Here is a 46,581-nt window from a genome sequence, read left to right on the forward strand (position 1 = left end):
CGGTTTCGCCCCCCCTGAGCGGTGCTGGGGGCAACCCGGCTACCCCCCGCGCCCGGCAGGCCCCGCCACTACATTTGGCCTTGCCTACAGGCCTGAGGCGCGTTTCCAGAACATCGACATCAATGGCGGCATCTTGCCCGCCAGACCCAATAGCGCGCCACGCGCCAAGGTCAGGTGCATCTCGTCGTTGGAGAACACCTTGTTGATCGCATCGAAGCTGTAAGCGGCCACCGTGTTCTCACTGCGCCGGGTACGCGCCCAGCGCTGCAGGCGGTGTGGCGAGCTCCAGTCCTGCCGACGCTGCCTGGCTTCGCGCACAAGATCACGTAGCCCAGCCACATCGCGCAGGCCCAGGTTCACACCCTGCCCGGCCAGCGGATGCACCACGTGCGCTGCATCACCCAAGGTCAACACGCGCCCGGCGACATATGCGGTAGCCAATTGCCGACGCAGCGGGAACGCCGCGCGCGCCGAGACCAAACGCATTTCACCCAGACGCCCCGCAAACGCATTGGTGAGCTCGCGATTGAAGCTGTCCTCACCCAGGGCCAGCACCCGCTCGGCTTCGGCGTCTGGCAAGGTCCAGACGATGGAGCTGCGGTTGCGGTCGAACGGCAGCACCGCCAACGGACCGGTATCGAGGAAACGCTGCCAGGCGGTGTCTTCGTTCGGCAGCGCGCTGTCCACATAGGCGACCACACCGCGCTGGCCGTAGTCATGGCGACTGACGTCCAAGCCTGCCAAGGAACGCAGGGTGGATTCGGCGCCATCGGCGGCAATCGCGATCGAGGCCTCCACGCGGCGGCCATCATCCAGGCGCAGGCGCACGCCCTGCGCGTCCTGCTCCATCGCTTCCACTCGCGCCGGGCAATACAACTGCACGCCGGCAGCCGGCAATGCGGCCCACAGCCGATCCACCAGCAGGCCATTCTCGACAATCCAGCCCAGCTCGCGGCGGCCCAGCGTGTCGGCATCAAAGGTGAGATCGCCACCACCAGCGGCATCCCACACCCGCATACGCCGATACGCGCGGGCACGGGCCTGGTCTATCTGCTTCCACACGCCCAGCGATTCGAGCAGGGCGGCGTTGTCGGCAGCAAACGCGAACACACGCAGGTCAGGCTTCTGTGGCGACCACGTTGGCGGCTCGCGGCCTTCCACCATCGCTACCTGCAGGCCTTCCCCGGCCAGCGCCAAAGCGCAGGCCGCACCAACCACGCCGCCACCGACGATCACCGCATCCCACTGTCCGCGCCGACTCATCGCGCTTCACTCCTGCACAGCTCGGGCACCTGCCCCCGGAAGCCCATCGCGCCGCCGACCAGGAAGGACTGCACAGCCGGCGCTTGCGCCGCAGCGACAAACCCCAGGCTGCGCAGCGGCCGTATCAGCGGCGTGGCATTGCTGGTCAAACGGGCAAGCCCATCGGAGAACGCCAACGTCTGCTCGCGGTCCGGGCCGCGTCGCGCCACATAGGCCTGCAGCAGATCCTCACTCCCCGGGTCCTGTGCGGCGTCGCCAATCAGCTCGGCCAGGGTCAGCGCATCGCGCAGACCGAGGTTGAAGCCCTGCGCACCCAGCGGATGGATGGTCTGCGCGGCATTGCCCAGCAGCAGCGCACGCTCGCCAACCAGCTGCTGTGCCAATACCTGGATCAGCGGATAGGCGCTGCGCGGGCCGCTTTCCAGCAACCGCCCGGCGCGCCAGCCCACCGCGTCCTGCAGCCGCGCCAGCCACGCCGCGTCGTCCAGTGCCATCACCGCATCGGCTTCGTCACGGGCAACGCCGTGGACCACGCCGTAGTGGCGGTCGCCACGTGGCAGCAATGCGGTCGGCCCAGTATCGGTGAAGCGCTCATAGGCACAGCCGTCCGGTGCCTTGGCCGCGCGCAACCGCGCCACGAACAGGGTCTGCTGGTAATCGTGTTCGCTGACGTCGATCCCCAGCGCCTGCCGAACCGCGCTGCGGGTGCCATCGGCGCCCACCACCAGCCTGGCCCGCAGGCGCTGCTCGCCAGCGTCATCGGCAATGAGCACCTCGCGGCGGCCATCGGTGCACGCCCCCAGGCCGACGAACTTCGCCGGGCGGTAGCGGGTCAGCTGCTGCAGTTCACCCAGACGGGCTTCCAGCGCCTCGCCAAAGTCGCGCGCCACCACCACTTGGCCGAACGCCTCACGCCCGTAATCGGCCGCCTGCATCAGCACCCGGCCGAAATCGCCGGCGCGGCTGACATGGATGCGGCGGATCGGGCCACCGGGGTTGGCCAGCTTCTGCATCACCCCCAGCGCAGTCAGCGCATTGATCGTGGCGGCGGCAAAGCTGAGGTTGCGCTGGTCGAACACCGCCGGCAGCGCGCCGCCCGGGGTCGCTTCGACCAGGCCTACATCCAGCCCCAGCCGGTCCAATGCGATGGCCAGGCTGGCACCAACCAGCCCGCCACCGACGATCACTACGTCATGGTTCTTGCTCATGGGCCAATGATAACGGGGCCGCACCCGCCCGGTCGCCGCCCCTTGCCGCAGTGCAACCGCCGGTTCACCCCCACTGCGGCTAGAATGGCCGTCTGATTAACGGAAATCGCCACCATGACCGCCAACGCTCAACGCGCCATCATCCTGTCCCTGCTCGTGCTGCTGATGGCCGGCACCCGCCTCAACCACTTCGCACCGATCCCGGATGCTTCGTGGGCGGTGTTCTTCATTGGTGGTTTCTACCTGCGCAACTGGACCCGCTGGGCGTTCCCGCTGCTGATGGGCCTGGCGGTGGTGGTTGACTGGGTGGTGATCTCCAACCAGGGCATGAACTTCTGGCAGCACTACTGCGTGTCGGCCGCTTACTGGATGCTGATCCCGGCCTATTTCGCGATGTGGACCGGCGGCATGCTGCTGCGTCGCTACTACCGCAGTGCCAGCCTCAAGTCGCTGGGCATGCTGGCCGCCACCGTGATCGGTTCGGTCGCGCTGTGCCACCTGATCGCCCAGGGCAGCTTCTACTGGATCAGCGCCTCCGTCGCCGAGCCGACCTTCGCTGGCTGGGCCAAGAACTACAGCGACTGGCTGCTGCCGTACATGCGCAGCGCCGCCATGTACATCGGCGCTGCCGCGCTGGTGCAGGTTGTGGCTGAAGCCGTCAGCAAGCAGCCGGCCGCTGGCCGCGTTGCCCACTAAGGGCGCGCTGAGCAATGGGTAACCGCCTTTCCAAGATCTACACCCGCACCGGCGACGATGGCAGCACCGGCCTGGGTGATGGCAGCCGCACCGGCAAGGATTCACTGCGGGTCAACGCCTACGGCACCGTCGACGAGGCCAATTCGGCCATCGGCGTGCTGCTGGCGGTGAGCCTGCCTGACGACATACGCAACCTGCTCACCACCATCCAGCACCAACTGTTCGACCTGGGCGGCGAGCTCTGCATCCCCGGCCATGCAGCCATCCATAGCGCCGACATCGACGCGCTGGAGCAGCACCTGGACCGTTATAACGACGACCTGCCGCCGCTGAAGGATTTCATCCTCCCAGCTGGCGGCGAAGGCGCGGCGCGTTGCCACCTGGCCCGCACCATCGTCCGCCGTGCCGAGCGAGAAACCGTGGCACTGGCCCGCGTCGAAGACATCCGTGCCGAAGCGGTGCGCTACCTGAACCGCCTGTCCGACCTGCTGTTCGTGTTGTCCCGCGTACTTGCCCGGGCCGGTGGCCATGGCGAAGTACTGTGGAACCACGAACGCCGTCACGGCTGATCTTCCCCTCCCATACGACGCCGCGCACTGCGCGGCGTCGACGGTTACAGTGCGGCCATGCTGGTATTCACCCACCCTGCCTGCCTTGAACATGACCCCGGCATCGATCACCCCGAGTCGCCGGAGCGTCTGCACGCCGTCATCTCAGCCCTGCGCGCCGAGTTCCCGGACCAGCTGGAGTGGCGCAACGCGCCGCCCGCCAAGCTCGGCGAACTGGCTCGGGTGCATACCCGCGAGCTGATCGATTCGGTGCTGCAGGTGCAGACCGCGCCGCTGCGGCGTATCGATCTGGACACCTTCAGCTCGCCCGGCTCGGCCAGCGCGGCCCTGCATGCGGCCGGTGCCGGCGTCGCCGCGGTCGATGCGGTGATGCTGGAAGACGGCAACAAGCACGTGTTCTGCGCGGTGCGCCCGCCCGGCCACCATGCCACCGCCGATACCGCGATGGGCTTCTGCCTGTTCAACAACATCGCCGTGGCCGCGGCCTACGCCCGCGACAAGTACGGGCTGGAGCGCATCGCCATCGTCGATTTCGACGTACACCACGGCAATGGCACCCAGGCCATCTTCGAAACCGACCCCAAGATCGCCTACTACAGCACCCACCAGTCCGGCCTGTTCCCGTATTCGGGCAATATGCGCGAGCGCGGGGTCGGCAATATCTGCAACATCCTGCTGCCGCCGGGCAGCGGCGGTTTCCGTTTCCGCAACACCTGGGCCGACGAGATGCTGCCGCAGATCGAGGCATTCCAACCCCAATTACTGTTCATCTCGGCCGGCTTCGATGCCCATATGCGCGACCCGCAGGCCGATCTGATGCTCGAAACCGAGGACTTCGGCTGGTTGACCGGCGAACTGGTCAAGCTTGCCGGGCGCCATGGCAGCGGCCGTGTGGTGTCGATGCTGGAAGGCGGCTACGACCTGCAAGCCCTGCGCGAATGCAGTGTGGCGCACGTCCAGGAACTGCTCGCAAGCCGTTGATGGATGAACCCTGTCCGGCCCGTCCGGCAGGCTTTCATTGCCCCCATGCGGACGATGCGGCAAGCTAGCTGCCGTTTTCCCCCGAATGCGAACCGCGTGCGCAAAGCTCTCCGCCTGCTTCCCCTGCCCTTGGGCATTGCCATCTGCCTGCCCGCCTGGGCCGACGAGAAGCCGGTGAACTGGGGCCTGTGCCCGGCCACCGACGTCTTGCCGGCCTTCGATGAAGCGCCACCGGCGGACCCCGCTGTGGCGGCCAATCGCGAGCAATTGCCTACCAATATCGAAGGCAACGAGCTCACCGGCACCAGCACCATCCCGCAATACCAAGGCAATGTGCTGCTCAAGCGTGGCGACCAGTTCATGGGCGCCGATACGCTGCGCATGGACACTGAAAGTGGCAATTACATCGCCGAGGGCAATGTCCGTTATTCAGACTCGTCGATCCGGATGGTGGCCGAGCGCGCCGAAGGCAATCAGGAAACGGACTCGCACAAGATCAGCGATATCCGCTATCAGCTGGTTTCCCGCCGCGGCAACGGCTCTGCCGATTCGGTTGACCTACAGGGTTCGACCGGGCAGATGCACCACTCCAGCTATACCACCTGCGATCCCTCGCAGCCGGTCTGGAAGCTGGTAGCGCCGCAGATCGATGTCGACAATGAAGAAGGCTTCGGCACCGCCCGCAACGCCGTGTTGCGCGTAGGCAAGGTACCCGTGCTGTACATGCCCTACTTCAAATTCCCGATCGACGACCGCCGCATGACCGGCCTGCTCTACCCCAAGCTGAGCATGTCCGGGCGCAATGGCTTTGATTACGCGCAGCCGATTTACTTCAATCTGGCACCGAATTACGACGACACCCTGACCCCGCGCTACATGAGCAAGCGCGGGCTCCTGCTCGACAACGAGTTCCGCTATCTGTACTCCGGCGGCCGTGGTCAGCTGGATACCATCTATATGCCGAACGATAAGCTGCGCGACCGTGATCGCGGCAGCCTGTCGTTCAACGGTTATCACAGCATCGACAAGAACTGGCAGGCCCGCGCCAACCTGGCCTGGGTCAGCGACGAACGCTACGTTGAAGACTTTTCCAACCGTTTGAACGGCATCACCGCCTCCAACCTGCAGAGCACGGCAGGCCTGTACGGCACTGGCCGCGCCTGGACCGCCGGCATCATGGCCGACGAATGGCAGCTGACCGATTACACGCTGACCGAAGCTTCCCTGCCTTACAGCCGCCAGCCGCGCCTGTTCGCCACCTGGGATGAAAACTTCGCCCACTGGTTTGAAGCAGGCGTGTATGCCGAAGCGGTGCGCTTTACCCATGACGACATCCGCCAGAAGACGATCGATGCCGATGGCGAGTACATCCGCACCGGGGATGTCACCCGGATGTTCGGCGGCTCGCGTCTGGACATCAAACCGTATGTATCGATGCCGTTGGGCGGCGCTGCCTGGTACATCACCCCGACCCTGGCCTGGCGCTATACCGCCTATGACCTGGAGCGCGGCTTGGCCGACAGCATCCGTGCCCAGCAGTTGCGTGCGGCCGGCATCGACCCGGCCACCGCCACCCCGGAGCAGCTGCGCGGCAATACCTCGCCCAGCCGCAGCATGCCCATCGCCAGCATCGACATGGGCCTGTTCTTCGACCGCGAGACCACACTCGGCGGCAAGTCGTACCTGAATACGCTGGAGCCGCGGTTGTTCTACCTGAACACCCCGTACCGCGATCAGTCGGATCTGCCGTTGTTCGACACCCGCGCCTTCACCTTCAGCTGGGGCCAGCTGTTCCGCGACTCGCGCTTCACCGGTGCCGACCGCCAGAACGATGCCAACCAGCTGACCGCAGCGTTGACCACCCGCCTGATCCGTCAGGCTGACGGTCGCGAAAAGCTCTCGGCCAGCATCGGCCAGATCAGCTATTTCGAAGACTCCCGGGTCACCGTGAACCCCGGCGACCCGGTGGTTAGCGAAAGCAAGTCCGCCTGGGTGGCTGACGTCAACTGGGCCATGACCGACCGTTGGACCTTGGGCACTACCTACCAGTGGAATCCCAAGTTCCGCAAGGAAGACCTGGCCAGCGTGCGTGCACGCTACCTGCTGCCCGACGACGGCGTGATCAACCTGAGCTACCGCTACCGCGGCAACCCCGGCGATGGCACCGCGCAGCTCAAGCAGGCCGACTTCAATTTCCTGTACCCGATCAACCCACGCTGGAGCATCGTCGGGCGCTATTACTACTCCATGCTCGACAACAAACCGCTGGAAATCATTGGCGGCGTGCAGTGGGACAGCTGCTGTCTTGCAGTGCGCGCATTGGCCCGCCGCTACGTCAAAAACCGCGAGGGTGACCTCAACAATTCGTTCCAGATCGAGTTCGTGCTCAAGGGCCTGAGCTCGGTTGGACAGGACACGGACCGCACCTTGCGCCGTGCTATTCTCGGCTACAACCGAGACGACCTCTACCTCGTTCCGCCCAGCAATATCGAGGCGAACGACGCCGACTACGATCCCAACCAGATTCCATGACCAAGACCCTTCCTGCAGTCCTCGCCACCTTGCTGGCGTTCTCCGGCATTGCCGCCCCGGCTGTTGCACAGCAGACGCAACCGCTGGATCGCATTGCCGCCGTCGTTGATGAGGGCGTGATCCTGCAGAGCGAACTGCAGCGTGCGGTCGCCAACATCAAGGGCCAGTACGCCGGCCGTGAAGCCCAGCTGCCGCCGGAATCGGTACTGGAGCGTCAGGTTCTGGAGCGCCTGGTACTGGTCAAGCTGCAGGTGGCCCGCGCCGAAAGCAGCGGCATCCGCGTCAGCGATGAAGAACTCAACCACGCCATCGGCAGCATTGCCCAGCAGAACGGCACCAACGTCGATGGCCTGCGCCAGCGCCTGAGCCAGGACGGTATCGGTTTCTCCGACTTCCGCAACTCGGTGCGCGAGGAAATCATCACCCAGCGCCTGCGTCAGAGCTTCGCGCAGAGCCGCATCAGTGTCAGTGAAGGCGAAGTGGATGCCGCGCTGGCCCAACAGAACGCAGGTGGTGCCCAGTTCCACCTGGCGCACATCCTGATTGCCGTGCCGGAAGGTGCGACCGCCGAGCAGATCGCCACCGGCCAGAGCAAGGTTGACGGCGTCAAGGGCCTGCTCGACAAGGGCGAACTGGACTTCTCCGCTGCAGCCGTCCGTTATTCGGACAGCCCCAACGCGCTGGAAGGCGGCGACCTGGGCTGGCGCAGTGCCGACGAAATCCCCAGCGCCTTCGCCAACCAGATCAAGACCATGAAGGCCGGCGACGTGCTGGGCCCGATCCGTGGCCCGAGCGGCTTCCAGCTGCTCAAGCTGGTGGAAACCCGTGATGCCGGCGGCGCTGGCGACGGCGGCCAGAAGGTCACCGAATACCACGCCCGCCATATCCTGGTGCGCGTCACCGACCAGGTCGACGACGCTGCCGCCAAGGCCAAGATCGAGACCCTGCGTGCACGCATTGCTGGCGGTGCCGACTTCCAGGCCGTGGCCAAGGAGTCTTCCGACGACAGCAACAGCCGCGGTCAGGGCGGCGACCTGGGCTGGTTCCCGGCCGACGCCTTCGGCCCGGACTTCGGCAAGCAGGTTGAAAGCCTGACAGACAATGGCGTGGGCACACCGTTCCGCACCGACGCCGGCTGGCATATCGTGCAGCGCGTGGCCAGCCGTCAGACCGACGTTGGCGACAACAACAAGCGCGCCCAGGTCCGTGAGCAGATCGGCCGCCGCAAGCTGGACGATGAGTACAACCGTTACCTGCAGGAACTGCGTGGCGAAGCCTACGTCAGCTTCCGCAGCGGTGACCGTGCCGAGGGCAATGCCGACACGGCAACCACCCCGGCAGAACCGGCCAAGCCCTGATCCATGGCTACCCAGCTCGCTCTGGTTCCGGGCGAGCCCTCCGGGATCGGCCCGGAACTTTGCATACGACTTGCCCAACAGCCGCGCAGTGACTGCCGGCTGTTGGCGTTTGCGGACCCGGATACCTTGCAGGCCGCCGCCAGCACGCTGAACCTGCCGCTGCAACTACTCCCCGAACACGCCACTGCCAGCCGCCCCGGCGACCTGCGCCTGCGTGAAGTGCGCAATGCCAGCCCCTCGCAGTTCGGCCAGGCCGACCCACGCAATGCGCGCGCAGTGATCGACGCCCTGCTCGGCGCCGGCCAGGCCTGCCTGGACGGCAGCCTTGACGGTGTGGTCACCGGCCCGGTGCACAAGGCGGTGATCAACCAGGGCGGCATCGCCTATAGCGGCACCACCGAGCTGCTGGCCAACCAGGCCGGCGTCGAAGTGGTGATGATGCTGGCCAATGACATCGTGCGTGTGGCTCTGGCCACCACCCATCTGCCGCTGCGCGACGTCGCCGACGCCATCACCACTGACAGCCTGCGCAAGGTCATCAGCACCACCGATACGGCCTTGCGGCGCGATTTCGGCCTTGCCCAGCCGCGCATCGCCGTGCTCGGGCTCAACCCGCATGCCGGCGAAGACGGTCATCTCGGCCGTGAAGAGCTGGACCTGATCATCCCGCTGCTCGAGCAGATGCGCGGCGAAGGCCTGAACCTGATCGGCCCGCTGCCCGCCGACACCGCCTTCCTGCCAGCCAAACTGGCCGGTTTCGACACTGTGCTGGCGATGTACCACGACCAGGGCCTGCCGGTGCTCAAGTACAGCGGCTTCGAGCAGGCCACCAATATCACCCTGGGCCTGCCCTACCCCCGCGTTGCGGTGGACCATGGCACTGCCCTGGACCTCGCCGGCAAGGGCGTGGCCGACCCCTCCAGCCTGTTTGCGGCAACAGCGTTATGCGCGCAGCTGGCTGCACAACGTAAAATCAGCACATGAATTCAGATCATTCCCCGCGCACGGGCTTCACCGCCCCGGCCAAGAAGCAGCTCGGCCAGCACTTCCTGGCGGACAAGTACTACGTCGAGAAGATCGTCATGGCGGTCGACCCGAAGGGCGACGACCGTCTGGTCGAGATCGGCCCGGGCCAGGGCGCCATCACTTTCCCGCTGCTGCGCCGCCATCCCAAGCTCACCGTCATCGAGTTCGACCGTGACCTGATCGTACCGCTGACCGAAGCCGCCGCGCCGCTGGGCGAGCTGACCATCGTCCACAGCGACGTGCTGCGGGTGAACTTCACCGAGCTGGCCGCCGGCTCCACGATCCGCCTGGTCGGTAACCTGCCCTACAACATCTCCTCGCCGATCCTGTTCCACGCGCTGGATCACGCCGCCGCGATCTCGGACATGACCTTCATGCTGCAGAAGGAAGTAGTCGACCGCATGGCCGCCGGCCCCGGCAGCAAGGTTTACGGCCGCCTGAGCGTGATGCTGCAGGCGTTCTGCGAGGTGCGGGCTTTGTTCGTGGTGCCACCGGGCGCGTTCCGGCCGCCGCCGAAGGTGGATTCGGCCGTGGTCCGGCTGATTCCACGCGACCCGGCCACGGTCGGCATCAACGACCGCAAGCGCTTTGCTGATGTGGTCCGCGCCGCCTTCGGCCAGCGCCGCAAAACCCTGCGCAACGCCCTCAACGGCGTCATCGATCAGGCCCAGTTCGAAGCCGCCGGAGTGCGCAGTGATGCCCGCGCCGAACAGCTGGAAGTCGCCGATTTCATCAGGCTTGCCAACCTGCCGCACGAATAAGCGCTGCAAACACGCAATCCGATCACCTGCTTTTGCTTACACTCCTACCATGGAAGACACCCGCCACTACGCGATCGAGATCGAGGTCTCGCCTCGTTTCATCGACGACCAGTCGGCCCCTGAAGACGGCCGCTTTGCGTTCGCCTACACGATCCGCATCCACAACCGTGGCACCATGCCGGCGCGACTGATCAGTCGCCATTGGCGCATCACCGACGGCGAAGGCCGGGTCGAGATCGTCGATGGCGATGGCGTCGTCGGCGAACAGCCACGGCTGCGCCCGGGCGAGGAGTTCCGCTACACCTCCGGAGTAATGCTCGGCACCGAGCGCGGCACCATGCAAGGCCACTACGACATGATCGCCGACGACGGCACCGAGTTCGCCGCACCGATCGCGCCGTTCGTACTCGCCATCCCAAGGACGCTGCACTGATGGCGACCTGGGCAATTGGCGACCTGCAGGGCTGCTACGACGTCACCCAGCGCTTGCTGGAAAAGATCAATTTCGATCCGGCTGCAGACAAACTGTGGTTCGCCGGCGATCTGGTCAACCGTGGCGGTCAGTCATTGGAGACGTTGCGACTGGTGCATTCACTGCGCGAGCACAGCGTCACCGTGCTCGGCAACCACGACCTGTCCCTGCTGGCCATTGGCGCCCGCAGCGAAGAGGAGCAGCGCAAGGTCAACCCCGACCTGCAGCGCATCGTGCTGGCCGAGGACCGCGACGTGTTGCTGGACTGGCTGCGCATGCAGAAGCTGGCGCACGTGGACCGTGAGCTGGGCTGGATGATGTTCCATGCCGGCCTGGCACCGAAGTGGACCGTGGCGCTGGCCGAAAAGCATGCCCGCGAAGTCGAGCTGCAACTGCACGGCAACGGCTACCGCAAGCTGTTCCGCAACATGTATGGCGACAAGCCGGCATGGTCGCCGGGCCTCAGCGGCTACGACCGCTCGCGCGCGATCATCAACATCTTCACCCGCATGCGTTACTGCACCCCAAGCGGGCGCATCGGCATGGAAGACAAAGGCACCCCCGGCACCCAGCCGCAAGGCATGTATCCGTGGTTCGAAGTACCTGGCCGGGTCGAGCGTGAACTGAAGATGGTCTGCGGCCATTGGTCGGCCCTGGGCCTGACCATCACCCAGGGCGTGCACGCCATCGATACCGGCGCAGTCTGGGGTGGCAAGCTCACCGCACTGCAGCTGGACAGCGAAGACCTGCGCATCGTGCAGGTGCCGGGCCGTGATGTACCGGTGCCGGTGCCGGGCCAGCACCCGCCGCGCAAGCCGCGCGTGGAGGCCAAGCCCGAGGCCAAATCCGAACCGCGCAGTGAAACGCCTCGTCCCGAGCGCAGCGGTGAACAGCGCCGGCGACCGCGCCGCCACCGACCGCGCGGAAGGAACGGCAACAACAACGGCAACAACAGCACGCCGACGCCGGACAACAACGGACCGGCTGCATGAGGCCTTGGCCATCGGCATTGATGCTGATGGCCATCGCAGTGCTTGCGGGCTGCCGTCCGCAGACGGATGGCGCGCAGACCAGCCCGCCGCCGACGGCAGCCATCGAATCCGCGCCTGCAGCCATTTCGCCACCACTGGTCGCGGCAGCACGGGCGCAGATCGGGGTCACCACCCGCTACGACCCGGCCTACTTCTCCCTCGGTTATCCAGGTGGCGATCCGCCAGCTGATCGCGGCGTCTGCACCGATGTGGTGATCCGCGCCCTGCGCACGCAGGGTATCGATCTGCAGCAACGCATCCACGAAGACATGCGCGGGAACTTCGCCGCCTATCCCCGGCTATGGGGACTGTCGCGACCGGATCGGAACATCGATCACCGCCGCGTGCCCAACCAGATGCGCTGGTTCCAGCGCCAGGGCTGGGAGCTACCAATAAGCACCCTCGCCGATGACTACGCTGCCGGCGACATCGTGGCGTGGAAACTCAATGGCAATGGCCTGCTGCATGTGGGCATCGTCTCGGACAGGCGATTGGACGATGGCACCCCGCTGGTGCTGCACAACATCGCCCAGGGCACGCAGGAGCAGGATCTGTTGTTCCGGCACACGATCATTGGGCATTACCGGATACCAGGGTGAGTGGCTCTGGTGTGAGGCTTTGAAAGCCTGGTGCAAAGAGCAAAGTGCGAAGAGCTACCCCTCCCCAACCCTCCCCTTGGCTTCGCCAAAGGGAGGGGGCTGATCTCGCCCGCTGCATGATGCCGCGCGGCGCCAAGACTGTTACTCCCTCCCTTTGGCGAAGCCAAGGGGAGGGTTGGGGAGGGGTAGCTTCGTAGCTTTTAGCCTTTCAGCTTCAGAACAACTCAGCGCAGCACGTAGTGCACAAACCGGAACGCAAACGCATGCCGCTCGTCCACTGCATGCTCCTGGCTATCCACTTCTCGCCACAGCGCCGGGTCCACTTCCGGGAAATGCGTATCGGCGTTCACCTCTGTATCCACCAAGGTCAGATGCAGATCAGTGGCTTGATCCAACAACAGCCGATAGATCTCACCACCACCAATCACGCACAACTCATCGGCGCCCTCGCCCGCCGCAATCGCCCGCGCCTCGTCCAACGAAGCCACCGCACGCATGCCTGCAAACGGCACCTGCCCGCTACGGGTCAACACCAGATTGGTCCGCCCCGGCAGCGCGCGGCCCAACGATTCGGCGGTCTTGCGCCCCATCAGGATGGGCTTGCCGAGTGTCAGCGCCTTGAAGTGCTTGAAGTCATCCGGCAGATGCCACGGCATCGCATTGTCATGGCCAATGCCACGGTTGCGATCCAGTGCAGCGATCATGGAAAGCTTCACAATTTCTCCTCAGACGAAGCCAAATGGGTTCTGCAGGTTTCAACAACCTGCTTGAATTCGGCGCTCGCCGGCGCATCCATGATCTGAAGATAGCCGGGCTTGGCCACCTCCATCTGCGCGCCCACCAATCCCGCCATGCGCTCGGCCACCCCCTTATGGTTGACCACAAGATACGTGGCCAACACCAGGTTGCCACCATCCATTGCGGTGATGACCAGAAGCCTCTCAGCCGCTGTCAGTTGCTCCTGCAATGCCAAATTGATCCCGGCTTCCAACTCCTTACCGTCCACCATTTTTTGTGCCCATGGACGTAGTTGGCCTTGCATGAGCTCATTCAAAGCCGGCCGGATCTGAACACATTGATCCTCCCATCCTGCCGGGGCATACGCCAACGAAGCGACTTCTACTTCGCCCAGCAGTTCTTCCACCAATGACTTCTGCAGAACCGGCTTGATGAGCTGCACGAAGATGGCTGAGTTTTGTTCGGAAGGTGTCTGCTTGGCCAATTTTTTGGCCAACACCGGCGCCTGTACCGCAGCCACCAGAACTGCAAAGAGCAATGCGATCCGTCGCATGACAGATCTCCCTTGCTGGAACATCACACCGCCACCGGCGCCTTGATTGCCGGATGCGGGTCGTAGCCGTCGATGCGGATGTCGTCGAACTGGAAGCCGAACAGGTCGGTCACCTCCGGGTTCAACCACAGCTTGGGCAGCGCGCGCGGTTCGCGCGACAGCTGCTCACGTGCCTGCTCGTAATGGTTGGAATAGATATGCGCATCGCCCAGCGTGTGCACGAAATCGCCCACGCCCAACCCGGTCGCCTGCGCCACCATATGCGTCAGCAAGGCATAGCTGGCGATGTTGAACGGCACGCCGAGGAAGATGTCACCGCTGCGCTGGTACAGCTGGCAGCTGAGCTTGCCGTCGACCACATAGAACTGGAACAGATTGTGGCAGGGCATCAGCGCCATCTGCGACAGCTCGCCCACGTTCCAGGCGCTGACCACCAGCCGGCGCGAATCCGGATTGCGCTTGATCTCGTCCACCAGCCACTGCATCTGGTCGATCTCGCGGCCATCGGCAGTAGCCCAGCTGCGCCACTGCTTGCCATAGACCGGGCCTAGGTCGCCGTTGGCATCGGCCCATTCGTCCCAGATGTTGACCTTGTTGTCCTTCAGGTAAGCGATATTGGTATCACCCTTCAGGAACCACAGCAGCTCATGGATGATCGAGCGCAGGTGCAGCTTCTTGGTAGTGACCAGCGGGAAGCCCTGGTTGAGGTCGAAGCGCATCTGCCAGCCGAACACGCTGCGCGTGCCGGTGCCGGTGCGGTCGGACTTCTCGGTGCCGTGCTCCATCACATGCTGCAGCAGATCCAGATATTGCTTCATGCCTTCTTCTCTTCCAGTGGGAGCACCGGCTGCAACACCGGCGCGCGGCGCGACATTGCCAGCAACACCAAGCCCAACACGATCAACGGCAGGCTCAGGATCTGGCCACGGGTCAACCAATCAAACGCGACATACACGCCGTTGTCGGGCATGCGCACGAACTCGACCAGGAAGCGGAAGCTGCCATACATCAGCGCGAACAGGCCGGACACGGCGTAACGCGGGCGCGGCTTCATCGAGTAGAACCACAGCACCAGGAACATCACCAGGCCTTCCAGCAGCGCTTCGTACAACTGCGAGGGATGGCGTGCGTACTGGCTGAGCAGGCCAGCAGCATAGTCCTGCTGGATCTGCGCAGCCGACAGCAGCTGCTCCATCGCCGGCAAGCCAGCCGGAACATCCTTCAGCGGCGAATGCGGGAAGATCACACCCCAGCCGGCATTGGTAAACTTGCCGTACAGCTCGCCACCAATGAAATTGCCCAGGCGACCGAAGCCCAGACCCAGCGGCACCAGCGGTGCAACGAAGTCGATGGTGTCGAAGAAATGCAGCTTGTGCTTGCGCGTCCACCACCAGCCGGCGATCAGCACGCCGAGCAGACCGCCGTGGAAACTCATGCCTCCTTCCCATACCCGCAGCAGGATCAGCGGATTGGCGAGGAAGTCGGCGGTTGCGTAGAACAGCATGTAGCCGATGCGTCCACCCAGCACCACGCCCAGCATCGCGTAGAACAGCAGGTCGGAGAAGCCATTCATATCCACGCCCGGCAAGCGCCCGGCAAGGATACGTGAGCGGCCCAGCCACCAGGCAGCGGCAAAGCCAAGCAGGTACATGATGCCGTACCAGTGCACATCGATTGGACCCAGCGAGAAAGCGATGGGATCTATGTCATGAAGAAAGAGCATGCGGGCACTGTCAGGCGAACCAGCCCCTATTCTCGGGGTAGCAGCCCTTGCCACTCAACCCATGCTTCAGCCAAACACCTGCGGGCGGTCAGGTAACTCGTTGCGGCTACGCCCTGCCGGATCAGGTGGAAAGTGTGCCGACAGCAGCTGCGAGACCTCGGCCACCGCCGCCAGCACAGCTTCCTCGCGGCTATCGCCGCTCAGCTGCTCACGCAGGTGATCGCAGATCAGCTGCCATTGCGTCGCATCCACCCGCACCTGCAGGCCGCGGTCGGCGACAATCTCGATGGCATGGTCGGCCAGCAACAGATAGATCAGCACACCGTTGTTGGCCTCGGTGTCCCAGGTACGCAGCAACGCGAAGGCATGCTCGGCACGAGATCGGGCGCTGGTGCCCTTCCATAGCAGGCCCAGCGGCAGATCGGACTCGACCGCGAACATCACCTGTCCGCTATGCAGGCGCTCACCGTCGGCAATGGCGCGGGCGATCCGGTCCAGGCTGGCTTCCGGAAACGCGGCATGCGCGGAGGGAGCAAAGAAATGTCGTAACCAGCGCATCACCAGCTCCCCGAGGCGCCACCGCCTCCCGAACGTCCACCACCACCGCCCCAACCGCCACCTCCGCCGAAGCCGCCCCCGCCAAAGCCCCCGCCACCACCGAAGCCGCCTCCGCCGCCCCAGCCACCACCGCTGGCAAAACCACCACTGGAGCCCTTGCCCAGCGACAGCAGGAACGCCACCAGCGCGGCAATACCGCCGCCAACCACCGACAGCAACAGCCAGCCGGCCGCACCGGCAATCAGGCCTGAGACCACACCACGGATCGGACGCGGCAGCTTGGCCAGCAGCATGCGCATGAAGGTGGAAGCAAACACACCGATCATGATCGCGAAGAAGAAGATCGAATCACCGCCACCACCGCCGCCATCGCGATTGCTGCTGACCGGAGCCGGCAGCTCCTCGCCGTCGATGATCTTGACCAGCACGCCGCTGGCGGCAGTGATGCCACCGGCGTAGTCGTTCTGGCGGAAGTGCGGCACCAGGTATTCCTGGATCACCCGGTTGGCGATTGCATCGGGGATGGCACCTTCCAGGCCGTAGCCCGGCTCGATCCGCACCCTGCGGTCATCCTTGGCCACCAGCAGCAGCACGCCGTCATCCACGCCCTTGCGGCCGATCGCCCACTGGTCAAACACGCGGGTGCTGTACTGGGCGATGTCCTCGGGCTGGGTGCTCGGCACGATCAGCACCTGCAGCTGCGCGCCCTTGCGCTGCTGCAGGGCAATGGCCTGCTGCTCCAACGCCTGCTTCTGCGCCGCATCAAGGGTGCCGGTGGTATCGACCACCGGCGAATCCAGCGGCGGGATCGGCGCCAGCTGCTGGGCCAGCGCCGGGCCTGCCCAGCCGAGGCCAAGCAGGCACAGCAGCAAGCCCAAGCGCTGCAACAACGCGCTCATCGCGCGCGGCTCACTGCGCCGGCGCGGGCTGCGGCGGCGTCTGCTGCGGCGCTGCCGGCTGGTTGCCGAAGCTCACGGTCGGCGGCTGCGCGATCTGCGCCTCGTTGTCGACGGTGAAATTGGGCTTGGCCGCATAGCCGAACATCTTGGCGGTGATCACCTGCGGGAACGAGCGGATGTAGGTGTTGTAGTCCTGCACCAGCTGGATATAGCGGCCGCGGGCCACGGTGATGCGGTTCTCGGTGCCTTCCAGCTGCGCCTGCAGGTCACGGAAGTTCTGGTCGGACTTGAGCGTCGGGTAGTTTTCGCTGACCACCAGCAGTCGCGACAGCGCGCTGCCCAGCTCGCCCTGGGCCTGCTGGAACTGCTTGAGCGAATCGGCATCGTCGGCATTGACCTGGATCTGCCCGACCTTGGAGCGGGCATTGGTGACCTCGGTCAGCACCTGCCGCTCCTGCTGGGCATAGCCCTGCACGGTGTTGACCAGGTTGGGGATCAGGTCGGCGCGGCGCTTGTACTGGTTGACCACCTCGGACCAGCCGGCCTTGACCGCCTCATCCTTCTGCTGGATGGCGTTATAGCCACAGCCGGAAATGGAAATCACCGCGATGACAAGCAACATCAGGCGAAGGTACTGGCGCATGGGTCGGACCCTGGATGGCTGGAATGCCGAGCATGCCACGTTGCCTGTTCAAGGTTTGCAAAGACCAGCGGCGGCCAAAGCCTCCGGGCCAAGCGATTGTGGGAGCGGCGTCAGCCGGGAAGCCGGCACAGCGGTGGTTGCGGGGATGTCCGCAATCCGAAGGATGATCTGCTTCGCGGCTGACGCCGCTCCCACACAAAAAAAGGGCCGGCAGAGCCAGCCCTTGGGGTCCTTTTGTCGGCAGGCGATGCCGGCCGTTCAGGCACTTACCAGTTGTCCGAACCCGGCACGTGGTGGGCCTTGGCGTTGCGCCGCATCAACAGGTTCAGCCACTCCACCAGCACCGAGAAACCCATTGCCGCATAGATGTAGGGTTTGGGTACGTGGACATCGAAACCATCCAGCACCAGCACCGCCCCGACCAGCAGGATGAAGGCCAATGCCAGCAGCTTCACCGTCGGATTGGCATCGATGAAGCGACCCAGCAGGTTTGCCGCCATCATCATCACCGCCACCGACAACAACACCGCAGCAACCATCACCGGCACGTGATCTGCAATACCCACTGCGGTGATCACCGAATCCAGCGAGAACACGATATCGATCACCGCGATCTGCGCGATCACCACACCGAAGGCGGCCGACGTCCTGGTCGTGGTCGGGTCGGCATCTTCGCCGCCGCTGATCAGTTCGCGAATCTCCTTGCCCCCCTTGTAAAGCAGGAACAGGCCGCCGGCGATCAGGATCAGGTCGCGGATGGAGATACCCATGCCGGCCACACTGAACAGGTCGGTTTTCATGTGTGCCAGATAGGCCAACGAGACCAGCAACATGATGCGGGTGATGCAGGCCACCGCAATGCCAACGCGGCGCGCCAGCGGGCGCTGCTCCGAGGGCAGGCGCCCTACCGCGATGGAGATGAAAACCAGATTGTCAACGCCGAGCACGATTTCCAGTGCGCTGAGCATGAACAGGGTGGCCCACACGTTCGGGTCAGCGAGGAATGCAAGAGACATACGATCAATCCTTCAACAACAGCACTACATCAGCCGCCGCCCGGCGACTGATTTTTAGAACACCCGCGGCAACAGAATCAGGCCCCAGCACAGCAGTACGTTCATCATCAGCACGAAGACCGCCGCCGAGCCCATGTCCTTGGCGCGGCCAGCCAGCACGTGGTATTCCGGGCCATAGCGCTCGATCACCGCCTCGATGGCCGAGTTGGCCAACTCCATGGCGATCACCAGCAGCATCGAGCCGATCATCAAGACCTGCTCCACCGGGCTCTGGCCCAACCAGATCGCCAGCGGTGCCAGCACCACGAACAGACAGACTTCCAGCCTGAACGAGGACTCGTGCATCCAGGCAGCGCAAAGCCCCTGCCAGGACCACTTGGCGGCCTTGAGGATGCGCCCGGGGCCACGCGGCATATGCCCGATCTGATCAGCCATGCGACACCTTGCCAGTTGCCGCAGCGCGGCCGAGCAAAACCTTGGAGGCTGAACAACCGCTCATGGGAATGACACCGGTAGCGTGAGATTAGCCGCCAATTTTGCCACATCTGGCCCTTGCTTACCGGGGCCACCGCCAAGCCACATCTCAGCGATAGAGCAGGGTCACGGTGGTTCCCTGCCCCTCACGGCTGTCGATCTCTATGCGCCAGCCGCAGCGCTCACACAGCCGGCGCACGATCGGCATGCCCAGCCCGACGCCCAGCTGGCGGCCGCCGTCGGCCCGGAAGAAGGGGTCGAAGATCCGCGCAAGCGCCTCGCTGCTCATGCCGATACCGGTATCGCGGACCACCACCTGGCCCGGCATCACCCGCACCTCCACCTCGCCCACATCGGTGTACAGACAGGCATTGCGCAGCAGATTGGCCACTACCACGTGCATCACCCGCGGCGGCGCCATCAGCATCTGGCTGCCTTCAACCAGCACCCGCAGCTGCACCTGCTTGCCCTGCAACAGTTCTTCAACGTTGGCAGCCTCGTAGCGCACCACCTCGCCGACATCAAACAGCTCGGACTGCGGCTCCACATCCACCTCGCGGGCCAGCAGCAGGAAGGCATCGATCACTGCCTCCATATCGCGACCGGCACGCTGGATGCGCTGCAGGCTGCGCTGCAATCGTGGGGTCAGCCCGGAATCGGCCAAGGCCATATCACTGGCCATGCGGATCACGGTCAGCGGCGTACGCAGCTCATGACTGGCATCACGGGTGAAATTGCGCTCGCGTGCCACATGGTCGGCAACCTTGCCGGCCATGTCGTGCAAGGCCAACGCCAATTGCCGGGTCTCGCCCTGCACCTCTGGCGGTAAGCGCTCCGGCGCCAGCTCCTTCGCATCGGGGTGGCGCGGATCCCAAAGCGATACCCGTCGCGCCAGCCAGCTAACCGGCGCAACCAGCCGCGACGAAGCCCGATAGGTCAGCCACGACGCCGCGTGGATGGCCAGCAGGATCAACAACACCCCCGCCCATACAGCCGCACGGTGCGCAGGAGAACGCTGGAACACCAGGTACAGCCGACCCTCCGGGTGCTGGTCCACCAGTACCAGCTAATCTGAAGACTCCAGCTCATGAAACCCCGGTGCCAGTGAGCGCAGCTGCGCAGGTACCGTCGCATCGGATTGCCCTGCCAGCTGCATGTAGCCACGGATGCGCAGCGTATTGGGCGGGGCCATATCTCGCGCCTGTGCACTCTGCTGCCAGTAGTACTCCGCCTCGCTTTGCAGGACTGCATTGATCAGGCCGTACTTGACCACCAAGGCCATCAGATAGCCACCAAGCAACACTGCCAGGCTCGCCAGCAGCGCCTGCAGGATGAATGCCATTCTGATCTTCCGCGGTAACCCGTACGACATGCGCCCCCCCCCCGAAGCCCGGGTGATTATAGGGACTGGACTGGCGCCGTCGCAGAATTACCTGACAAGAAAAAACCGCCGCGACTCATGTTCTGCGGCGGTTCTTCATAACACAGGTGCCAGTACACGCCCCCTGCAGATCAGCCCATGGACTGACCGATGTCGGCAATCCGGTAACCAGCACTCTGCACGGTGTGCAGCAAGGGACGATCAAACGGCTTGTCGATGATCTTGCGCAGGTTGTACAGATGGCTGCGCAAGGTATCCGAATCAGGCAGGCCATTGCCCCAGATTTCGCGCTCGATCTCCTGGCGGGTCACCACCCGCGGCGATTCGCGCATCAGGATGGTGAGCAGGCGCAGGCCGATCGGCGACAGCTGCAGCTCGCTGCCAGCGCGGGTAGCACGCATGCTGACCGGGTCCAGCACCAGATCGGCGACCTTCAGCACTTCAGCACCCACCTGGCGGCGCTCGCGGCGGATCAATGCACGCAGGCGTGCTTCCAGCTCCTGGATCGCGAAGGGCTTGGTCAGGTAGTCATCAGCGCCATAACCAAGCCCGGTGAGCTTGTCGTCCAGCGTGTCGCGTGCAGTCAGCATCAGCACCGGCGTGGACTTGCGTGCTTCGTTACGCAGGCGTCGACATACTTCGATGCCGTCCAAGCGCGGCAGCATCAGGTCCAACACCACTACGTCGTAACTGTTCTCGGCGGCCAACCGGTAGCCATCCAGGCCATCGGCTGCGTAGTCCACCTCAAACCCCTTGCCTTCCAGGTATTCGCCAATCATCTCGGAGATGTTGCGGTTGTCTTCGACAACCAATACCAGCCCGGACGATTCCTTGGTCTGTCGCATGGAGCCTCCTTAGTCTTCAGCTTTGTGAAAGATGCCGCACTCCTGGTGGATTTCGTGTGAAGACGGCTTTATGCCGTTATTGGTATCACTTGAAACTTGTTCGGTATGGACAAACGTTCGCCCAACCGCACCCTATGCTAGCGACCCGCCTTGATGAAGCTGGATATGGTCGCCCCCTCCTTTACTGCCTACCTCTACCCGGTACTGCTGCTGGTTGCCAGCAACGTATTCATGACCATCGCATGGTATGGCCATCTGAAGTTCAAGACCGCCCCGTTGATGACGGTGATCCTGGTCAGCTGGGGCATCGCTTTTTTCGAGTACTGCCTGCAGGTGCCAGGCAACCGCATGGGTAGCGCGGTGTATTCGGCGCCGCAACTCAAGGGCATGCAGGAAGTGATTACCCTGGTGGTATTCGCGGTTTTCTCCGCCACCTATCTGGGGCAGCCACTGAAGTGGAATCACTGGGCGGCGTTCGCGCTGATCGTGGTGGCGGCGTTGTTGATGTTCAAGGAATAGGCCCGGGGCATCTGGGCATGATGGATGTGGGAGCGGCAGTCCTTGTTCCCTCCCTTTGGCGAAGCCAAGGGAGGGTTGGGGAGGGGCTGGCTGCTGGCCCCTGATAGAACATCAGCTTCGCGGCTTACGCCGCTCCCACAAGATCAAAAAAGCCGAACAAGCGCCAACTTACTTGGCCGCTTCCACATATTTGGCGAACACCGCATCGATCTTGCCGGTGTCCAGCGCCGCGCCCCCCTGGATTTCCTCGGCCTGCTGGAACAGCGGAATGATCATCGCCATGCCATCGAGCTTGGTCTTCAGGTGCACGCCCGGCGGCTGGCCAAGGAAGCCATCCCAGCGCTGACGCACCTGCGCCCAGAACGGTGCGGTGGCAGCCCAGTAATCGCGCGCAGGCTTGAAGTCCACTTCGGTGGTCTTGATGTAGTCGTTGAAACCGAACTCGCGCGCGATCTCCACCTGGCTGCCGTCGGCATTGCGCTGCACCTTGGTGTTGAATTGCTCATGGGTCCAGCCATTCGGGGTAAGCGTGTGCTGGTTCACTACCGCCAACGCGTTGTAGTCGCTGCGCTTGGTGTATTCGCGGCGCGGCAATGGGCGCCAGCTCAGGTCGCTGGTCCAGGTCGGCACATTGTTGTTGTAACTCCAACGGCCGGTGCCGCAATAGCGCGGCGCATCGCTGACTTCGTAGACGCACTGCGTCCACGCACCCTGGTTCAATGCGGCCGGAATGGCGCGCACCGTCCAGGTCTGGTCTGCAGTGAACTCGAAACGCTGCGCTGCTTCGTAGACCCAATCCTGGCGCCAGTGCTTGGTGACATGGCCGCTCTTGGTGTCCACCAGCAGGTGCTGCAGCACGATGCGCCGCGGGCTGCCCTCAACCACGATCACCACTTCATCACCACCGCTGCGCATCGCCGACGCGCGTTCGTAGCCGGGCTTGAGCAGCACGGTTTCATCGAAGGCGAAGTCCACCGTGTACTCACCCTGCATCTTCAGGATGCTGTCGTGGTCACGGGCGATATCGGCAGTGGCGGCGCTGGCAGCGGTGCTGACGAAAAACAGCAGCGGCAGGCTGGCGGAAAGCAGTTTCATGGGTTTTCCTTGTGCGAATGGAAGGGATGGCCGTCCGTGGCCGCGATGCGCTCCTTCGCCGGCTCCTGGAGGAACCGCTAACGTTGTTGCTTACCAGGACACCGAGACGCTGGCCGAAACGGTGCGACCCGGGTTGCTGAAGCGATCAATCACGCTGCTGTTGGCGGCGAGCGTGGAAGTGATGCTGGACCAATCGATGTAGTTGCGATCGGTCAGGTTGAACACACCGACATTGAACTTGGCGCCCGGCGCGAATTCCCAGTGCGCCATCAGGTCGAGAACGCCATAGCCAGCCGGACGGTATGCCGTGGCTGCGGCGACGCGGTCCTTGCGGCGGGCAAAGGTACCGGCAAGTTCCACGCCCCAATCGTCGCGGTCGTACATCAGGCCGACGGTGCCGCGCAGTGGGTCGACCGAGTCCAACGGCGTATCCGCGGTACGGTTCTGCCCATGTGCCCATGCCACAGCGCTGCGCAGTCCCCAGCCCTTCAGTACATCGCTGACCTGGCCGAAATCGACACCAGCCTTCAGCTCGGCACCATAGATGCGCGCATCGGCGATGTTCTGCGACTGGAACACCATCAGGCCCTGTGCATTGACGCCGACATAGCGCTGCGATTCGATGAAGTCGCGGTAGTCGTTCCAGTAGCCGCTGACGCTCATGTAGGCGACCGGGCTGACATAGCGCACGCCCAGCTCCACACCATTGCTGGTTTCCGGCTTCAGGTCCGGATTGGGGATGGCGGTGTAATTAAAGGTCAGATTGGTGAAGCCAAGATTGACATCGTTGTACGGCGGCGAACGGAAGCCATGCGCGTAGCCAGCAAACACCGACCACTGGTCATCGAAGCGCCACACCACACCCAGCTTCGGCGATACGCTGGTCTTGGTCAGCGAGGCCACCGCCATGTTCGGATTGTCTTCCCTGAAGATCGTATCCAGCTCGGGCTTGAGCCGGTAATGGTCAACGCGCAGGCCCGGCACCAGCGACAGACGACCATCGGCCAGGCGCATTTCGTCCTGTACGTAGAGGCCGAGTTCGGTGGTCTTGCTGATCGGGAAATCGCGCACCGGGAAGTTGTCCGGCGAAATGTTGGAGCTGACGGTGCCGTTGGCCAGCACCTGGTAGCCATCGCGCTTCTGGCGGATGTCGGTCTGCGCGCCATCGAAGCCCCAGGTCAGCGCGTGCTCGACCGAACCGGTCTGCAAGGCCTTGTTGAACTGCAGCTGCGCGCCGTACACCAGCTGATCGAAATGGAAGGCGCGATGACGGCGGCTGCCATTGGTACGGCCTTCGTTGGTGACCTGCTTGGTTTCGCTGTTCTGGCGGTAGATCTGCCAGTTCATGCTGTCGGCGAAGGCCGCGTCCAGCGCATCCATTTCGTGGGCGAAGGACAGGCGCGTGCGGTTCTGGGTGTCATGCGCCTTCATGCTGGTGGTGGTGCGCGAGGCCGCTACCGGGTGCTTGTTGTTGACCGAGGAGAGCACATCGGTATCGGTGCTGTCCTCATTGCCTTCAACGGTCAGGCGGAAGCGCTGGCTTTCATCCGGCGCATAGACCAGCTTGGCCAGCACGCTGCGGCCATCGCGTTCCTGCGGGTTCGGCGCGGTGCGGGTGTAGTCCATGCTGCGCACCTCACCCTTGTTGACCGTCTCCTGGCCCTGGTGATGATTGACGTTGACCATGCCACTCCAATGCTCACCGCCCCACGCTGCGGTTGCACCGGCCAGCAGTCCTTTCCACTCGCCGTCATAGCCGAACTTCAGGCCGACGTAGCTGTCCTTGCCGTCCTTCAGGTAGTCGGCCGGGTCCTTGGTGACAAAGGCCACCACGCCACCGAGTGCGTCGGAGCCGTACAGCGAGCTGGCCGGGCCACGCACGATCTCAACGCGCTTGAGCGTTTCCAGATCAGTGAAGTTGCGGTTGCTGTTGGCGAAGCTGCCGATATTGAAGCTCTTCGGCATGGCGATGCCGTCGGTCTGGATCAGCACACGGTTGGCGTCCAGGCCACGGATGCGGAAGCCACCCAGGCCGAAACGGGTGGCGCTGCGGGTCACCGACACGCCCGGCTCGTAACGCACAAGATCGGCGATGTCGTTGGCCAACTGCTTGTCCAGCTGTTCGCGGTCGATCACATCAACCGTGGCAGCGACATCACTGAGCGCACGCTCGGTACGGGTAGCGGTGACCTGGACACGGTCGAATTCGTGGGCGACGGGCAAGGCCGCGTTTTCTGCACGCGCGGGCGATAGCACCGCCCACAGGGCGGCAGTCAAGACAGTTGGACGAATCATGGAGGCCTGGAAATCTTGAAGTGGACAAAACCCCTGACAGACAGCCCGGTTGCCGGAGCAACCAGACTGTAGTCAAGGGGGGAGAGAGCCTTGCGTTCCTGGGAGCCAAGCGTGGCGACGCTGGCTTGCGGCGAACGCGGCCGTGCAGCGACTTACTTGGTGAGGATCAGCTTGTCGTTGCTGGTGTGCCGCAGGCGATAGAACTTATCGCCGTGCTGGATCACGATCTCGCGCTGACCCTTGAGCAGGGCACCGCTATCGACAACGCCGTCGACCGGCAACAACTGGACCGGGCGCTGCGGCAGGTGGAGGGTGCGGGGGCGAAGCAGAACGGGCTGGGCCGACATCATCGTGATTCCGTGCTGGGGACGGAGTTGATGATAATGATTCTCAATAACGATGCAAGAACTATTTACAACAACTCCGAAATCCGGCGCCAAACCCTGCCGGACAGGGCCTTGGGCTCCACCTGTAGTGCCGAGCCATGCTCGGCAAGGGGCCTCACCGGCCCACCATCAACTCTGGCGGAAGCCGCAAAGCTGGCAGTAGTGAAGCTACCAACATGCCCGCGATCTTACGGATCTGTGGCTTCGCGGCTTACGCCGCCCCCACAAATCCCACAAACACAGTCCTGAAACCCTGCTGGCAAGGCCCCTGCCGAGCATGGTTCGGCACTACAACCGCGCTATCAGGCGAAGATCGCTTCGATCTGCTGCCAGGCGCCCTCTTCCACCCGCGCCAGCACGTCCAGCGCGCGCAGGTTCTCTTCCAGCTGCGACACCCGGCTCGCACCGAGGATCACGCTGGACACCTGCGGGTTGCGCAGGCACCAGGCAATAGCCAGCTGCGCCGGCGACTCGCCCAGCTCCGCGGCCAAAGCAGTGAAACGGCGCACTTTGCCCAGACGGTCATCAGCCGGCTCGCCCAGCACCGAGGCCTGCAGCCAGCCCAGCGAGGACTGGCCCAGACGCGAATCGTCGGCGATGCCGTCGTTGTACTTGCCGGTCAGCAGGCCCGAAGCCAGCGGCGACCAGATGGTGGTGCCCAACCCGGCATCGGCATACAGCGGCGCGTATTCCTGCTCCACGCGGGCGCGATGCAACAGGTTGTACTGCGGCTGCTCCATGCTCGGAGCATACAGGTTGTGAGCGCGGGCAAAGGCCACCGCCTCGGCGATCTGCGCGCCCGACCACTCCGAGGTACCCCAGTACAGGACCTTGCCCTGGCGGATCAGGGTGTCCATCGCCAGCACGGTCTCGCTGATCGGGGTCTCCGCATCCGGACGGTGGCAGTAGTACAGGTCCAGGTAATCCACCCGCAGGCGCTTGAGCGCGGCGTGACAGGCATCGGTGACGTGCTTGCGAGACAGCCCACGCTGGGTCGGCGCCGGCTCCTCGGCCGAACCGAAGAACACCTTGGACGACACGCAGTAACCATCGCGCGGCAGGCGCAGATCGGCGATCACATCGCCCATCACCTCTTCGGCGCGGCCCTTGGCATAGCCCTCGGCGTTGTCAAAGAAGTTGACCCCGTTGTCCCAGGCCGCGGCGATCAGGTTTCGCGACTCATCGCGCCCGATCTGGCTGCCAAAGGTCACCCAGGCACCAAACGACAAGGCGGACAGCTGCAGGCCGGACGACCCGAGACGACGGTATTGCATGGCTGGCTCCAACGTAAGACGGTGCGCAGGATTCGCGCAGACAGGCCGCCAGTGTAACCCTGACTGCGCACAGGACAGGCCCGCAGACCTTGCCGATACCGGCGCAATCCCAGCAAATGCCTGCTTATGCCGGAGATATTCTTGCCCGGCATCAGCCGCTGCTCTAGGCTTGCGTCTTTTGCGGGCACGCCCGGGGATTACTCATGTTCGAAGGTTTGGGCAGAATCGGCTTCGGTCTGTTCGGCCTGGCGGTGCTTTTGGGCATCACCTGGCTGTTCTCCAATAACAAGAAAGCCGTTGACTGGAAGCTGGTTGCCACCGGCATCACCCTGCAGATTGCGTTTGCGGCGCTGGTGCTGCTGGTTCCGGGTGGTCGCGACGTGTTCGACTGGCTGGGCAAGGGCTTCGTCAAGATTCTGAGCTTCGTCAATGAAGGTTCCAACTTCATTTTCGGCAGCTTGATGGACATCCCCAAGTACGGCTTCATCTTCGCCTTCCAGGTGCTGCCGACCATCATCTTCTTCTCGGCGCTGATGGGCGTGATGTACCACCTGGGCGTGATGCAGGCCATCGTGCGGGTCATGGCTGCGGCCATCACCAAGGTGATGCGCGTGTCCGGTGCGGAGACCACCAGCGTCTGCGCCAGCGTCTTCATCGGCCAGACCGAGGCGCCGCTGACCGTACGCCCCTACATTTCCAAGATGACCCAGTCCGAACTGATCACGATGATGATCGGCGGCATGGCGCATATCGCTGGCGGCGTGTTGGCTGCTTACGTCGGCATGCTCGGCGGTGGCGATCCAGCCTCGCAGGCGTTCTACGCCAAACACCTACTGGCTGCCTCGATCATGGCCGCGCCGGCCACGCTGGTGGTCGCCAAGCTGCTGGTGCCGGAAACCGGCACTCCGCTGACCCGCGGCACGGTCAAGATGGAAGTGGAGAAGACCTCCTCCAACATCATCGACGCCGCCGCTGGCGGTGCCGCTGACGGCCTGCGCCTTGCGCTGAACATCGGCGCCATGCTGCTGGCCTTCATCGCCCTGATCGCCCTGCTCAATGCGCCACTGACCTGGATTGGTGACGTCACCGGCCTGGCCGCCGCCATCGGCAAGCCGACCAGCCTGGCCACCATCTTCGGCTACGTGCTGGCCCCGATCGCCTGGGTGATCGGCACGCCGTGGGCTGACGCCACCACCGTCGGTTCGCTGATTGGCCAGAAGGTCGTGATCAACGAATTTGTCGCCTACATGGACCTGTCGCAGATCATCCAGGGCAACGTTCCGGGCACCACCTTGAGTGAAGAAGGCCGCCTGATCGCCACCTACGCGCTGTGCGGCTTCGCCAACTTCAGCTCCATTGCCATCCAGATCGGCGGCATTGGCGGCCTGGCTCCGGACCGTCGCCAGGACCTGGCCAAGTTCGGCCTGCGTGCAGTCCTGGGCGGCACCATTGCCACCTTGATGACCGCCACCATTGCCGGCGTGCTGACCCACTTCAGTTGATTCAATCCAGCTGATCCGGCCCGGCCGCCGCAAGGCGGCCGAGTCAGATGGCCAAGCCATCGCAGCTGCTGTTTCATCGCCACCTTAGAGACGTAGATTCCATGAGTTCTGTAGTCGTTGCCGGTTCCTTCAATGTCGATCACGTCTGGCGCTGCGATACCCTGCCCGCGCCGGGAGCGACCATCGCTGGCCGTTACAGCACCGGCCCCGGTGGCAAGGGCTTCAACCAGGCCGTCGCCGCTCGCCGCGCCGGTGCTGACACCAGCTTTGTCTGCGCACTCGGTGCTGACGCTGGCGGCGACCTCGCCCGCCAGCTGGCCAGTGCCGACGGCATCGCGCTGGTGGCCGAAGCCACCACCGAGCCCACCGGTACCGCGGGTATCTACGTCGATGGCCGTGGCCGCAACTCGATCGTGATCGGTGCAGGCGCCAATGCCTCGCTGAGCAACGATTTCGTCGCCGCCAACGCCACCCTGATCGGTGGCGCCAAGGTCTTGCTGGCACAGTTGGAATCGCCGGTGGAAACCATCGAAGCCGCGCTGGCGCAGGCCCGCGAGGCTGGCGTGTTGACCATGCTCAACGCCGCTCCGGCCAATGCCCCGTCCACCATCAGCCTGCTCAAGCTGGCCGACGTGCTGACCCCGAACGAAACCGAGTTTGCCGCCCTGCTCAGCCGTCATGTCGGCGAACGCATCGAGGCCGATGACGTGGCGGCGCTGGACGGTGCCAGCCTGCACGCCCTGTGCCGCAAGCTGTCCGGCAACACCGTGGTGGTGACGCTGGGCGCGGTGGGCGTATTTGTCTCGCACGATGAAGACAAGCTGCGCAGCGACAGCCAGCCGTACTACCGTGTGCCGGCCGAGTCGGTGCAGGTGGTGGACACCACCGGTGCCGGCGATGCCTTCAACGGCGCGCTGGCCGCCTCGCTGGCAGCGGCACCGGAATCTTCGTTCATCAAGCATGTGCGTTTCGCCAATCTGTACGCCGCCCGTTCCACCGAGAGCGAAGGCGCCGCACTGGCGATGCCGCGGATGACCCCGGCCGACGTCTGAGGCCCAGTCGTACCCCCTCCCTTTGCCGCAGGCAAGGGGAGGGTTGGGGAGGGGTTAGCTCTTAAGCCTTCGCGCACCACCAGCTTCGCGGCTCACGCCGCTCCTACAGCCGGGGTTCCAGCCCGCGCCTTACAATATCGCCATGCAGATCGGCCCCTACACCATTGCACCCAACGTGGTGCTCGCGCCCATGGCCGGCGTTACCGACAAGCCATTCCGCCAGCTGTGCAAACGGCTCGGTGCGGGTCTGGCCGCCTCGGAAATGACCATCAGCGATCCACGCTTCTGGACCACCCGCAAATCCATCCATCGCATGGACCATGCTGGTGAACCGGCACCGATCAGCGTGCAGATCGCCGGCACCGAACCGCAGCAGCTGGCCGAGGCGGCGCGCTACAACGTAGATCACGGCGCGCAGATCATCGACATCAACATGGGCTGCCCAGCCAAGAAGGTCTGCAATGCCTGGGCTGGTTCGGCATTGATGCGCGACGAAGCGCTGGTCGCACGCATTCTCGAATCCGTGGTCAATGCGGTCGATGTACCGGTGACACTGAAGATCCGCACCGGCTGGTGCGCCGAGGTGCGTAACGCACCGACCATCGCCCGTATCGCCGAAGACAGCGGCATCGCCGCACTGGCGATTCACGGCCGCACCCGCGACCAGCATTACACCGGCGTGGCCGAGTACGAGACCATCGCCGCGATCAAGGCGATGTTGAAGATCCCGGTATTGGCCAATGGCGATGTGGATTCACCGCGCAAGGCCGAGCAGGTGCTCAAGCTGACCGGCGCCGATGCGGTGATGGTGGGCCGCGCCGCGCAGGGTCGACCGTGGATCTTCCGTGAGATCGCCCACTACCTGGCTACCGGCGAGGAACTGCCACCGCCCTCGGTGGAGGAAGTACGCGACATCCTGCTCGGCCATTTGACCGACCTGCACGCCTTCTACGGCGAACCGCAGGGCGTGCGCATCGCCCGCAAGCACCTGGGCTGGTATGCGAAGGATCGCCCGGAGAATGCCGCTTTCCGCGCGGTGGTCAACGCCGCGGAAACCGCCGACGCGCAGATCCGGCTGACCCGCGACTATTTTGATGCGCTGGTAGCGGGCGAAATGGCTTACGCGCAATAAAGGGCATGCCGCGCTCCCGGTAGAGCCGAGCCATGCTCGGCTGGGGCGTTACCGGCGATCCGTCCGATTGTGCATGACGCCCTTGTAGAGCCGAGCCATGCTCGGCTGGGGCGTTACCGGCGATCCGTCCGATGGTGCAGAAAGCCTCTGCCGAGCATGGCTCGGCACTACAAAAAAAAGGCCCACCAGCTGGTGCTGGCGGGCCGGTTCGACTATCAGCGGCGCGCGGGGGAGAGAACCGCGCCACTGCAATTCAGCCGAATACCTTGATCATGCAAATACCTTGAAGCGCGCTTCGTCTTCCATGAAGGTCTTTTCACCGAACGGGGCTTCATTCGAGCCGAACGGCATCTGCGCGCGCAGCTGCCAGTTGCCGTGCACGCCCCAATGCGCACGCACCACGTCGTCCACCAGCGGGTTGTAATGCTGCAGGCTGGCACCGACGCCGGCATCAGCAAGTGCAGTCCACACCGCGAACTGGGCCATGCCGTTGGACTGCTCGGCCCAGACCGGGAAATTGTCGGCATACAGGGCGAATTGTTCCTGCAGGCCCTTCACCACATCGGTATCGACGAAGTACAACACCGTGCCGGCGCCGGCAGCGAAGCTGTTGAGCTTGGCTTCGGTGGCGGCAAAGCCATCGGCCGGTACGATCTTGCGCAGCTCTTCCTTGGTCAGCTCCCAGAACTTCTGGCTGTGGTCGCCGAACAGGATCAGCGCGCGCGAGGACTGGGCGTTGAAGGCCGACGGCGCTTCGCGCATGGCCTGCTTGATCAGCTGGGTGGTGTCGTCCTGGCTGATCGGCAGCTGCTTGCCGAGGGCATACTGGGAACGGCGCTTCTTGTACAGGGAGATGACTTGGCTGTTCATGATCGTTTCCTGAGGGGAAAGCAGGCCGGCAACACCGCTGGCCTTTGCTTGATGGCGCCCATTGTATTTGCCATCAAAACTAGAACAATTACTTAAAATCCAATAATTCGTTTCATTTTCAGAACAAATGCGGATTTCGCTTTTCCGCCCCCGGCAAGCTCCCCTCCAAGCTCTCACCAAAGCCTGATTCCAAATCGGCGAATTCTCAGAACCAATGGCTATCAGCCGCCCCCGGCCGCAAACCCGCGCCGCGCCGACATTGCCTGCGGCACCGCAATGCTGGGTTCCGTTATGCATGCGCCGCGGTAACACCGGCTGGCGATACTGGGCGGATTACTGCACGACGCTGTTTTTATGACTCTCAACGACTTCCCCTATCTGCATGGCTTCTCCGCGAACGAACAGGAGCGGCTGCGCAAGCAGGCACGCCTGTTTGAACCGGCGATCTTCCATGACATCGATTTCTGCAATTCCCGCCACATCCTCGAAGTAGGCAGCGGCGTCGGTGCGCAGAGCGAGATCCTGCTGCGCCGCTTCCCCGAGCTGCGAGTCACCGGCATCGACCTCAACGAGCGCCAGCTGGCTGCCGCCAACGCGCATCTGGCACAGATGCCGTGGCTGCAGGAGCGCGTCGAGTTCCAGCGCGCCAATGCCACCGACCTGCCGTTCGAACCGCGCAGCTTCGATGGCGCCTTCCTGTGCTGGGTGTTGGAGCACGTCCCCTCGCCCGCGCGCGCGCTGGCCGAAGTGCGGCGGGTGCTGAGCCCGGGCTCGCCGGTATTCGTCACCGAGGTGATGAATGCCTCGTTCCTGCTCGATCCCTACTCGCCCAACCTGTGGCGCTACTGGATGGCGTTCAACGATTTCCAGATCGACAGCGGCGGCGATCCGTTTGTCGGTGCCAAGCTCGGCAACCTGCTGCTGGCCGGCGGCTTCCGCGATGTGCAGACGCAGACCAAGACCGTGCACCTGGACAACCGCGAACCCGCGCGGCGCAAGGTGATGTTCGCGCTATGGGAAGAGCTGCTGTTGTCGGCCGCCGAGCAGCTGCTGGAAGCCGGCAAGGTCGACCAGGCGACGGTGGATGGCATGCGCGCCGAGTTCACCCAGGTGCAGAACGACCCCAATGCGGTGTTCTTCTATTCCTTCGTGCAGGCCCGCGCCACGGTCTACTGAGTTGTGGCGGCGCCGGTTGCCACCGGCGCCTGCCAGATGCGCTGCCACATCTGCGCCAAGCGCTGTTTCAGTACATCGCGATTGCCTGCCTGCCGATACGCAGGCTGCACCTGCCGTGGCGGCATCGCCTGCCACTGGCCATCGCGTTCGCTGGCAACAGCGAAGTTGAAGTTGTAATCCGGTTCCAGGCCCATGCGCAGATCGCTGAGCACCAGTTCGCCATCGACTACCTGCGCGCGCATGAAGCCGTGGTTGAACCAGTTCAGTCGCTGCACCGCAGGCACATCCGCAGCCTGCCGCAACGCCTGCACATTCGACGGGTAGCCCTGGAACTGCATCGGCCCATGATCGGCCCACAGTGAGCGATCGCCGACCACATAGCCCTGCGGGGTCATCGCCACCACCCGCCACAACAAAGTGTTGAACGGCATCGGCACCGAGAAGCGCGGCGCATCGGCCAGGCCCATATGCGCCAGTGACTGCGCGGCCACTCGGTCCACCTGCGCCTTGGCGATCAACGACCAGCCCAGGTAACCGCTGCTCAACACCAGGCCCGCCACCAGCGCGCGTTGCGCCAACGGCCGGGCACGCGCGAACCATGCAATGCCGCAGGCTATCAACAACCAGATCGTATACAGCGGATCGATGATGAAGACGCTGGACCACATCGTCGGTGGCGGCGTCAGCGGCCACCACAGCTGCGTGCCGTAAACAGTGAAGGCATCCAGCAATGGATGCGTCACCAGCGCCAGCACCATCGCCCACCACCAGCGCGTCGGCGCCTGGGCAACGCGGCCATGGCCGAAGCGCTTGTACAACCACCAGATCAAGGTGCCCAGCAAGGGCAGCACGAACAGCGAATGGCTGAAGCTGCGGTGCACCGTCATCAGGCTCACCGGGTTGTCGGTGAAGGCCATGATCGCCAAACCGTCCAGATCCGGCAGCGTGGCCAGGGCCGCACCAGCAAGCAAGGCGGCGCGGCGATGCGCTGCGGGAGTGATGGCGGCGGCAATGGCACCACCTAGAACGATCTGGCTGAGGGAATCCATGCGCCGATGCTAGCAGCCAACGCTGCGCTCAGCGCTGCCGCCGGCCATGCAGTCGCCACAGCATCAGGCCGCCGTACAGCAGCGCCAGCAACAGCAGGTTGAGCAGCTCGCCACCGATCTCAGGCAGGCGCGCACCCAACTGCTGGGTGCGGACGATGGCATTGATGCCGGCGGTGGTCGGCAACAGCTTGGCCAACGCCACCAGGGCCGGAGGTGAGGCGATGGCCGGCCACGACAGGTTGGACAGGAAGAACAGCGGGATCGACACCGCGGTAACATATTGGAACGCCCGTTCGCGGGTATCGAAGAAGCTGGCGATGAACATCCCGAATGGCACCGTCGCCAGCGCGAACAGCAGCACCGCCAACAACAGTCCGGGAATGTTGCCGCCACGCGGATAGTCCTGCGCCCAGGCAGTGAAGCCGACGTAGTACAGCAGCCCGCACACCGCCACCACGACGAACGCCGAAGCCATTCCCGACAAGGTCGGCAGGTCGAACTGCAGGCGCCGGCCCAGCTGGGCGCGGCGACTGCCCAGCAGTACGCCGATGCCGAGCAGCAGGGTCTGGTGCACGATCAGTTCCGACACGCCGGGCACCACGCTGCTGCCATAGCCTTCGCGCGTGTTGTACAGCGGGCGCTGCACCAATTGCAGCGGCGCTGCCTGCGGCGCGCCCATGAAGGCTGCCTGGCGCAGCGCCTGTTGGCGACCAAAACCGGTGATGCCTTCGGCCAGGCCGTTGAGGATGGCGCTGGCCCGGCTCAGGTAGGCGCCATTTCCCAACAACACAAGTTGACCGCTGCCGCCACGCAGGATGTCGCGCTCCAGCCGCTGCGGAATCAGCACGATGCCATCCACCTGGCCGCGCAGCAGCTGCTGTTTGGCCTGGGCCAGATCCGGCGGCTGGCTGACCACCTGCACCGCCAGCAGTGCATCCACATGCCGGATCAGCTCGCGGCTGGTTGCGCTGTGATCAGCGTCCACCACCGCGATCGGCAGGTCACTGGCGACCTGATGGCGATACGCCGCCGGATAGAAGAACGAGTACAGCAGCACCGCGCCTATCATCACCGCGCGCGCGGCCGGGTCGGCGAACATCGCCTGCAGGGCGCTCCGGAAGCCAGCGCCGAAGCCGCTCATGCACGCACCTGCTGGCGTGCAGTGCGCAGCAGCAGGTACGCCCCCAAGCCGCCGGCCACCACGGTCATCAACAACAGCACCGCCAATGGCCGCAGCGACACCTGCCAAGGCGCGCCCATGAACAACTGCTGCATCTGCACCTGCACATAGGCGGTGAGCGGCAGCAACAGGTTCCAGACGCGGGTGAACAACGGCGCCTCGATCACCGGGAAGGTGGCACCGGAGAACGCCAGCGCGGTACCAATCGTCAAACCCACCGCCGATAGCCCCGTGCAGATGTCGCGGGTCACGGCGATGAACAGCAGCGCGAAACTGCAGCAGGCCAGATAGAACAGCGGCTGCGCCAGCAGCATCAGCCACAGGCTGCCGGCCATGCCGTCACCGCGCACATAGGCCAGATACAGCACGCCAAGCGCGCCATACAGCGAGAACAGCGCGACATACGGAAACAGTTTGCCGGCCATCGCCGCCCACGGCCGGTGCTGCAACCAGCCGCCGAGCAGGCCATCGCGCTGCTCGCGCCCAAACGCGGCACCGGCCGCGAGCGCGGCCAGCAGGGACAGCATGGCCGGGAAGATCAACGGCAGCAGGAACAACTCATAGCTGCGCGCCGGGTTGTACAGCACCGTTGCCTGCACCGTGACCGGCGGCCCGCGCAGTTTTGCCGGGCCAACCTGCAGCGCGATCTGCTCTTTGAGCATGCGCGCGTTGTAGGCGCTCACCGCATCACCGATATCGCGCCCGGCCGACTGCCCGGTCGCCATGTAGGTGGCGTTGTAGAAAGCAAAGACCGGCACCGTTTCGCCGCGCAGCGCGCGCCGGCTCAGGTCGCGCGGAACCAGCACGATGGCAAACACTTCCAGCGCCCGCAGCTGCGCCTGCGCCTGCTGCAGCGACGCCGGTTGGCTTGCCACTCGCACGCCGGGGCTGTCATCGATGGCGCGTGCCAAGCCGCGACTGGTCGGGCTGCGGTCCAAGTCAACCAAGGCGATCGGCACCTGCCGCAGCACCGAGCCGGAGAACAGCCACATCATCAGCGCCATCAGCAGCAGCGGCAGCACCGTCACCAACGCCAGCTCCCAGCGGTCACTGCGCCAGTGCTGCAACTCGCGCCGCAGCGAGGCGGCGAAGGCGCCGGCCGATGTCAGTCCTGCGGCCATGCAAACAGCACGCTCATGCCCGGCCGGAATCCTTCGATTGCCTGCTGTGGCCGCGCCCGCACCTCGAAGCTGCGCACGTCATAGCCGGACGACTGCCGCGTGCTGCGCCAGGTGGCGTAGTCACCGGCCGGGTTGATGAAGTAGACCTCGAACGCCGCACTGCGGTCCTGCAGGGCCGGAATCGTGCCCTGCAGTCGGGCGCCGGGCTTGAGTCCGTTCATCTGGTCCTCGCGCAGGTTCAGCGCCACCCACATGTGGTCGATGTCGACCAGGGTGAAGACCGGATAGCCGGCCGGCACCAGTTCGCCGATATCGGCCATGCGCTTGCCGACCTCACCTGCCAGCGGCGCACGGCCCTGGGTTTCCCGGCGCGCCGCATCAACCTCGGCCTTGGCGCCCTCCGCTTGCCGTACCTGTGCCAGTGCCGCGTCCTTGTCCTGCACGCGGGCACCAGCCAGGGCAAGGTCGTACTGCGCGCGGGCAGCGCGGGTCAGTTCGTTGGCACTGCGCGCCTGCGCCTGTGCTTCGTCGCGCTTCTGCCGGCTTACCACGCCCTCGGCGTAGAGATTGTCGAGCCTGCGGAAGGTACTGGTCGCCAGTTCGGCGCCGGCCTGTGCGCGCTTCCAGTTGGCTTCGGCGGCGCGGATATCCTCGCTGCGTGCGCCCTCCTCGGCCTTGGATGCCATCGCCGCAGCTGCAGCCACCACCGCGTCAGCCTGGCGCTCCTTGGCGGCAACCTCGGGACTGTCGAGATCGAACAGCACCTGCCCGGCTTTGACCCGGTCGCCTTCGCGCACATGCAACTGCTGCAGGCGCGCGGTGACCTTGGCGGCGACGTTGACGTTGTCGGCATCGGCCATGCCCTGCACCTGGTCCGGTGGGCTGCGCAGGCCCAGCCACAGGCCGACCGCCACCAGCACCAGCAACACCACTCCGGCAATCAGGAACACGCGGCGTTGCCGCGGATTGGTCTCCACCTGCAGCGAATCGCTCATTCCAGCACCTTGTCCGCGCGTTGGCGGTAGTCGTCAAAACGTTGCAGCTGTCCGCTCACTTCCAGCAGCTGCGCCAGCGCCACGTCGAATTGATAGGCGGCCTGTGCACGTTCCACCTGCGCACCACCCAGGCCGAGCCGCGCGTCGATCACATCCAGCGAGGTGGACTGGCCTTCGCGGAACGACAGCTCCTGCAGGCGCAGGTTTTCCTGCGCCTGGGCGATGCTGCTGTCCAGCAGCTGGAACTGCACGCGGGCGGTCTCCAGCTCGTTCCAGGCCTTGCCGACGCCAAGCTGCAACTGGTTCTCCACTTCGCTCAGCCCCGATTGCGCCTGCTCCAGCTGCGCGCGCGCCGCGCTGACCTGCAGCGGCCGCGCCGTCGGCGACAGGAAGGTGTAGCGCAGGCCGATACCGAAGGCCCAGTCGGCGTCGGTCAACAACGCATCGCGACGGCGCAGGTCGTACTGGCCGAACAGATAGATCTGCGGCTTGAGCTTGGCCTGCTGTGCACGCACGCCTTGTTCGGCCTGCGCAGCCAGCGCGCGCAAGCGGCCAACCTGCGGATGCCGCTGCTGGGCACTGCGCTCGAATTCCTCGCGCGCACCGACCGGACCATTGATCACGAACAGCGGCGACGTCGTCGCAACCGTGCCACCACTGCGCAGCAAGGTGGCCAGCGCCTGCTGCAGGGTGGACAGATCGTTGACGGCCTTCTGATATTCGCGCTCGGCCTTGTCGCGGGCGACGTTGGCCTGCAGCCGTTGCGCCTTGGTGGCGAAGCCCTCGCGCTCGAGCTTCTGTGCATCCTCAAGATGTCGCTGCAAGCCGTCACGCACGTCACGGCGTACCTGCACCGCCTGCTCGGCCAACTGCTGGCCGAAGTAGGCCTGCACCAGCTGCAGCGACAAGGACTGCCGCTGCAGTTCGCGATCGGCCTGGGCCAGTTCGCTGGCGGCCTGTGCAGCCCCCTGCGCGGCCGGGATCAGGCCACCGCTGTACAAGGGCACGCTGGCCGTCACGATGGGCCGGGTGCGCCAATCACGCTCGCCGAATTCCAGCGGCGACTCGATGCCGAATGCCTCGGCAACCGGTGCCAACGACCCCAGCGGCAGGCTCAAGGTCTTCTGGAACTGCATACGGCGCACGTCGGCGGTGATCTCCGGCAAGCGCAGGTAGCGGCTGGCATCCTGCAGGTCCAGCTTGTTGCGCACGCCGGCATCGGCGGCGGCCAGCGCGTCGGACACCTGCTCCAGGCGCTGTCGCGCCTGCTCGTAACTCAAGGCAGGCACCACCTCTGCCGCCGCTGCAGGTGGCGCCAGCAACATCCACAGCACACACAACCCTATCGCGACCGATGCTGGTTGCTTGCCTGCCACCCCGATACTCCCTGCTCGTTGGCTGGCCCCAGCATAGCCGCCCACCGAGTGAGGAAGAAGTCAGCCAGCGATATCAGGCCGCCTGCGCCAGCCTCTCGACGCCCGGCAAACAGACCAGGCTGCGTCCGGAATGATCGAGCAGGCGCAGGCTGCCATCCGGGTCTTCGGCGAGCGCGGTCAGGCTTTCCACCCAGTCGCCATCGTTGGCGTAGACCAGGCCATCGCGCTCGACCAGCGCCGCGCGGTGGATGTGGCCGCAGATGATGCCGTCCAGCCCGCGCCGGCGTACGTCGGCCAGCCCGGCCTGCACGAAGCGCTCGATATAGCGTTCGGCCGCACCGCTTTGGCGCTTGAGGAATTCCGACAGCGACCAGTAGCGCAGGCCAAGCCGGCGCCGCGCGGCGTTGAACAGGCGGTTGCCGGTGAGGATGCGGTAATACAGCCAGTCACCAAAGCGCTCCTGCAGCCCACCGAAGTGGGTGGCGCCGTCGTAGTCATCACCATGCACCACCAACAGGCGCCGGCCATCGACGGTGGTGTGGATGGCGCGGCGCCGCACCTGCATGGCCGGCAGCATCAAGCCGCAGGTGCGCCGCAGTGGCGCATCGTGGTTGCCGGGGATATAGATGATTTCGGTGCCGGCACGACGCAGCGCATGCAAGGCTTCGATCACCTCGTTGTGCGCCTGCTGCCAGGTCGCACGTTTATGGGAAAGCCACCACAGATCGACGATGTCGCCGACCAGATACAGACGTTCGCAACGCAGGCCGGTGAGGAAGCGCGCCAGTTCCGCCGCATGGCAATGGCGTGCGCCCAGATGCGTGTCGGAGATGAACACTGCGCGCCGGTGCGGCGGCAGCACCGGCACCGCACTCATGCCGTTGCTCCGGCATCACGCAGATAGCGTTTGCGTTTGTGCGGGCGGATCGCCTGCAGGTCCACCTCGATCAGGCCGTCGATGGAATCGCTGAAATCCGGGTCCACGCCGAACGCGAGGAAACGCGCGCCACCGGGTTCGCACAGATCGGTGTACTGCCGGTACAAGGTCGGCACGCTGGTGCCCAGCGTCGCCAGGTTGGCCTTGAGCACCTCGAAAGCGGCTTGCGTATCCAGCTCACCGAAGCTCGGCGGCGCGGCAAAGTACTGGAAGGGCCGGTTCGACTCGGCCAGGCTGCGACCAGCGCCGTAGTACTGCTGGTAATACGCCACCAATTGCTCGCGCGCCTCGCGCGGCAGGGCAGCGCTGATCGACACCGCGCCAAACAGATAGCGCACGCCCGGCTGGCTGGCGAGGTAGGCACCGATGCCCTGCCACAGATAATCCAGGCTGCGGCTGCCCCAGTAGTCAGGCACCACGAAGCTGCGGCCCAGCTCCATGCCCTCGGCGATGCGCGGAATGGCATCGTCCGAGTAGCGGAACAGGCTGGCGGTGTACAGGCCCTGCAGGCCACTGCGCGCCAGCGCCGAAGCTCCGCGCATCACCCGATAGGCACCGGCGATGCGCTGGGCTGGCGCGTCCCAGACCACGATGTGCTGGTAGAGCGGATCAAAGTCATCCAGATCGCGGCTGCGGCCGGTACCTTCGCCCACTTCGCGGAAGGTCAGCTCACGCAGCCGGCCCAGCTCCAACAGCAAGGGCGAGTTGGCCGCGCATTGGGCCAGGCGAATCTGCTTGCCGTCGCTGGTCTGGCCCAGCAGCTCCGTCGTCTCGATGGCGGCGGCGACCTGGGCCGCAGCAATCGGTTCGGCCAAAGGCTGCGGGCTGCTCTCCTGCAGCTCGGCGCCCTGCTGCTCCTTGCCCAGCGCGTACAGCGCATCACGCACCGCCTGCAGCTGCCGCGCCGGGTCCTGCTGCGCATCCAGCCGCATCAGCTGGCCGATCTGCAGGCGCAATGGGCGCTTGCGGCGGGCAAACATCTCCCGCGCCAGCAAGGCGGTGCCGGCCGGCTTGAACAGCGCCGAGGCGCCGTAGAACAGCGCCGAATTGCGCGCCTGCACCCGCACCGGCAGCACCGGCGTGGCGCAGGCACGGGCGAAGCGGACGAAACCACGGTTCCAGCGACCGTCGCGGATGCCCTGCAGCGACAGCCTCGAGACCTCGCCGGCCGGGAATACGATCACGCACTGCTCGGCCTGCAGCGCCTGCTCCACCGCCTGCAGGCTGGCCCGCTGCGCGCTGCCGCCGAGGATGCGCACCGGCAGCAGCAGCTCGCGCAGCGGTTCCAGCTCCAGCAGCATGTCGTTGGCAATGATCCGTACGTCGCTACGCACCCGCCCCACCGCGTCCAGCAGCGCCAGTGCGTCCAGCGCCCCGGACGGGTGGTTGGCGACGATCAGCAGGCGACCGCTGGCCGGAATCCGCGCCAGCGCCGCCGTATCCACCGCGTAGCCGGCGTCGAGGAAGCCCAGCGCGGAACTGACGAAGGCGAAGCCCTGCAGCCCGGCACTGCGCTGCAGGAAGGCGTCCATCTGCTCGAAACGTGACCAGCGCCCCACTGTGCGCAGCAGTGGCCGGGCCAGGTGGCGGCGCGGACCGTGGAACCAATCGGGGTAGCGTTGCTGCAGGCGCTGCGCGATCTGTTGCATGGCAAGGTCTCCCTGTCGGCCCATTGGCCGGGAGCCTGCGCCCGCCACAAGGCAGGCCGGTTGCGGTTTTGCGGCAATCCGGTGACTGTGGCTTAACCGGATGGCAACAGACACTTCGGCACTATTCCGTCAAGGTGCCGACCGTGTATGATGCGCGCCCATCTTTCCATCCGAATCAAGGGATATATAGCCCGATGTCCAGCTACCTGTTCACCTCCGAATCGGTCTCCGAAGGCCATCCGGACAAGATTGCCGACCAGATCTCCGATGCGGTGCTGGACGCGATCCTGACCCAGGACAAACGCGCCCGCGTGGCCTGCGAAACCCTGGTCAAGACCGGTGCGGCAATTGTCGCCGGCGAAGTGACCACCTCGGCGTGGGTCGATATCGAAGAACTGACCCGCAACGTCATCAACGAAATCGGCTACGACAACTCCAACGTCGGCTTCGACGGCCACACCTGCGCCATCATCAACATGCTGGGCAAGCAGTCGCCCGACATTGCTGCCGGCGTTGACGGCACCAACAAGAAGGCCAAGAAGCCGGAAGAGCAAGGCGCTGGTGACCAGGGCCTGATGTTCGGCTATGCCTGCAACGAAGCCCCGGAATTCATGCCGGCACCGATCTACTACTCGCACCGCCTGGTCGAGCAGCAGGCCAAGATCCGCAAGAAGAAGAACTCGCCGTTGCCGTGGCTGCGCCCGGACGCCAAGAGCCAGGTAACCCTGCGTTACGGCCAGGACGGCAAGATCGAAGGTCTTGACGCCGTTGTGCTGTCGACCCAGCACGATCCGGGCGTGAAGCAGAAGGACCTGGTCGAGGCCGTGCGCGAGCACATCCTCAAGCCGGTGCTGCCGAAGGCATGGCTGGACAAGCTGCCGAAGAACAAGGTGCACATCAACCCGACGGGCATCTTCGTGATCGGCGGCCCGGTGGGCGATTGCGGCCTGACCGGTCGCAAGATCATCGTCGACACCTACGGCGGCATGGCCCGTCACGGTGGCGGCGCGTTCTCCGGCAAGGACCCGTCCAAGGTTGACCGTTCGGCCGCTTACGCTGCCCGTTACGTCGCCAAGAATGTGGTTGCCGCTGGCCTGGCCGACAAGTGCGAAGTGCAGGTCTCCTACGCCATCGGCGTGGCCGAGCCGACCTCGATCTCGGTCACCACCTTCGGCACCGGCAAGATTTCGGACGCACAGATCGAGAAGCTGATCCGCGCCCACTTCGACCTGCGTCCGTACGGCATCATCAAGATGCTGGACCTGATCCACCCGATGTACCAGCAGACCGCTGCTTACGGCCACTTCGGTCGCAAGCCGAAGGAATTCTCGTACGTCGACGGCGACGGCAAGACCCAGAACGCGACTGCGTTCTCCTGGGAGAACACCGACCGTGCCGAAGCCCTGCGCAAGGCTGCAAAGCTGAAGTAAGTTCGGCGACAGGTAAAAGCACCACCCAGACGGGCCGCGCAAGCGGCCCGTCTGCTTTTTGTACAACCGCGCTTGCCAAGCAACGACGCGCCCGCACACCATTGCCCTGCATACACAGGGAGCGTTGGCATGTTTTCAGAATTTTTCGGCAATCTGTTCAAGGACAAGCCCGACCCGGACCGGTTTGCCCGCAAGTTCATCGACGCGGTGCGCAGCAATGGCTACCCGCATGAACTGGAGTACGAGGCGGATACTTTCCGCATCCGCCATGCCAACGGTTCCTACTTCAACCTGCACAACGCCTACCACGCCTATCTCGGCGCCCCGCGCGGGCAGCAACGCAAGGCCTTGCTGGCCTTCAGCAGCTTGCTTGGCGTCCACGAAAAAGATGACGCGATGAGCTGGGAGCAGACCCGGCCTTTGCTGCGCCCCTTGATCCGCAGCATCACCCAGCTCGAGGAGATCAGCCTGCATCATGCCGAACAGGATGGTTGGGATGCCCCTCCCATGCAGCTGCAGTACCGCCGCCTGAGCGAGGAGTGCGTCGAGCTGCTGGCAGTAGATCACCCGGACCACACTGCCACCCTCACCCGCGGCCCGGAAGAGGCCTGGGGTGTCGACTTCGACGAGGCCTTGAGCATCGCCCGCAGCAATCTGCGGGAAAGCCCTGATGAGCCCTTCGTCGAGGTAGCGCCCGGCGTCTATCAGGCGGCATGGGGCGATGCCTATGACAGCAGCCGCGCCCTGCTACCCGATCTGCTGCATCGGGTGCCGGTCGCCGGGCTGCCGGTGTTCATGCTGGCTACCCGTGACGTATTGCTGGTCACCGGCGAAGGCGACCTGCAGGGGCAGGCGCAGATGCTGGAATTGGCCGCCAATGCGTTTGCCGATGGGCGTGTGATTTCCTGGGAAGTACTGCGCTACGACGACGGCCAGTTGCATGCGCACGTGCTGGCGGATGCTGGCCTGCGCGAGCGCCAGCGGCAACTTCGGCTGGAACTCGACGCCGATGCATACGCCCTGCAGAAGCAGCTGCTGGAGCGCGTGCACCAGAAGCATGAGGAAGATGTGTTTGTTGCCAGCTTCATGGTTCACAGCGAAGACCGGGTTTCGTTGTGCGCCTGGACCGACGGGGTTGCCAGCTCACTGCCACGCACAGACCGTCTGGTGCTGGTGATGCCAGTGGAGGATGGGGAAGCAGAGACCCTGATGGTTGACTGGGAGCAGGCACACCCCATCCTCGGCTATTTGTTGCGAGAAGATACGCGGCATATCCACCCGCCTCGCTACCTGACGCTCGGTTTCCCTGATGCAGAGACCCGCGCGCGACTGCAGACGCTTTGAGCTGGTTCCCAGCGTCGATGGTGCTCGGCCCAAGAAGGCTGCCCGCGAGGGCAGCCTTCTTGGCTTTGGCTTTGGCTCCGCTACTGCCTTAGCCCTTCTCCCGCTTGCGGGAGAAGGGTTGGGATGAGGGGAGCTTTGGCTTTTGATCAAGCAAAGACAAAAGCAAAAACAAAAACCCAACAGCCCCCTCATCCGCCCTCCGGGCACCTTCTCCCGCAAGCGGGAGAAGGGACAGCCAGCAGCAACAGCCAAAGCCAAAGCCAAAGCCAAAGCCAAAGCAGAGCAGAGCAAAGCAAAGCAAAGCAGAGCAAAGCAAAGCAAAGCAGAGCAAAGCAGAGCAAAGCAGAGCAGAGCAACAGCAACAACAACAGCCAAAACAACAGCAATAGCCACAGCCACAACCACAGCCACAGCCACAGCCACAGCCACAGCCGCCGCAGCGGCGATAACAGCCGCAACCAAAGCCACAAACACCACCCAGCCCGGCACCGCACAGACCTTAGACATGCTCGGTCCAGCAGCCTTGTACGCTCCGCCCTGTTCCCCATCACGAGCAATGCACTACCATCGGCCCATGGGAAAGGAAGACCGTAGACCAATTGCCGCCCGTTCCACCGGCTGGGCTCGCGCCCTCAGCGCCGCGTTGGCACGCTCCTCAATCACACCGAACCAGATTTCGGTACTCAGCATTTTCTTCGCCGCAGGGGGCGCCGCTGCGCTGTTGTATTGGCCCGGCATACCCGGGCTGATCGCCTGCGCCATCGGCATCCAGCTGCGCCTGATCTGCAACCTGCTCGACGGCATGGTGGCGATGGAAGGCGGCAAACAGACACCTACTGGTGCGCTCTACAACGAGTACCCGGACCGCATCGCCGACTCGCTGCTGATCATCGCGCTAGGCTATGCCGCTGGCATGCCTTGGCTTGGCTGGCTGGGCGCCCTGCTCGCCGCGCTCACCGCCTATGTACGCCTGTCCGGCGCCAGCCTCGGCCTGGCCCAGGATTTCCGCGGCCCAATGGCCAAGCAACACCGCATGTTCGTGCTCACCGCAGCCTGCGTGCTCGCCATCATCGAGCAGCTGACCACGCACACGTATTACGCGATACCCGCAGCCGCCATCATCATCGCCGCCGGCTCGCTGCTGACCTGCATCACCCGCACCCGCGCCATTGCCGCACAACTCAAGGCAGGCAACTGATGCTCTCAAGCCTGCTGGTCGCCGCCGTCAAGATTTTCATTGGTGCCTACCCGCGTTGGGTTGGCAGCCGCCCTACCGACACTCAACGCATCTACTTCGCCAACCATGCCAGCCACCTGGATACCGTGGCGTTGTGGTCAGCGCTGCCACCGGCGCTGCGCGAACACACGCGTCCGGTCGCCGCACGCGACTACTGGAGCAAGGGCGTGCGCAAGGTCATCGCCGACAAGGGCTTCAATGCCGTATTGATCGAGCGCGACCGCAGCAAGTGCGAAGGCGATCCGCTGCAGCCGCTGCATGACGCGCTGGATGCAGGTGATTCATTGATCCTGTTCCCGGAAGGCACCCGCAACCACGAGCCGTTGCCGCAGCCGTTCAAGGCCGGCCTGTTCCATCTGGCCCAGCACTACCCGCATGTGGAGCTGGTGCCGGTGTATCTGGACAATGCTCGTCGCGCGCTGCCCAAGGGCAGCATGGTACCGGTGCCACTGGTGTGCACGGCGCGCTTTGGTGCACCGCTCGCACGCGTTCCCGATGAAGACAAGGCGCAGTTCCTGGAACGTGCCCGCAACGCGGTGGTGGAACTGGCATGAACAACGTATTCCTGCAATTGCCGCTGGGCAGTTTCCTGCAACAGGCCATCGACCGCGCGCCGCCCAGCTTCTGGTGGATGATTGGCGGCGTGTTTGGTGTGCTGATCCTCGCCAGCTCGATCGGCTTCATCCTCGGCAGGATCAAACCGGGCTCGGTGGTCGACAACCTCAACGCGCGCATCCGTGCGTGGTGGGTGATGGCCGCGGTGCTGCTGTTCTGCTTCGTGCTGGGCAAGATCGCCACGCTGGTGTTCTTCGGCCTGCTGTCGTTCTTTGCGCTGCGTGAGTTCATCTCGCTGACGCCGACGCGCCGTGGCGATCACCTTGCGCTGTGCCTGTGCTTCTACATCGCCATCCCACTGCAGTATTGGCTGATCGGCATCGACTGGTACGGCCTGTTCGTCATGTGTATCCCGGTCTATGGTTTCCTCGCCCTGCCGGCGGTATCGGCACTGTCTGGTGACACCGAGAACTTCCTGGAGCGCAACACCAAGATCCAGTGGGGCGTGATGCTCACCGTGTTCTGCCTCAGCCACGCGCCGGCACTGATGCTGCTGCGCATTCCCGGCTACGAAGGGCAGAACCTGATGCTGCTGTTCTACCTGCTGCTGGTGGTGCAGCTCAGCGACGTACTGCAGTACGTGTTCGGCAAGCTGTTCGGCAAACACCTGCTTGCGCCATTGGTCAGCCCATCGAAGACGGTTGAAGGTCTGGTTGGCGGTGGTCTGGCTGCGACAGCTGTTGGTGCCGCGCTGTACTGGATCACTCCGTTCTCACCGCTGCAGTCGGCGGCACTGTCGCTGCTGATCGTGATCTGCGGCTTCCTTGGCGGGCTGGCGTTGTCGGCGGTGAAGCGCAGCCTTGGCGCCAAGGACTGGGGCGAGATGATCGAAGGCCATGGCGGCATCCTGGACCGGCTGGATTCGGTGGTGTTCTCCGCGCCGGTGTTTTTCCACGTGGTGCGCTACAACTTCCAGTAAGGCCCTGTAGTGGGGGGGGGAGCGACACCCCCCCCGCAGCCGGCGGTGCGCCTGGCGCGAAAACGGGGCGGCCGACAAGAATTGCAGGGCATGGCCCTGGTA

Annotated in this window: 44 protein-coding genes and 1 pseudogene; 20 read left to right on the forward strand and 25 right to left on the reverse strand. The window is 64.5% G+C overall.

Going from position 1 to position 46,581, the window contains the following annotated elements:
• Positions 1-84 precede the first annotated feature (84 nt).
• The gene (locus ACVOLL_RS17315; protein WP_481514011.1) at positions 85-1,263 is read right to left on the reverse strand and encodes a UbiH/UbiF family hydroxylase; all 1,179 of its coding nucleotides are present in this window, start codon (positions 1,261-1,263) and stop codon (positions 85-87) included.
• A complete protein-coding gene (gene ubiH, locus ACVOLL_RS17320) occupies positions 1,260-2,471 on the reverse strand; it encodes a 2-octaprenyl-6-methoxyphenyl hydroxylase (RefSeq protein ID WP_481514012.1) in 1,212 nt (403 codons plus the stop codon). The genes ACVOLL_RS17315 and ubiH overlap by 4 nt, the downstream gene beginning before the upstream one ends.
• Before the next feature lie 114 nt (positions 2,472-2,585).
• On the opposite strand from ubiH, the gene ACVOLL_RS17325 reads away from it, so the two are divergent.
• The 10 genes from ACVOLL_RS17325 to ACVOLL_RS17370 all read left to right on the forward strand — a co-directional run bounded on the left by ACVOLL_RS17325 (position 2,586) and on the right by ACVOLL_RS17370 (position 12,496).
• The gene (locus ACVOLL_RS17325; protein ID WP_481514013.1) at positions 2,586-3,167 is read left to right on the forward strand and encodes a hypothetical protein; all 582 of its coding nucleotides are present in this window, start codon (positions 2,586-2,588) and stop codon (positions 3,165-3,167) included.
• A gap of 14 nt (positions 3,168-3,181) precedes the next feature.
• Positions 3,182-3,736 carry a cob(I)yrinic acid a,c-diamide adenosyltransferase gene (locus ACVOLL_RS17330; protein ID WP_481514014.1) on the forward strand — a complete coding sequence of 185 codons (555 nt, stop codon included), beginning with the start codon at positions 3,182-3,184 and terminating at the stop codon, positions 3,734-3,736.
• Between the two features lie 57 nt (positions 3,737-3,793).
• A complete protein-coding gene (locus ACVOLL_RS17335; protein WP_481514015.1) occupies positions 3,794-4,717 on the forward strand; it encodes a histone deacetylase family protein in 924 nt (307 codons plus the stop codon).
• A gap of 96 nt (positions 4,718-4,813) precedes the next feature.
• Positions 4,814-7,249 (forward strand): LPS-assembly protein LptD, encoded by a 2,436-nt coding sequence (gene lptD / locus ACVOLL_RS17340; RefSeq protein ID WP_481514016.1) that lies wholly within the window; start codon positions 4,814-4,816, stop codon positions 7,247-7,249.
• The gene (locus ACVOLL_RS17345) at positions 7,246-8,607 is read left to right on the forward strand and encodes a peptidylprolyl isomerase (RefSeq protein WP_481514017.1); all 1,362 of its coding nucleotides are present in this window, start codon (positions 7,246-7,248) and stop codon (positions 8,605-8,607) included. The genes lptD and ACVOLL_RS17345 overlap by 4 nt, the downstream gene beginning before the upstream one ends.
• 3 nt (positions 8,608-8,610) lie before the next feature.
• On the forward strand, positions 8,611-9,591 hold the full coding sequence (gene pdxA, locus ACVOLL_RS17350; protein WP_481514018.1) for a 4-hydroxythreonine-4-phosphate dehydrogenase PdxA: 981 nt from the start codon (positions 8,611-8,613) through the stop codon (positions 9,589-9,591).
• Positions 9,588-10,394 (forward strand): 16S rRNA (adenine(1518)-N(6)/adenine(1519)-N(6))-dimethyltransferase RsmA, encoded by an 807-nt coding sequence (gene rsmA, locus ACVOLL_RS17355; protein WP_481514019.1) that lies wholly within the window; start codon positions 9,588-9,590, stop codon positions 10,392-10,394. The genes pdxA and rsmA overlap by 4 nt, the downstream gene beginning before the upstream one ends.
• Positions 10,395-10,443: 49 nt before the next feature.
• Positions 10,444-10,827: a Co2+/Mg2+ efflux protein ApaG gene (gene apaG / locus ACVOLL_RS17360; protein WP_481514020.1), complete on the forward strand. Its 384-nt coding sequence runs from the start codon at positions 10,444-10,446 to the stop codon at positions 10,825-10,827.
• A complete protein-coding gene (locus ACVOLL_RS17365) occupies positions 10,827-11,858 on the forward strand; it encodes a symmetrical bis(5'-nucleosyl)-tetraphosphatase (protein WP_481514021.1) in 1,032 nt (343 codons plus the stop codon). Before apaG ends, ACVOLL_RS17365 begins: the two co-directional genes overlap by 1 nt.
• A complete protein-coding gene (locus tag ACVOLL_RS17370) occupies positions 11,855-12,496 on the forward strand; it encodes a DUF1287 domain-containing protein (RefSeq protein ID WP_481514022.1) in 642 nt (213 codons plus the stop codon). The genes ACVOLL_RS17365 and ACVOLL_RS17370 overlap by 4 nt, the downstream gene beginning before the upstream one ends.
• A gap of 224 nt (positions 12,497-12,720) precedes the next feature.
• On the opposite strand, the gene ACVOLL_RS17375 is transcribed toward ACVOLL_RS17370, so the two are convergent.
• The 11 genes and pseudogenes from ACVOLL_RS17375 to ACVOLL_RS17425 all read right to left on the reverse strand — a co-directional run bounded on the left by ACVOLL_RS17375 (position 12,721) and on the right by ACVOLL_RS17425 (position 21,326).
• Entirely contained in the window at positions 12,721-13,212 is a 492-nt protein-coding gene (locus ACVOLL_RS17375) for a dihydrofolate reductase (protein ID WP_481514023.1), read from the reverse strand.
• A complete protein-coding gene (locus tag ACVOLL_RS17380; protein WP_481514024.1) occupies positions 13,209-13,787 on the reverse strand; it encodes a hypothetical protein in 579 nt (192 codons plus the stop codon). The genes ACVOLL_RS17375 and ACVOLL_RS17380 overlap by 4 nt, the downstream gene beginning before the upstream one ends.
• A 23-nt stretch (positions 13,788-13,810) precedes the next feature.
• Positions 13,811-14,605: a thymidylate synthase gene (locus ACVOLL_RS17385; protein WP_481514025.1), complete on the reverse strand. Its 795-nt coding sequence runs from the start codon at positions 14,603-14,605 to the stop codon at positions 13,811-13,813.
• Positions 14,602-15,510: a prolipoprotein diacylglyceryl transferase gene (gene lgt, locus ACVOLL_RS17390; RefSeq protein ID WP_481514026.1), complete on the reverse strand. Its 909-nt coding sequence runs from the start codon at positions 15,508-15,510 to the stop codon at positions 14,602-14,604. The genes ACVOLL_RS17385 and lgt overlap by 4 nt, the downstream gene beginning before the upstream one ends.
• Positions 15,511-15,576: 66 nt before the next feature.
• A complete protein-coding gene (locus tag ACVOLL_RS17395) occupies positions 15,577-16,068 on the reverse strand; it encodes a TPM domain-containing protein (protein ID WP_481514027.1) in 492 nt (163 codons plus the stop codon).
• Positions 16,068-16,967, reverse strand: a complete 900-nt coding sequence (locus ACVOLL_RS17400; protein ID WP_481514028.1) for a TPM domain-containing protein — start codon at positions 16,965-16,967, stop codon at positions 16,068-16,070. Before ACVOLL_RS17400 ends, ACVOLL_RS17395 begins: the two co-directional genes overlap by 1 nt.
• A gap of 10 nt (positions 16,968-16,977) precedes the next feature.
• Entirely contained in the window at positions 16,978-17,610 is a 633-nt protein-coding gene (locus ACVOLL_RS17405) for a LemA family protein (protein ID WP_481514029.1), read from the reverse strand.
• 266 nt (positions 17,611-17,876) lie between these two features.
• Positions 17,877-18,626, reverse strand: coding sequence for a TerC family protein (locus ACVOLL_RS17410; protein WP_481514030.1), 750 nt, complete (start codon positions 18,624-18,626; stop codon positions 17,877-17,879).
• A 54-nt stretch (positions 18,627-18,680) separates the two neighbouring features.
• On the reverse strand, positions 18,681-19,061 hold the full coding sequence (locus ACVOLL_RS17415; RefSeq protein ID WP_481514031.1) for a diacylglycerol kinase: 381 nt from the start codon (positions 19,059-19,061) through the stop codon (positions 18,681-18,683).
• Positions 19,062-19,209: 148 nt separating this feature from the next.
• A pseudogene (locus tag ACVOLL_RS17420) lies at positions 19,210-20,472 on the reverse strand (sensor histidine kinase).
• Positions 20,473-20,612: 140 nt separating this feature from the next.
• Positions 20,613-21,326, reverse strand: a complete 714-nt coding sequence (locus ACVOLL_RS17425; protein WP_057630720.1) for a response regulator transcription factor — start codon at positions 21,324-21,326, stop codon at positions 20,613-20,615.
• Between the two features lie 165 nt (positions 21,327-21,491).
• Between ACVOLL_RS17425 and ACVOLL_RS17430 the strand changes: the two genes are divergently transcribed.
• Entirely contained in the window at positions 21,492-21,845 is a 354-nt protein-coding gene (locus ACVOLL_RS17430; protein WP_481514032.1) for a DMT family protein, read from the forward strand.
• A gap of 168 nt (positions 21,846-22,013) precedes the next feature.
• Here the strand turns inward: ACVOLL_RS17430 and ACVOLL_RS17435 are convergent, their stop codons facing one another.
• From ACVOLL_RS17435 to ACVOLL_RS17450, 4 genes are all read right to left on the reverse strand, one after another.
• A complete protein-coding gene (locus ACVOLL_RS17435) occupies positions 22,014-22,940 on the reverse strand; it encodes a DUF6607 family protein (RefSeq protein ID WP_481514033.1) in 927 nt (308 codons plus the stop codon).
• Positions 22,941-23,030: 90 nt separating this feature from the next.
• Complete coding sequence (locus tag ACVOLL_RS17440; protein ID WP_481514034.1) at positions 23,031-25,235, reverse strand: TonB-dependent hemoglobin/transferrin/lactoferrin family receptor; 2,205 nt, start codon at positions 25,233-25,235, stop codon at positions 23,031-23,033.
• 152 nt (positions 25,236-25,387) lie between these two features.
• Entirely contained in the window at positions 25,388-25,582 is a 195-nt protein-coding gene (gene hemP, locus ACVOLL_RS17445; protein ID WP_313173472.1) for a hemin uptake protein HemP, read from the reverse strand.
• A gap of 341 nt (positions 25,583-25,923) precedes the next feature.
• A complete protein-coding gene (locus ACVOLL_RS17450; RefSeq protein WP_481514035.1) occupies positions 25,924-26,895 on the reverse strand; it encodes a potassium channel beta subunit family protein in 972 nt (323 codons plus the stop codon).
• 203 nt (positions 26,896-27,098) lie between these two features.
• Between ACVOLL_RS17450 and ACVOLL_RS17455 the strand changes: the two genes are divergently transcribed.
• The 3 genes from ACVOLL_RS17455 to dusB all read left to right on the forward strand — a co-directional run bounded on the left by ACVOLL_RS17455 (position 27,099) and on the right by dusB (position 30,581).
• Positions 27,099-28,397 carry a NupC/NupG family nucleoside CNT transporter gene (locus ACVOLL_RS17455; protein WP_481514036.1) on the forward strand — a complete coding sequence of 433 codons (1,299 nt, stop codon included), beginning with the start codon at positions 27,099-27,101 and terminating at the stop codon, positions 28,395-28,397.
• Between the two features lie 101 nt (positions 28,398-28,498).
• On the forward strand, positions 28,499-29,449 hold the full coding sequence (locus ACVOLL_RS17460; protein ID WP_481514037.1) for a ribokinase: 951 nt from the start codon (positions 28,499-28,501) through the stop codon (positions 29,447-29,449).
• A 142-nt stretch (positions 29,450-29,591) separates the two neighbouring features.
• Positions 29,592-30,581, forward strand: a complete 990-nt coding sequence (gene dusB / locus ACVOLL_RS17465; RefSeq protein ID WP_481514038.1) for a tRNA dihydrouridine synthase DusB — start codon at positions 29,592-29,594, stop codon at positions 30,579-30,581.
• Between the two features lie 270 nt (positions 30,582-30,851).
• On the opposite strand, the gene ACVOLL_RS17470 is transcribed toward dusB, so the two are convergent.
• Positions 30,852-31,451 (reverse strand): nitroreductase family protein, encoded by a 600-nt coding sequence (locus tag ACVOLL_RS17470; RefSeq protein WP_481514039.1) that lies wholly within the window; start codon positions 31,449-31,451, stop codon positions 30,852-30,854.
• Between the two features lie 354 nt (positions 31,452-31,805).
• On the opposite strand from ACVOLL_RS17470, the gene ACVOLL_RS17475 reads away from it, so the two are divergent.
• Complete coding sequence (locus ACVOLL_RS17475; RefSeq protein ID WP_481514040.1) at positions 31,806-32,627, forward strand: methyltransferase domain-containing protein; 822 nt, start codon at positions 31,806-31,808, stop codon at positions 32,625-32,627.
• Here the strand turns inward: ACVOLL_RS17475 and ACVOLL_RS17480 are convergent.
• The 7 genes from ACVOLL_RS17480 to olsF form a co-directional block, all read right to left on the reverse strand.
• Complete coding sequence (locus tag ACVOLL_RS17480) at positions 32,621-33,676, reverse strand: metal-dependent hydrolase (RefSeq protein WP_481514041.1); 1,056 nt, start codon at positions 33,674-33,676, stop codon at positions 32,621-32,623. The genes ACVOLL_RS17475 and ACVOLL_RS17480 overlap by 7 nt on opposite strands.
• 28 nt (positions 33,677-33,704) lie before the next feature.
• Complete coding sequence (locus tag ACVOLL_RS17485; RefSeq protein WP_481514042.1) at positions 33,705-34,817, reverse strand: ABC transporter permease; 1,113 nt, start codon at positions 34,815-34,817, stop codon at positions 33,705-33,707.
• Positions 34,814-35,977, reverse strand: a complete 1,164-nt coding sequence (locus tag ACVOLL_RS17490; protein WP_481514043.1) for an ABC transporter permease — start codon at positions 35,975-35,977, stop codon at positions 34,814-34,816. Before ACVOLL_RS17490 ends, ACVOLL_RS17485 begins: the two co-directional genes overlap by 4 nt.
• Positions 35,962-36,972 (reverse strand): HlyD family secretion protein, encoded by a 1,011-nt coding sequence (locus ACVOLL_RS17495; RefSeq protein ID WP_481514044.1) that lies wholly within the window; start codon positions 36,970-36,972, stop codon positions 35,962-35,964. Before ACVOLL_RS17495 ends, ACVOLL_RS17490 begins: the two co-directional genes overlap by 16 nt.
• Positions 36,969-38,354: a TolC family protein gene (locus tag ACVOLL_RS17500; RefSeq protein WP_481514051.1), complete on the reverse strand. Its 1,386-nt coding sequence runs from the start codon at positions 38,352-38,354 to the stop codon at positions 36,969-36,971. The genes ACVOLL_RS17495 and ACVOLL_RS17500 overlap by 4 nt, the downstream gene beginning before the upstream one ends.
• Positions 38,355-38,421: 67 nt before the next feature.
• A complete protein-coding gene (locus ACVOLL_RS17505) occupies positions 38,422-39,225 on the reverse strand; it encodes a UDP-2,3-diacylglucosamine diphosphatase (protein WP_481514045.1) in 804 nt (267 codons plus the stop codon).
• A complete protein-coding gene (olsF, locus tag ACVOLL_RS17510) occupies positions 39,222-40,934 on the reverse strand; it encodes a bifunctional ornithine lipid synthase OlsF (RefSeq protein ID WP_481514046.1) in 1,713 nt (570 codons plus the stop codon). Before olsF ends, ACVOLL_RS17505 begins: the two co-directional genes overlap by 4 nt.
• Before the next feature lie 194 nt (positions 40,935-41,128).
• Here olsF and metK point away from each other — a divergent pair, with 194 nt between their 5' ends.
• The 5 genes from metK (at position 41,129) to ACVOLL_RS17535 (ending at position 46,479) form a co-directional block, all read left to right on the forward strand.
• A complete protein-coding gene (gene metK / locus ACVOLL_RS17515) occupies positions 41,129-42,364 on the forward strand; it encodes a methionine adenosyltransferase (RefSeq protein ID WP_481514047.1) in 1,236 nt (411 codons plus the stop codon).
• Between the two features lie 129 nt (positions 42,365-42,493).
• Positions 42,494-43,708: a DUF1444 domain-containing protein gene (locus ACVOLL_RS17520; RefSeq protein ID WP_481514048.1), complete on the forward strand. Its 1,215-nt coding sequence runs from the start codon at positions 42,494-42,496 to the stop codon at positions 43,706-43,708.
• A gap of 574 nt (positions 43,709-44,282) precedes the next feature.
• Positions 44,283-44,906 carry a CDP-alcohol phosphatidyltransferase family protein gene (locus ACVOLL_RS17525; RefSeq protein WP_481514049.1) on the forward strand — a complete coding sequence of 208 codons (624 nt, stop codon included), beginning with the start codon at positions 44,283-44,285 and terminating at the stop codon, positions 44,904-44,906.
• Positions 44,906-45,499 (forward strand): lysophospholipid acyltransferase family protein, encoded by a 594-nt coding sequence (locus tag ACVOLL_RS17530; protein WP_481514050.1) that lies wholly within the window; start codon positions 44,906-44,908, stop codon positions 45,497-45,499. Before ACVOLL_RS17525 ends, ACVOLL_RS17530 begins: the two co-directional genes overlap by 1 nt.
• Positions 45,500-45,576: 77 nt before the next feature.
• Positions 45,577-46,479 (forward strand): phosphatidate cytidylyltransferase, encoded by a 903-nt coding sequence (locus tag ACVOLL_RS17535; protein ID WP_481514052.1) that lies wholly within the window; start codon positions 45,577-45,579, stop codon positions 46,477-46,479.
• The last annotated feature ends 102 nt before the right edge of the window (positions 46,480-46,581 follow it).

The sequence above is a fragment of the Stenotrophomonas sp. STEN035 genome (assembly GCF_056759935.1).

Coding starts and splice junctions, on each gene's coding strand:
- ACVOLL_RS17315 (WP_481514011.1), bottom strand. CDS start 1,263: ATGAGTCGGCGCGGACAGTGGGATGCGGTGATCGTCGGTGGCGGCGTG.
- ubiH (WP_481514012.1), bottom strand. CDS start 2,471: ATGAGCAAGAACCATGACGTAGTGATCGTCGGTGGCGGGCTGGTTGGT.
- ACVOLL_RS17325 (WP_481514013.1), top strand. CDS start 2,586: ATGACCGCCAACGCTCAACGCGCCATCATCCTGTCCCTGCTCGTGCTG.
- ACVOLL_RS17330 (WP_481514014.1), top strand. CDS start 3,182: ATGGGTAACCGCCTTTCCAAGATCTACACCCGCACCGGCGACGATGGC.
- ACVOLL_RS17335 (WP_481514015.1), top strand. CDS start 3,794: ATGCTGGTATTCACCCACCCTGCCTGCCTTGAACATGACCCCGGCATC.
- ACVOLL_RS17345 (WP_481514017.1), top strand. CDS start 7,246: ATGACCAAGACCCTTCCTGCAGTCCTCGCCACCTTGCTGGCGTTCTCC.
- pdxA (WP_481514018.1), top strand. CDS start 8,611: ATGGCTACCCAGCTCGCTCTGGTTCCGGGCGAGCCCTCCGGGATCGGC.
- rsmA (WP_481514019.1), top strand. CDS start 9,588: ATGAATTCAGATCATTCCCCGCGCACGGGCTTCACCGCCCCGGCCAAG.
- apaG (WP_481514020.1), top strand. CDS start 10,444: ATGGAAGACACCCGCCACTACGCGATCGAGATCGAGGTCTCGCCTCGT.
- ACVOLL_RS17365 (WP_481514021.1), top strand. CDS start 10,827: ATGGCGACCTGGGCAATTGGCGACCTGCAGGGCTGCTACGACGTCACC.
- ACVOLL_RS17370 (WP_481514022.1), top strand. CDS start 11,855: ATGAGGCCTTGGCCATCGGCATTGATGCTGATGGCCATCGCAGTGCTT.
- ACVOLL_RS17380 (WP_481514024.1), bottom strand. CDS start 13,787: ATGCGACGGATCGCATTGCTCTTTGCAGTTCTGGTGGCTGCGGTACAG.
- ACVOLL_RS17385 (WP_481514025.1), bottom strand. CDS start 14,605: ATGAAGCAATATCTGGATCTGCTGCAGCATGTGATGGAGCACGGCACC.
- lgt (WP_481514026.1), bottom strand. CDS start 15,510: ATGCTCTTTCTTCATGACATAGATCCCATCGCTTTCTCGCTGGGTCCA.
- ACVOLL_RS17395 (WP_481514027.1), bottom strand. CDS start 16,068: ATGCGCTGGTTACGACATTTCTTTGCTCCCTCCGCGCATGCCGCGTTT.
- ACVOLL_RS17400 (WP_481514028.1), bottom strand. CDS start 16,967: ATGAGCGCGTTGTTGCAGCGCTTGGGCTTGCTGCTGTGCCTGCTTGGC.
- ACVOLL_RS17405 (WP_481514029.1), bottom strand. CDS start 17,610: ATGCGCCAGTACCTTCGCCTGATGTTGCTTGTCATCGCGGTGATTTCC.
- ACVOLL_RS17410 (WP_481514030.1), bottom strand. CDS start 18,626: ATGTCTCTTGCATTCCTCGCTGACCCGAACGTGTGGGCCACCCTGTTC.
- ACVOLL_RS17415 (WP_481514031.1), bottom strand. CDS start 19,061: ATGGCTGATCAGATCGGGCATATGCCGCGTGGCCCCGGGCGCATCCTC.
- ACVOLL_RS17425 (WP_057630720.1), bottom strand. CDS start 21,326: ATGCGACAGACCAAGGAATCGTCCGGGCTGGTATTGGTTGTCGAAGAC.
- ACVOLL_RS17430 (WP_481514032.1), top strand. CDS start 21,492: ATGGTCGCCCCCTCCTTTACTGCCTACCTCTACCCGGTACTGCTGCTG.
- ACVOLL_RS17435 (WP_481514033.1), bottom strand. CDS start 22,940: ATGAAACTGCTTTCCGCCAGCCTGCCGCTGCTGTTTTTCGTCAGCACC.
- ACVOLL_RS17440 (WP_481514034.1), bottom strand. CDS start 25,235: ATGATTCGTCCAACTGTCTTGACTGCCGCCCTGTGGGCGGTGCTATCG.
- hemP (WP_313173472.1), bottom strand. CDS start 25,582: ATGTCGGCCCAGCCCGTTCTGCTTCGCCCCCGCACCCTCCACCTGCCG.
- ACVOLL_RS17450 (WP_481514035.1), bottom strand. CDS start 26,895: ATGCAATACCGTCGTCTCGGGTCGTCCGGCCTGCAGCTGTCCGCCTTG.
- ACVOLL_RS17455 (WP_481514036.1), top strand. CDS start 27,099: ATGTTCGAAGGTTTGGGCAGAATCGGCTTCGGTCTGTTCGGCCTGGCG.
- ACVOLL_RS17460 (WP_481514037.1), top strand. CDS start 28,499: ATGAGTTCTGTAGTCGTTGCCGGTTCCTTCAATGTCGATCACGTCTGG.
- dusB (WP_481514038.1), top strand. CDS start 29,592: ATGCAGATCGGCCCCTACACCATTGCACCCAACGTGGTGCTCGCGCCC.
- ACVOLL_RS17470 (WP_481514039.1), bottom strand. CDS start 31,451: ATGAACAGCCAAGTCATCTCCCTGTACAAGAAGCGCCGTTCCCAGTAT.
- ACVOLL_RS17475 (WP_481514040.1), top strand. CDS start 31,806: ATGACTCTCAACGACTTCCCCTATCTGCATGGCTTCTCCGCGAACGAA.
- ACVOLL_RS17480 (WP_481514041.1), bottom strand. CDS start 33,676: ATGGATTCCCTCAGCCAGATCGTTCTAGGTGGTGCCATTGCCGCCGCC.
- ACVOLL_RS17485 (WP_481514042.1), bottom strand. CDS start 34,817: ATGAGCGGCTTCGGCGCTGGCTTCCGGAGCGCCCTGCAGGCGATGTTC.
- ACVOLL_RS17490 (WP_481514043.1), bottom strand. CDS start 35,977: ATGGCCGCAGGACTGACATCGGCCGGCGCCTTCGCCGCCTCGCTGCGG.
- ACVOLL_RS17495 (WP_481514044.1), bottom strand. CDS start 36,972: ATGAGCGATTCGCTGCAGGTGGAGACCAATCCGCGGCAACGCCGCGTG.
- ACVOLL_RS17505 (WP_481514045.1), bottom strand. CDS start 39,225: ATGAGTGCGGTGCCGGTGCTGCCGCCGCACCGGCGCGCAGTGTTCATC.
- olsF (WP_481514046.1), bottom strand. CDS start 40,934: ATGCAACAGATCGCGCAGCGCCTGCAGCAACGCTACCCCGATTGGTTC.
- metK (WP_481514047.1), top strand. CDS start 41,129: ATGTCCAGCTACCTGTTCACCTCCGAATCGGTCTCCGAAGGCCATCCG.
- ACVOLL_RS17520 (WP_481514048.1), top strand. CDS start 42,494: ATGTTTTCAGAATTTTTCGGCAATCTGTTCAAGGACAAGCCCGACCCG.
- ACVOLL_RS17525 (WP_481514049.1), top strand. CDS start 44,283: ATGGGAAAGGAAGACCGTAGACCAATTGCCGCCCGTTCCACCGGCTGG.
- ACVOLL_RS17530 (WP_481514050.1), top strand. CDS start 44,906: ATGCTCTCAAGCCTGCTGGTCGCCGCCGTCAAGATTTTCATTGGTGCC.
- ACVOLL_RS17535 (WP_481514052.1), top strand. CDS start 45,577: ATGATTGGCGGCGTGTTTGGTGTGCTGATCCTCGCCAGCTCGATCGGC.